General features: G+C 55.3%; 47 protein-coding genes (2 of these 47 only partly in view). 10 read left to right on the top strand and 37 right to left on the bottom strand.

The window, feature by feature from the left end; all coding sequences use genetic code 11:
• The 20 genes from MYS68_RS04440 to MYS68_RS04345 all read right to left on the bottom strand — a co-directional run.
• On the bottom strand, positions 1 to 34 hold the 5' portion of the coding sequence (locus MYS68_RS04440) for a carbohydrate ABC transporter permease (protein ID WP_275983736.1). 791 nt of this gene lie to the left of the window's left edge; only the first 34 of its 825 coding nucleotides appear in the window; its start codon is at positions 32 to 34; its stop codon lies beyond the left edge, outside the window.
• 63 nt (positions 35 to 97) lie between these two features.
• Positions 98 to 985 carry a carbohydrate ABC transporter permease gene (locus tag MYS68_RS04435; protein ID WP_248924665.1) on the bottom strand — a complete coding sequence of 296 codons (888 nt, stop codon included), beginning with the start codon at positions 983 to 985 and terminating at the stop codon, positions 98 to 100.
• A 79-nt stretch (positions 986 to 1064) separates the two neighbouring features.
• The gene (locus MYS68_RS04430; protein WP_248924664.1) at positions 1065 to 2168 is read right to left on the bottom strand and encodes a HAMP domain-containing sensor histidine kinase; all 1104 of its coding nucleotides are present in this window, start codon (positions 2166 to 2168) and stop codon (positions 1065 to 1067) included.
• Positions 2161 to 2856, bottom strand: coding sequence for a response regulator transcription factor (locus MYS68_RS04425; RefSeq protein WP_248924663.1), 696 nt, complete (start codon positions 2854 to 2856; stop codon positions 2161 to 2163). Before MYS68_RS04425 ends, MYS68_RS04430 begins: the two co-directional genes overlap by 8 nt.
• A gap of 184 nt (positions 2857 to 3040) precedes the next feature.
• Positions 3041 to 3532: a VanZ family protein gene (locus MYS68_RS04420; protein WP_248924662.1), complete on the bottom strand. Its 492-nt coding sequence runs from the start codon at positions 3530 to 3532 to the stop codon at positions 3041 to 3043.
• Positions 3529 to 4416, bottom strand: a complete 888-nt coding sequence (locus tag MYS68_RS04415; RefSeq protein WP_248924661.1) for a M15 family metallopeptidase — start codon at positions 4414 to 4416, stop codon at positions 3529 to 3531. Before MYS68_RS04415 ends, MYS68_RS04420 begins: the two co-directional genes overlap by 4 nt.
• A gap of 208 nt (positions 4417 to 4624) precedes the next feature.
• A complete protein-coding gene (locus MYS68_RS04410; protein WP_248924660.1) occupies positions 4625 to 5104 on the bottom strand; it encodes an MgtC/SapB family protein in 480 nt (159 codons plus the stop codon).
• A gap of 25 nt (positions 5105 to 5129) precedes the next feature.
• Positions 5130 to 6062: a metallophosphoesterase family protein gene (locus MYS68_RS04405; protein WP_248924659.1), complete on the bottom strand. Its 933-nt coding sequence runs from the start codon at positions 6060 to 6062 to the stop codon at positions 5130 to 5132.
• A 13-nt stretch (positions 6063 to 6075) separates the two neighbouring features.
• Complete coding sequence (locus MYS68_RS04400) at positions 6076 to 7437, bottom strand: sulfatase family protein (RefSeq protein ID WP_248924658.1); 1362 nt, start codon at positions 7435 to 7437, stop codon at positions 6076 to 6078.
• Positions 7438 to 7526: 89 nt separating this feature from the next.
• Complete coding sequence (locus tag MYS68_RS04395) at positions 7527 to 8324, bottom strand: inositol monophosphatase family protein (RefSeq protein ID WP_248924657.1); 798 nt, start codon at positions 8322 to 8324, stop codon at positions 7527 to 7529.
• The gene (locus MYS68_RS04390; protein WP_248924656.1) at positions 8269 to 9132 is read right to left on the bottom strand and encodes a Cof-type HAD-IIB family hydrolase; all 864 of its coding nucleotides are present in this window, start codon (positions 9130 to 9132) and stop codon (positions 8269 to 8271) included. The genes MYS68_RS04395 and MYS68_RS04390 overlap by 56 nt, the downstream gene beginning before the upstream one ends.
• Positions 9133 to 9179: 47 nt before the next feature.
• On the bottom strand, positions 9180 to 9953 hold the full coding sequence (locus tag MYS68_RS04385; protein ID WP_248924655.1) for an MgtC/SapB family protein: 774 nt from the start codon (positions 9951 to 9953) through the stop codon (positions 9180 to 9182).
• 18 nt (positions 9954 to 9971) lie between these two features.
• Complete coding sequence (locus MYS68_RS04380; RefSeq protein ID WP_248924654.1) at positions 9972 to 11066, bottom strand: ABC transporter ATP-binding protein; 1095 nt, start codon at positions 11064 to 11066, stop codon at positions 9972 to 9974.
• Positions 11067 to 11073: 7 nt separating this feature from the next.
• Positions 11074 to 12921, bottom strand: coding sequence for an ABC transporter permease (locus MYS68_RS04375; protein ID WP_248924653.1), 1848 nt, complete (start codon positions 12919 to 12921; stop codon positions 11074 to 11076).
• Positions 12906 to 13805, bottom strand: coding sequence for a sugar phosphate isomerase/epimerase family protein (locus tag MYS68_RS04370; protein WP_248924652.1), 900 nt, complete (start codon positions 13803 to 13805; stop codon positions 12906 to 12908). Before MYS68_RS04370 ends, MYS68_RS04375 begins: the two co-directional genes overlap by 16 nt.
• Positions 13806 to 13846: 41 nt before the next feature.
• The gene (locus MYS68_RS04365) at positions 13847 to 15076 is read right to left on the bottom strand and encodes an ABC transporter substrate-binding protein (protein ID WP_248924651.1); all 1230 of its coding nucleotides are present in this window, start codon (positions 15074 to 15076) and stop codon (positions 13847 to 13849) included.
• Between the two features lie 60 nt (positions 15077 to 15136).
• Positions 15137 to 16348 (bottom strand): ABC transporter substrate-binding protein, encoded by a 1212-nt coding sequence (locus tag MYS68_RS04360; protein WP_248924650.1) that lies wholly within the window; start codon positions 16346 to 16348, stop codon positions 15137 to 15139.
• Between the two features lie 50 nt (positions 16349 to 16398).
• Positions 16399 to 17286, bottom strand: coding sequence for a phosphatase domain-containing putative toxin (locus MYS68_RS04355; RefSeq protein ID WP_248924649.1), 888 nt, complete (start codon positions 17284 to 17286; stop codon positions 16399 to 16401).
• Positions 17287 to 17343: 57 nt separating this feature from the next.
• On the bottom strand, positions 17344 to 18354 hold the full coding sequence (locus MYS68_RS04350; protein WP_248924648.1) for a LacI family DNA-binding transcriptional regulator: 1011 nt from the start codon (positions 18352 to 18354) through the stop codon (positions 17344 to 17346).
• A gap of 239 nt (positions 18355 to 18593) precedes the next feature.
• Positions 18594 to 19991: a phytase gene (locus tag MYS68_RS04345; protein ID WP_248924647.1), complete on the bottom strand. Its 1398-nt coding sequence runs from the start codon at positions 19989 to 19991 to the stop codon at positions 18594 to 18596.
• A gap of 438 nt (positions 19992 to 20429) precedes the next feature.
• Here MYS68_RS04345 and MYS68_RS04340 point away from each other — a divergent pair, with 438 nt between their 5' ends.
• Together MYS68_RS04340 and MYS68_RS04335 are read left to right on the top strand one after the other, a co-directional pair.
• Positions 20430 to 22268: a metallophosphoesterase family protein gene (locus MYS68_RS04340; RefSeq protein WP_248924646.1), complete on the top strand. Its 1839-nt coding sequence runs from the start codon at positions 20430 to 20432 to the stop codon at positions 22266 to 22268.
• Positions 22269 to 22333: 65 nt separating this feature from the next.
• Positions 22334 to 22588, top strand: coding sequence for a YkgJ family cysteine cluster protein (locus MYS68_RS04335; protein ID WP_248924645.1), 255 nt, complete (start codon positions 22334 to 22336; stop codon positions 22586 to 22588).
• Between the two features lie 494 nt (positions 22589 to 23082).
• On the opposite strand, the gene MYS68_RS38465 is transcribed toward MYS68_RS04335, so the two are convergent.
• Entirely contained in the window at positions 23083 to 25290 is a 2208-nt protein-coding gene (locus MYS68_RS38465) for an ABC transporter ATP-binding protein (protein WP_275983425.1), read from the bottom strand.
• Positions 25247 to 27064, bottom strand: a complete 1818-nt coding sequence (locus MYS68_RS04320; RefSeq protein WP_338043547.1) for an ABC transporter ATP-binding protein — start codon at positions 27062 to 27064, stop codon at positions 25247 to 25249. Before MYS68_RS04320 ends, MYS68_RS38465 begins: the two co-directional genes overlap by 44 nt.
• Before the next feature lie 763 nt (positions 27065 to 27827).
• On the opposite strand from MYS68_RS04320, the gene MYS68_RS04315 reads away from it, so the two are divergent.
• Positions 27828 to 29414, top strand: a complete 1587-nt coding sequence (locus MYS68_RS04315; RefSeq protein WP_248924644.1) for a methyl-accepting chemotaxis protein — start codon at positions 27828 to 27830, stop codon at positions 29412 to 29414.
• A gap of 56 nt (positions 29415 to 29470) precedes the next feature.
• On the opposite strand, the gene melA is transcribed toward MYS68_RS04315, so the two are convergent.
• Positions 29471 to 30940 (bottom strand): alpha-glucosidase/alpha-galactosidase, encoded by a 1470-nt coding sequence (gene melA, locus MYS68_RS04310; protein ID WP_248924643.1) that lies wholly within the window; start codon positions 30938 to 30940, stop codon positions 29471 to 29473.
• A 228-nt stretch (positions 30941 to 31168) separates the two neighbouring features.
• Between melA and MYS68_RS04305 the strand changes: the two genes are divergently transcribed.
• Positions 31169 to 32056: a helix-turn-helix domain-containing protein gene (locus tag MYS68_RS04305; protein WP_248924642.1), complete on the top strand. Its 888-nt coding sequence runs from the start codon at positions 31169 to 31171 to the stop codon at positions 32054 to 32056.
• 16 nt (positions 32057 to 32072) lie between these two features.
• Here MYS68_RS04305 and MYS68_RS04300 read toward each other — a convergent pair whose 3' ends face one another.
• The 6 genes from MYS68_RS04300 to MYS68_RS04275 form a co-directional block, all read right to left on the bottom strand.
• Positions 32073 to 32855 carry a CPBP family intramembrane glutamic endopeptidase gene (locus MYS68_RS04300; RefSeq protein ID WP_248924641.1) on the bottom strand — a complete coding sequence of 261 codons (783 nt, stop codon included), beginning with the start codon at positions 32853 to 32855 and terminating at the stop codon, positions 32073 to 32075.
• An 11-nt stretch (positions 32856 to 32866) separates the two neighbouring features.
• Positions 32867 to 33502 (bottom strand): TetR/AcrR family transcriptional regulator, encoded by a 636-nt coding sequence (locus MYS68_RS04295; protein WP_248924640.1) that lies wholly within the window; start codon positions 33500 to 33502, stop codon positions 32867 to 32869.
• A 301-nt stretch (positions 33503 to 33803) separates the two neighbouring features.
• Positions 33804 to 35429, bottom strand: a complete 1626-nt coding sequence (locus MYS68_RS04290; protein ID WP_248924639.1) for a glycoside hydrolase family 43 protein — start codon at positions 35427 to 35429, stop codon at positions 33804 to 33806.
• Positions 35430 to 35528: 99 nt separating this feature from the next.
• Complete coding sequence (locus tag MYS68_RS04285; RefSeq protein ID WP_248924638.1) at positions 35529 to 37919, bottom strand: helix-turn-helix domain-containing protein; 2391 nt, start codon at positions 37917 to 37919, stop codon at positions 35529 to 35531.
• 85 nt (positions 37920 to 38004) lie between these two features.
• Positions 38005 to 39540, bottom strand: coding sequence for an extracellular solute-binding protein (locus tag MYS68_RS04280; RefSeq protein WP_248924637.1), 1536 nt, complete (start codon positions 39538 to 39540; stop codon positions 38005 to 38007).
• A gap of 391 nt (positions 39541 to 39931) precedes the next feature.
• Positions 39932 to 40855: a helix-turn-helix domain-containing protein gene (locus tag MYS68_RS04275; protein WP_248924636.1), complete on the bottom strand. Its 924-nt coding sequence runs from the start codon at positions 40853 to 40855 to the stop codon at positions 39932 to 39934.
• 191 nt (positions 40856 to 41046) lie between these two features.
• Here MYS68_RS04275 and MYS68_RS04270 point away from each other — a divergent pair, with 191 nt between their 5' ends.
• The 3 genes from MYS68_RS04270 (at position 41047) to MYS68_RS04260 (ending at position 43877) form a co-directional block, all read left to right on the top strand.
• A complete protein-coding gene (locus MYS68_RS04270; protein ID WP_248924635.1) occupies positions 41047 to 41784 on the top strand; it encodes a ThuA domain-containing protein in 738 nt (245 codons plus the stop codon).
• Positions 41785 to 41809: 25 nt separating this feature from the next.
• A complete protein-coding gene (locus MYS68_RS04265; protein WP_248924634.1) occupies positions 41810 to 42871 on the top strand; it encodes a Gfo/Idh/MocA family protein in 1062 nt (353 codons plus the stop codon).
• Positions 42872 to 43037: 166 nt separating this feature from the next.
• Positions 43038 to 43877 (top strand): polysaccharide deacetylase family protein, encoded by an 840-nt coding sequence (locus MYS68_RS04260; protein ID WP_248924633.1) that lies wholly within the window; start codon positions 43038 to 43040, stop codon positions 43875 to 43877.
• A 16-nt stretch (positions 43878 to 43893) separates the two neighbouring features.
• On the opposite strand, the gene MYS68_RS04255 is transcribed toward MYS68_RS04260, so the two are convergent.
• Together MYS68_RS04255 and MYS68_RS04250 are read right to left on the bottom strand one after the other, a co-directional pair.
• On the bottom strand, positions 43894 to 45282 hold the full coding sequence (locus MYS68_RS04255; protein ID WP_248924632.1) for a multicopper oxidase domain-containing protein: 1389 nt from the start codon (positions 45280 to 45282) through the stop codon (positions 43894 to 43896).
• Between the two features lie 116 nt (positions 45283 to 45398).
• A complete protein-coding gene (locus tag MYS68_RS04250; protein ID WP_248924631.1) occupies positions 45399 to 47546 on the bottom strand; it encodes an alkaline phosphatase PhoX in 2148 nt (715 codons plus the stop codon).
• A gap of 229 nt (positions 47547 to 47775) precedes the next feature.
• On the opposite strand from MYS68_RS04250, the gene MYS68_RS04245 reads away from it, so the two are divergent.
• A complete protein-coding gene (locus tag MYS68_RS04245) occupies positions 47776 to 48330 on the top strand; it encodes a CBO0543 family protein (RefSeq protein WP_248924630.1) in 555 nt (184 codons plus the stop codon).
• 114 nt (positions 48331 to 48444) lie between these two features.
• Here MYS68_RS04245 and MYS68_RS04240 read toward each other — a convergent pair whose 3' ends face one another.
• From MYS68_RS04240 to MYS68_RS04230, 3 genes are read right to left on the bottom strand one after another with little or no spacing between them, the layout of a single operon-like run.
• On the bottom strand, positions 48445 to 49245 hold the full coding sequence (locus MYS68_RS04240; protein WP_248924629.1) for a polysaccharide deacetylase family protein: 801 nt from the start codon (positions 49243 to 49245) through the stop codon (positions 48445 to 48447).
• A 14-nt stretch (positions 49246 to 49259) separates the two neighbouring features.
• Positions 49260 to 50156 carry an aldo/keto reductase gene (locus tag MYS68_RS04235; RefSeq protein ID WP_275983424.1) on the bottom strand — a complete coding sequence of 299 codons (897 nt, stop codon included), beginning with the start codon at positions 50154 to 50156 and terminating at the stop codon, positions 49260 to 49262.
• Between the two features lie 7 nt (positions 50157 to 50163).
• Entirely contained in the window at positions 50164 to 50724 is a 561-nt protein-coding gene (locus MYS68_RS04230; RefSeq protein ID WP_248924628.1) for a pyridoxamine 5'-phosphate oxidase family protein, read from the bottom strand.
• A gap of 180 nt (positions 50725 to 50904) precedes the next feature.
• Here MYS68_RS04230 and MYS68_RS04225 point away from each other — a divergent pair, with 180 nt between their 5' ends.
• On the top strand, positions 50905 to 54087 hold the full coding sequence (locus tag MYS68_RS04225) for a bifunctional cytochrome P450/NADPH--P450 reductase (protein ID WP_248924627.1): 3183 nt from the start codon (positions 50905 to 50907) through the stop codon (positions 54085 to 54087).
• A 150-nt stretch (positions 54088 to 54237) separates the two neighbouring features.
• Here MYS68_RS04225 and MYS68_RS04220 read toward each other — a convergent pair whose 3' ends face one another.
• The 3 genes from MYS68_RS04220 to MYS68_RS04210 form a co-directional block, all read right to left on the bottom strand.
• The gene (locus tag MYS68_RS04220) at positions 54238 to 54690 is read right to left on the bottom strand and encodes a disulfide oxidoreductase (RefSeq protein ID WP_248924626.1); all 453 of its coding nucleotides are present in this window, start codon (positions 54688 to 54690) and stop codon (positions 54238 to 54240) included.
• The gene (locus MYS68_RS04215) at positions 54687 to 55418 is read right to left on the bottom strand and encodes a DsbA family protein (protein WP_248924625.1); all 732 of its coding nucleotides are present in this window, start codon (positions 55416 to 55418) and stop codon (positions 54687 to 54689) included. Before MYS68_RS04215 ends, MYS68_RS04220 begins: the two co-directional genes overlap by 4 nt.
• 101 nt (positions 55419 to 55519) lie before the next feature.
• Complete coding sequence (locus tag MYS68_RS04210; protein WP_248924624.1) at positions 55520 to 57226, bottom strand: methyl-accepting chemotaxis protein; 1707 nt, start codon at positions 57224 to 57226, stop codon at positions 55520 to 55522.
• 255 nt (positions 57227 to 57481) lie between these two features.
• On the opposite strand from MYS68_RS04210, the gene MYS68_RS04205 reads away from it, so the two are divergent.
• Positions 57482 to 57671, top strand: the 5' end (the start) of a protein-coding gene (locus MYS68_RS04205; protein WP_248924623.1) for a class I SAM-dependent methyltransferase. The gene runs 497 nt beyond the window's last position; 190 of the gene's 687 nt are visible here — the first part of the coding sequence; its start codon is at positions 57482 to 57484; its stop codon lies beyond the right edge, outside the window.

The raw sequence follows: 57671 nt of genomic DNA, 5'->3' as shown, positions 1-57671 counted from the left end.
TCGGGAACAGCGGCACCGCCGCAATGACGGTCATGACGATCGTTAGCGCACATTTTTGCAAAAAGTATGTCCTCTGCACTGGATATCTACCCTCCCGCTATTCCATGAACTGCCGGAAACGGCGTTCAAGCGCAAACAAAGCCAGCACAACAAGCAAGATGCACATCACCATCATCGTCGCGGCCGCCGTCAACTTCTGAATATCCAGCGACATAAACGTATTGTTCATATAGTGCTGGAGCATATATATGCTGTCGTGCGGATAATCGCCTGCGATCAAGTACGTTTCGCGAAACACTTTGAACGAATTGACGATGGACATAACGACGACAAAGAACATCGTCGACGTTAAATAAACGAGCGTAATGCTGCGGAACTGCCACAACCGGCTTGCGCCCTCCACTTTCGCGGTTTCGTAATAATCTTTCGGAATTTGCTGCAATCCGGCCAAAAATAAAATGATGTTGTAGCCGGCGTTTTTCCACAAATAAACGACCATCACCACATTGCGCGCCGCTTCGCTCTTCATCCAGTCTGCACGGCCGGATCCTAAAAAGCTGAGCCAGGCGTTAAGGGAACCGTTCCAGTCGAACAGGATTTGCCAAATGACGATAATCGAAGCTGCGGGCACGACAAGCGGCAGCACATAAGCGGTTCTGAGCGCATTGCGCATGTACACATTTTGGTTCAACAGCATCGCCAAGCCCAGGGATATCGCAACAATGAGCGGAACCGTGACCGCGGTGAAATAAAACGTGTTGAACACCGCATTGCGAAACGAGTCGCTAGCGAGCAGCCCGCGGTAATTGTCCAATCCGACGAACCGATCGTCAACCGCGTTATCCATAAAAGAGAAGCCGACACCCTGGGCGAACGGAATCAGGTAAAACAGCGCAAAGCCCACCAGGCTCGGCGCAAGAAACATCCACGCCGCGGCGGAGTCGTTATTCCTGAAATAAACACGCCAAAAACCCCATTTCTTCATTTTCGTTTCCTCCTGCCCTTCACGTACAAAGAATAGGAAAAACTTTTTAAAAAGAAATGGGGGAATGTTTAAATTTCCCTTAAATTGTCTGCATTCCTCGCGGCAGCCGTACTTCAAAAACGGTACGGATCAAGCTGCTGTCGGCGGTGATCGTTCCGTTATGCTGCATGACGATATTTTTCGAAATAAATAAACCGAGACCCGTGCTGTTCTCCCGATGAGTCCGCGATTTGTCGCCGGTATAAAACATATCGAATATATGCGGCAGCTCGTCCGGATGGATGCGATCCCCGTAGTTGATCACCTGAACTACGGCTTCGTCTTCTTCAAGGAAAGCATGAATATCGACAAACTGACCGTCGCTGCCGTACCGAATCGCATTGGTCAGCAAATTTTCAAACACGCGCGCCAGCAAGTCGCCGTCGCCCGAAATGATCAGATGCTGAGTAACGTGCAATCGGGCTTCCAGTTGATTTTTCTCAAAAACCGGAAATAATTCTTCGCTTAGCTGCGTCAGCAGCTCGGTTAGATCGATCGGCCGTTTTTCGACAGGCAGCATGCCGTAATTCATTCTCGTGATTTCGAACAATTCGTCGATCAGCTTCTCCAGACGTTGGGACTTGGCGAAAGCGATGCCCGCATAATGCCGGGCCTGCTCTTTGGTCAATTGCTCGTCCTTAAGAATGAAGTCCAGATACCCGATAACGGAAGTGAGCGGCGTACGCAAATCATGGGCCAAATTGAGCACGAGCTGATCTTTGCTGCTCTCGGCAAAATCTCCTCTCGCCACCGCTTGTTTCAGCTTCTCCCCGGCCAGATTGATATCCGCCGCAATATCCCCGAACTCGTCCCGGGACGCAACCGAAACCCGCTTGTCGAAATCGCCGTTGGCGAGATGACGAATCCCCGCCGAAATTTCATTAAAATACGCCGCATAAGGCTTCGTAAGCAGGAAGAAAAACAAAACCGCCAGCGGGATAAAAAATAGCAGGAAGAAATTGATATCCCCGACCGTTCTTATGAACAAGCGGACATAAGCCAGCGGATCTTCGAATTTGACCTGGGTGCGGTAGTAATATTGGAGAATTTTGTACAGCGCGTAAGTGATGATGCCGGATATGAGCATGCTTAAGCCGAACAGCGCGATCATTTTGGAGCGGAAGCTTCGCATCATGTTAGCCATTGAACGTATAGCCTACCCCCCAAACCGTTTTGATCAGCTTGTTTTTGTTCGTATCGTCGCGCAGCTTTTTCCGCAATGTCCGGATATGGACCATAACCGTATTGCCGCTTTCAAAGTAGGCCTCGCCCCATACGTGCTGAAAAATATTTTCCGTGCTGAACACCTTCTTCGGGTAACTGGCCAGCAAGTACAAAATATCAAATTCCTTGGGCGTCAGCTCGATCGTTTCGCCGTACAGGGTCACAGTGCGCCGATCGGGGTAAATGACCAATCCTCCTGCTTCCAGCACGGATTTGCCGGCATGCGCCGGTTGATTCATCTGCATATAACGGCGAAGGTGGGCGTTTACGCGCGCGATCAGCTCCATCGGGTTGAACGGCTTGGTCATGTAATCGTCCGCGCCTCTCACCAGCCCTGCGATTTTGTCAAGGTCGGACGTTTTCGCGCTCAAAAAGATGATCGGCATCTGATGGTGCTCCCGAATTTGCCGGATGACTTCATAACCGTCCAGCTTCGGCATCATAATATCCAATATCGCCAGATCCACGGGATGCGCCGAAACCGCGTGAACGGCTTCCTGCCCGTCCGACGCTTTTATGACATCGTATCCTTCTTTTTCCAAATGCAGTTCGATCAGGTCCGCGATTTCCGCCTCATCGTCAGCAATCAGAACCGTAGCCCGCTTCATTGTATCCATCCTCTCTATCGTGCACATTGCAACTATTATAGCAGATTCATTCCGGGCATACCCTTTTGCCGGCAGCTTGTTTTAGCTAGAATACACCTGAATAAGCAAGAAAGGCTGCTGAGCAATCGCTCAACACCCTTTCGTTTAACGGAGCAATCACCATTCTCTTTCAAATGCAAGGACTTCAAATACGAACCGAAAGACGGCCGAATAACTTGTACCCCATATAACCGATGAGCCCTCCGGCAGAATTGAGGATCAGATCGTCGATATCAAATCGTCCTATGGAGAATAAGGCTTGTGACAATTCCAGGATGAGACTTAATCCGAAAGCGCGCAGAAACATTCCAGCCAAACTTATGCGTTTATTTTTGGAAAAAATGCCGACAAATATCCCGAGCGGCATAAATATGGCGATATTCCCCGCCAAATTGATCAAATCGTGCGCCGATAAAACGTGTAGCGACCTGAATATTTCTTTTAAGGGAATCAGGTTTCCGTGATGCAAACTAACGGCGATATCTTCCGCCTGCACCGACCCCATGGCAAGCTGCCGCCATAAAAAACGCAAATTCACGGGGCCGAACTTAAACAAAATAATTTTGAACAAAACATACAAATAAAAGGCGAACAGGGCCAAGTTGACGGCATCTTTCCGCAAGCCCCCCGGCTTCATGACGATGGATCCTTATCTGTTCCGAGTTCCGCCGTAACGATGACGCCGTCCATATTGTTGCCTGAAATCTCATAGCGGGCGTTGGCCGGCACCCGGACGGTTGTATTTGGAGGGACGGGGTAATAAGTGACCGTATACGTTTGACGACCGATATTTTTTGTCACCGTCTTGCGTTCCTTCAAGAAATCCAAATATTGCTCGAGCACCATATCGTTTTCCTGCATGATGGCGCTGTGCGGCAATCCGACATAACGAAAATGCCACGGCTCGTACTGAATGCCCGTGATATCCGTCTTATCCTTCGGGTAACGTAAAACAAATCCGTGTTTCCACGCATTTTTTTTCAGCCATTGGCCTTCCGGCGCCCGATTCATCTCCCCCTGCGTCGATCCGATGTCCAGCGACAAACCTAAATTATGCTCGCTGTACCCGGCCGGCATCGCATAAGCCGCTCCCATTTCCCGATAAAGCCGGGTTTGTTCCTTGCTGTCCCGGTAGCCGCTGTTAATTAAAAAATGACGGACGCCGTCTTTCGAGGCAGCCTGGGTCATCGCAGAAAACCTTTGCACCATACTCCTCGACAGCCGGATCGTGTTATCCGATAAACCGAACCCCTGTACAAGCTCCTTATGCTGAAACAAATTGACGGCTTCGGACTCGACAGCTCCTTCGGGGACAGGATGGTCTTTGTTGACCAACAGAAGGTCCCCTTTGTATATTTGGTCCTTGGCAATGCGAACCGTTAGCTCTTTCCCGTTTGGTATGGCCGATTTTTGTTGGCCGGGGTTCATATCGCTCCTTAAACGGTTTACGATGGACGGATGCTGAGCCGCCGCATAACCGATGAGCGCCAATATCGCCAAGAAAAATAACCGTTTTTTCATCTCATATGGCCTCCCCGCAGTGATTCCACTACAGGTTAGGAGAAAATATTTAAAAGAAAATAGAATAAACTTAAAATTTTTCTTAAATTCGTCATAGCGACCTAGGGTGGAGCAATACCGCGACAACGAAAAAAAGCGATGGTTGGTTCCCATCGCTCATCTTAGTCTACAAGAGTTTAGCATTGTAATTCCGATTTCGCCCCGCCCCTCACCGGTCGGGCCGCTCGAATCTTTTCAGCACAAGCTGCACGAGCAGCACCATCGCGGCCAGGACGACCGCGCAGAAGAAAAAGCCGGCTCCCACGCATAAGCCGGTCGCGGCAACGACCCATACCGATGCCGCCGTCGTCAGCCCGAACACCGCTTTGCCTTTGGTAAAAATAACGCCGGCCCCGAGAAAGCCCATGCCGCTGATCACTTGTGCCGCAAGCCGCGAAGGATCGGCGAGCAGGTTCGGCTCCACGCTCGGATCGCCCGGATGGTTGATCGGGTCGGCATGCAGACCGCCGAACCCGTATATCGATAAAATCATCAGCAAAGCCGCGCCGATGCTGACCAAAATATGCGTGCGAAAGCCGGCGCTGCGCTGCTTCCAGCCTCTTTCGAACCCGACGGCTCCGCCCAGGGCAGCCGCCAGCAGCAGCCTTAATGCAATCTCCATGTACCCGATATGCCAGACGCCGCTCAAAGCGCACTCCCCTTTTCTTTCAGCCTCATATAAGCCGGAAATCCTCCGGTTCATGCTCAGTCGGTGCCATGATCGTCTTCCCGTTTTCGAGGCGCTGCCAAAGCTCGAAGGTGCGCCGCCCTTCGTACAGACGAACTACCCGCGCGCCGCGCTCGTATTCGTCCGGCCCTTTGGCCCCGATACCGCTTGCCCTGGCGTAGCAGAGACGGATGCCGTACAAATCGCCGTAATAATCGTTAAGATGGCAGTGCCCGGCGAAAGTGCCCATCATGCCGCCCGATTCCACCAGCGCCGCAAACAATCCGGAGTTGATTTTCGGACAGTCGGTCTCTTTGAGCTTGTTGCCGTAGCATACGCAGCGGTCCCACACCTCTTTATATTCCGGCAGCGGGATGTGGAAAAAAGCGAGCGAAGGGAGCGGCTTTCCGCCGCCCGCCGCAGCCAGCTTTTCCGCTTCCCTGCGGTACCATTCGATTTGACTGGAGTGAATCCACTCCGTTCCCCCGAAGGGCATCGCCGTTTTGCCGCCGGAATCGAACATGAACAGTGCCGCCGCCGGACGGGTCGAACGGAAGCCGCGCACGGGGAGCACGTAATTGGACCACCCCCGCACCTTTTCGGGCCCGGCCGAATACAGCGAATGCGGCAGACGACGCAGCATCGCGGCAAACAGCAGCGGGTGAATGCCGCATTCATGCTCGTGATTGCCGAGCACAAAAGCCCAGGGCACCCCGGCTTCGCAAATGGGCGATACGGCGCGTTCGAAAGCGGCCAACGGCTCGGCGCATTCCTTTTTGTCGATCACATCGCCGGTGATCGCGACGAGATCCGGATTCTCCGCTTCAAGCACGCTGCGGATGAACCTTTCGGTACGGGTGTCGAGCGGCCCGCCGTCCTTCCAATGCAAATCGGTCAGCTGCACGATGGTGAACGATCCGTCTTCCCGGAAAGAAAGCATTCCCGGCCCCCCTCTAAAACGGATTTGTCCGCGCGGGCAGCGTATCTTCCGTCTCCATCAGCCGCCGCAATAACCGCATTGTCAAATCCGCCCGAATTTCGGCATAGCCGGGATCGTCCCACACGTTGACGGTCTGCTCCGGGTCCTTGTTCAAATCGAACAGTTCCCCCTGCTCCCGATCGCTCCATACGGTCATCCGGTAGTCAAGGCTGCGCAGCGTTTTTTCAAATACTTCCGTCGCATCCATACGGGATAACTCTATATTATTTTCCACCAGAGCGAAAGGGGCTCGCCCGGGATCTGCGCCCTCAAGCAGCGGCAGCAGGCTGCGGGCCTGCATCGAAGAGGGCTGCATGCTTCCGGTCAAATCCAAAATGGTCGGAGCCAGGTCGAACAGCTGCACCACGTCTTCGATCACGGCGCCCCGCTTCGCCATGCCCGGAACCCGCAAAAGCATCGGGATGCGGATGCTTTCGTCCTCGGGCCTTCCCTTCCCCCAGCGGCCGCAATCGCCCAAAAACTCCCCGTGATCGCTGGCGAACAGCACCGCCGTATTTGCCGCGAGGCTCGACTCGTCGAGGCAGCGAAGCAGCTCGCCGATGCAGTCGTCAACATGCGAAACGAGCGTATAATAGGCCGCTTTTTTGCGGCGGACGCGGTCCTCTTCCTCCGGGGCAACGGTGCATTTTTTCGGCAAAGGGAGCGCCTGCGGGTCGCAGCGTCCGGCAAGATCCGAGGGCATGATGAACGGGGAATGCGGGTCGAAAAAGCTGGTCCACAGCATGAAAGGCGAGGAGCCGCGGCTTCGTAAAAATTCAAGCGATGCCTCGCACACCCACCGGCTGTGCGAAGCTGCGGCCGGGAAGGCGCCGACCGAGGTACTGTCGTCGGTGCGGCGAAGCCTCCTGACCGAACCCGGCTCGACGCGGATCGCTTCGGCGTATTGCGGATAACGCCGCTCTACCCACTGTGTATAAGGATCGCGGTATGTCCCGCGTTCGTCGGTCACCAGCAGCGTGCGATAGCCGTAACTCGGGTGCGGGACGGTGTGATCGCGGTACGTATGGTTTTGCACGTGAAGCTTGCCGATATGAGCCGTATGGTAGCCGCGTTGGCTTAATAGGTGCGGAAAAGTTACCTCTTGCTCGGAAAGCCGGACGCCGCCGCCCCGCACCCTGTGCGCATGCGGGAAACGTCCGGTCAGGAGGGACGCCCGGGCCGGCATGCAGGCGGGAGCGTTCGTAAAAGCGTTCGCGAATCTGACGCCCTCGCGGGCGAGCCGGTCCATATGCGGGGTGCGGACGAACGGGTTGCCCATGCAGGACAAGGCATCCCAGCGCAGCTGGTCGACCGTGATCAGCAAAATGTTCATCATGTAGAATGATCGCCTCCGTTTACCCGGGATAGATCCGGTTTCTTTCCGTTGCGCCTCCATGGCGCGAAGGTCCGTTTCCCTTGCAATCGTTATGACAAGCAGCGCAGAAAAGGCTCGTGAATATGCCCGTTGCTTCCCGCCACGTCCGTTGTCTGCAGGGTATACGCGCCGCCTCCCGTATCCGTCACGGTCCCTCCTGCCTCCCGAATGAGGAGAACACCGGCGGCGATATCCCATGCGTTCAGGCCGTTTTCCCAAAAGCCGTGCAGCCTCCCCGCAGCGACGTAGGCCAAGTGCCGCGCCGCCGATCCGAGCGAGCGGATTGTGCGGCACTTTTCGAGCAGATTGCCGAGCCCGCGGTAAACCTCCCGGCGCGCCTCCATCTTCGACGGGAAGCCGGTCGCTATGACGCTGCGGGCCAGCTCCGCCGTGGCGGACACCCGGATCGGCCGGCCGTTCAGGAACGCGCCCTTGCCTTTTTCCGCCCAAAACAGTTCGTCCGCGCAAGGGTCGTAAACGACGCCGAGCTCAAGCTCCCCGAAGCAGGCAAGCGCAATGGATACCGTGAACCCAGGAATGCCCTGCACGAAGTTGCTCGTGCCGTCGATCGGATCGACGATCCACAGGTAAGGCACCTCCTTCGCTTCCTCTAAAAATTCGGCCATTGACCTCCCGCTAACAAACGATTCCTCTTCGCCAAGAAACCGGTGTTCCGGATATTTCTCCAAAATGCCGCCGCGGATCAAACGCTCGGACTCTTTATCGACCTCCGTCACCACGTCGAAAGCGGAACTTTTCTCCTCGGTCGCGAATCCGCTGTCCAGCTTCAGCCTAATCATGGCTCCCGCCGTTTTCGCTATCGCTTGCGCTGTCTCCAAATGGCTCATCCACGCTCACCCCCCTCTTCCTGAAAAAATCTTTGATAATCGCGGCAATCGCGTGCTGCTCGTGATGAACCGTGACGTCGTCCGCCGCTTTTTTCAGATCGGGATGCGCGTTTTCCACCGCAAAGCCGCAGTCGGCCTGCTCGACGAGCGACACGTCGTTCAAATTGTCGCCGACGGCCATCGTATACACATTCTCGAGCCGGAGAATCCGGATCAGCTCCAGCAGCGCAGTGCCTTTGGACACGTCGGGAGGCAACACTTCCAAATAGTTCCACTCGGAATACACCATTCCGCACTCCATGCCGCTGTCCTTCACCATCTGCTCGTACGCTGTCAGCTTCTGCAGATCGGAACAGATGAACAGCAGCTTCGTGATGCGGTCCAACACGGTTCGTTCGGAGAGCGGCTTGCAGACGACGCCGTCCTTGCGTTCGTGGCGCTCGACCACCTCGTTGCGCGACGGTGTATACACCTTCCCATCCCGGTACACGAACAACCCGGTGTCGGCGGTAAGACCGTCCAGCATCCGTTCCCACAGATTCTGCGTCAGAGGCAGGTGCTTCTCGTACAGCACCTCCCCCGTAGCCGGGCTGTAAATGCGCGCGCCGTTGTACAAAATGACCGGCACGTCGAGATTCAGCTGCTCGACAAACGGAGCGACCGACTCCTCCATCCGTCCCGTCGCTAAAGTAAAGATGCCGCCGAGCTCGCGAAATGCGTTGATCGCCGCCAGGTTCTGCCGGCTGATCTGCTGCTCCTTGTCGAGCAGAGTGCCGTCCAAATCCGATATCAATAAAGTTCCATTCATGAGCACATCCACCTATCTATCCGTCTATGGAATTGTCGTCCGTCCGGTTACAGGGAAAGCGAGTTTCCTTCGCCGCCGGCCGGCTGTTTCTTTCTCACCCCGAAATGCGCCGCTTCCACCGCCGTCACGAATTCCATCGCGAAAATAGCCTCGAACGCCTGCGCCAGCTTTTCCGGGGTATTCGATTTTAACGTAAAGCTGAGGTGCATCAGCGGCGACGGCGAGTCCCCGGCCGGTTGGTCTTCATGCCGCATTTTCACATTCGCTATTTGAATGTCGCATTCTCCGAATGCCGACGCGATCCGGCCGAGCGCCCCGGGAAAATCGTGCACCTCCACGTTGACCTCCTGGGGCCTTCGGTGCCAAAGCAGATGTTTTTCCCATTTGTTGAGCAGATACAGGCTGACCAGAACAAGAAAGGTGCCGATCAGGGCGCCGGTGAAAAAACCTGCGCCGACGCAAAGTCCGATCGCGGCCACGACCCAAATCGAGGCGGCGGTCGTCAGCCCCTTGATCACGCTGCCGTTGCGCAAAATCGCCCCCGCCCCGAGAAAGCCGATGCCGCTGATCACCTGGGCGGCGAGCCGGGCCGGGTCGACGCGCACGTTCGTCTCGTTCACAAACTCGGAAAACCCGTATATCGAGAGCAGCATGATCGTCGCCGAACCCAGACAAACGAGAATATGGGTGCGGAAACCGGCCGCATGATTGCTCCATTCCCTTTCCATCCCGATCGCTCCGCCCAGCACGGCCGCGAGCACCATCCGCAGGAACAGCTCCAGGTGGGTAATGTGCCAAATATCGCCGCTTACCGCCGTCATAGGTTTCTCCCTCCGCGCTTACCTTGCGATCAGCTTTCCGGTATCTTTGGCGTACACGTTGACCTTCTCCGGCGGAAACTTGATGTATACCATCTTGCCGATCGGCAGCTCGATATCCCCCATCACCTTGGCCATGATGCTGAAATCGCCGTTGATCGTCAGCTGAAACAGCGTCTCCGAGCCGGCCGGCAGCACGGAATAGACGCTGCACAGCACGCCGCCCTCGATCGGTTCGGGCGATACCTGAATATCCTCGGGATAAACCGCCAGCGTCACTTTTCCCGAGTAATCCGCCGCCGACGGCAGCGTCAGGCGGCCGAGCGCCGATTCGGTCACGAGCTGCCCGTTTTGGAACAGGCAATCCGCGTCGATGAAGTTGATTTTCGGGTTGCCGATAAAATCGGCGACGCGAATGTCGGCCGGCCTGCGGTAAATGCCCTTCGGCGTGTCCAACTGCACGAGATTGCCTTCGAAGAAAATCGCGATTTTGGTCGACAGCGTCAGCGCCTCGACCTGATCGTGCGTGACGTAGATGATCGTCGTCTTCAAATCGCGGTGCAGCCGCTTCAGCTCCGCTCTCATCTCGAGCCGCAGCTTGGCGTCGAGGTTCGAGAGCGGCTCGTCGAGCAGCAAAATTTTCGGCTCGGTGACGATCGCCCGGGCGATCGCCACCCGCTGCTGCTGGCCGCCGGAAAGCTCCGACGGATAGCGGTCGCGGTATTTGCCGATTTGCATTTTTTCCAGCGCGTTCTCCACCCGCTCGCGGATTTCCAGCTTCGGCACCTTGCCGATATTCAGGCCGAACGCGACGTTTTCGAATACCGTCATATGCGGCCACAGCGCATAGCTTTGGAACACCAGATTCAGTCCGCGCTTCGACGGCGGCGCGTAATAATAGTTGTCGCCGTTGACGACTTCCTTTCCGCCGATCGTGATGATGCCCCGCTCCGGATTTTCCAGGCCGGTGATGACTCTGAGCGTTGTCGTTTTGCCGCAGCCGGACGGTCCGAGCAGCGTCATGAAGTCGCCTTCCTCGATCACCAGATCAAGATCCTTTAAAATATGGTTGTTGTCGAAATATTTGTTGATGCTTTTCAGCTCGATTCTGCTCATGTTAGCCTTAACCTCCTATGCCCTTGGAAAGATCCGCTTTCAAAAACTTCGTCGCCAGGAAATGGGTGATCAGGATGATCGCGATGATGATCAAGATGATCGCGTCGGCAAATTGCTGGTACCCCTTTTCCGCATAACGGAACGTGAGCGTCGTCAGCGTGCCCGTATTCGGTGTGACAAGCAGCACGATCAGATCGAGCTCCTTCATGGCACTGACGAACAGCAGCAGAAACGCGCTGACGACGCCTTTGCGGCTGAGCGGCACCATGATCCGGATAAACCGGCGAAACCACGAGGCGCCCTGCAGTTTGGCCGCTTCCTCCAGCTCGCCGCTGATCTGGAACATCGTGCTCAGACCCGAGCGGGTCGCAAACGGCAGCTCCTTGACGATCGTGATCAGAATCACGAGCGTCAGCGTCCCATACAGCGCGGGAAGCAAAAACCGGGGCTGGGCGAACATCGACAAGTAAATCGCGGCGAACGAGATGCCCGGGATCAAATAAGGCAGGAACGATAGCTGCTCGACCACTTTGGACGACAGCGTTTTTCTCGCCTTCGTGATGATGTAGCCGAAGACGAGGCCGATGACGGCGGCGACGCTGGCGGCAATAAAGGCGATTTTCAGCGAGTTTTTCAGGGCGAGGCCGATCCCGTCGTTTTTCAGGACGCCGACTTCCCCGGAAGCGATGTTCGACATCGAATCGCCGACCCAGAAATGCGTCGTGAAGTTGGCCCAGCTGTAATCCCCGTCCTTGAGCATAAACGACTGCAGCAGCAGGAGCAGGAGCGGGAACAGCGCCGCCGAGAACATGAACAGCAGAACGGCGATAACCGCCGGATATTTCCAACGCCCGAGCGGCGTCATGTTTTTGCGCGAATCTTTGCCGCCGATCGTCGCGTAGCTTTTGCGCTTGCCGATGGCGCGCTGGTTGATATAAATCGTGATCGACGAGATTGCGATCAGGATGATGCTGAGCACGTAGGCGTCGGAGATCATCCGGTTTTTCATGCTGCCGTACAGCATCGTCGCAATCGTATAGTACTTGACGGGAAGGCCGAGGAAAGCCGCCACGCCGAACGTGCCCATGCTCTTGGAGAAGGTCAGGATGAGCGCCGACAAAATCGCTGGCGTCACGAGCGGGAACGTCACCTTGCGCAATATCGTCAACCGGCTCGCCCCCATAATGTCGGCCGCTTCCTCCAGGCTGCTGTTGATCGAGCTTAAAGCAACGGCAATCAGCAGGTAAAAAAACGTGTAATAATGCGCCGTGAGGTTGAGCGTGATCGGCAAAAATCCGTACGACAGCCAGTCCGGCGGGTTGAAGCCGAACACGTACTGCAGCAGGCCCTGGCTGCCGCCGATCCGGTCGTTTTTGAACACGACAAGCCAGGCGAACGCCTTGATCCAGGAAGGCAGCATATAAGGGATGATCGCCAGAAAGCCGATCGTTTTTTTCAGCGGAATGTCCGTCCTCGTCACAAGCCACGCCAGCGTTCCTCCGACGATCATCGATAGAACGGAAACCCAGATCGCGATGTTGAAGGAATTAAGCAAGGGCTTGTAAAAAATCGATTCGCTCAAGTCGCTCGCCACGACGTGGGCCCAGTGGTACAGCGTCAGCTCTCCGGGCCGGGCGCTGCGCACCGCGCGCACGTCCTCCGGATGCCAGGTGAACGTATGGGAGACGATTTCCCACATCGGTATGACGATCGTGTAGCAAAGGAACAAAAAAGCCAAAATGCTGATCAAATGAACCGGGTTCGTCAGTATGCTTTTCGTCATATTGACGAGGCGCACGGCGTTGAAACGGGAAGCCGGCTTCGAATATTCCAGATGATTCACGGGCGGTTGCACCTCTCTTCAGCCTCCTTGACGCGCTGCACCGAAGCCAGCACATGCTCGCTCGCGCTGCGCCGCGTTTCGAATTTATCGAGTGTCAGTTCCAGATTGTAAATGCCTTGATAACCGGCCTTGTGCAGCGCATCGACGTACAGCTCCAGAGGCAGGCTGCGCTCCTCCGTGAGCGGATTGTGCGTGCCGGACTCGCCGATACCGTGAATGTGCGTATGGAATACCTTTTCCAGAAATCCCGCCTCGGGCAACTCGTCAAAATGCCGGTCCGGCGCGTGCTTCAGCCCTTTTTCGCTCAGCAGGTTCGAGTAATAATGCCCCATGTCAAAGCAGATGCCCACCGCCGGATGATCGATTTCTTCCACCATCCGGACGACGCCGCGGATCGAATCGCCGGGGTCGACCTTGCCCGCCTTCTTACGGTTGTTTTCCACGGCGAATCGTAGAGGCAGCTCCTCCGCGTCCACCATGGCGGTCCATTCCCGCAGCAGCTTGACCGTTTTCCGGTGCAGCTCCTCTTCGGAGCCGGTTTTGGCGTCGAACGCGTGCAGCGTCATCGTCAGCCGGTCCTGGTATTTGTGAAAATGTTTCAAAATGTGCGCCATCGAAGGGTACGTTTCGATAAACCGCGTCCCCGGATGCTCTCCCGCCACGTGACCATGGATCGTCAGCCGAAGCCCCATCGACCAGATCAGGTCGATCATCTCCTGATAGGACTGAGGGTCGGCCCCTCGGGGGAGAATTCTCACCTCGATGGAGCCGATCCCGCTTACTTTAAGCGCTTGCAAAAACTGCCCGGCATTCTCGTAATTCGCAATAAGATCGTTCGTGCCGCTGCGGCTCGGTTTGCCTAAAAATACCGGAGCCTGAATGGAAAATCCCAGCATTGCCGCTTCCACTCCCATCTTTCGTATATGTGATTATGCTCTTACTGGTTTTTCAGCCAAAACTCTCTGAACTTGGTGTAGTTGTTGTAAAAAAACTCCGAGTCATAGTCCCACACCTTGATTTTATCGAGCGGCGGCTGATCGGAGCGTCCGTTGTCCGTTCTCGCCGACCACGAGCCGGTGACGTTAAACGGCTTGAAGCCTTCGCCTTTGCCGTCCGCTTCGCCGGCCATCCAGCGGATCATCAGCTTGGCCGCATTCGGGTTCGGCGCGTTGTTCGCCACGTACAGGTAGCTTGGTCCGACGACGGAAAGTCTCGGCTTGATATCGTAGGTTGTGGCGATTTTCAGACCCTTCTCGGCGATATCCCGCTGCTTGCTGGAAGCGCTGACTGCAATCGGCGGCTTGGTCTGGCCTTTTGCGCCGACGGCGTCGACCGCTTCGTCGCTCGATTTGACGAGAATCGGATCGTTTTTCAGCAGCCGCTTGAAAAACTCGTAGCCGGCGTTTTCCGTGCCGTTCAGCTCGATGTCCTTGCCGAACTTCTCCTTGTACGCCGCTTTCATTTCATCGGCATGCTGGATGACCGCGAGAAAATCGTCCATCGTATCCGCCGATTGGACCGGGTCCTCAAGAATGACCTTCCCTTTCCATTCCGGCGTCGTCAAATCCCACCAGTTTTTCACCGGCGGTTCCTTGTAAACTTCCGTATTATAATAGAAGGCGCGGAGCGAGACGTACGGGACAAGCCCCGGGCTTTTGCTCTTGTAGGGCTCGATCATTTTGTCGGTAAGATCCTTCGGCATATATTTGTGGGCGTAGCCTTTGCTGAGCAGCTCGGTCGATACCGTGCCCGCCGCGTCCTTCAGGAACAAAACGTCCGCATTGTAGACGTTCGCCCCCTGCTCGCGCATCGTTTTTTCGACGATATCGTTGGTCGTCAGATTGTAAGCCTCCACCTTGATGCCGGGATATTTCGCTTCGAAGGATGCTTTCACATCTTTAATCCGGCTCGATTGGGAGTAGACGACGACTTTTCCTTCCTGCTTCGCTTTTTCGTACAATTCCTCTACCGTTTCCGTTTTGTTCAGACCGACCTTCTCCGCCCACTCGGCGTTTTTGCCGCCCGCATTCGATCCGCCGGCTCCGCTTTTGTTCTCCCCGCCTGTTCCCGTGCCGGCGGCTCCTCCGCACGCGCTGAGCGCCATCATTGCGCAGACGACCAGAACGGACGCCAACGCCTTGCTTTTTCCTTTAAAAGCTTTTTTCATCGCTTAACAGCCTCCCTTTTTTTCATTCGACGGAACGAAGATCTGCTGCAAAAACGAACATCATTGCTGCTTAAGCCAAAAATCTCTTACCTTCACCGCATTTTCATAGTTGAATGCAGGGTCGTATTTCCAAACGTTCAGCTTGCCGAGCGGAAGCTGCTCTCCCGGCCTTACGTCGCTGCGCGTCGGCCACGCTCCCGGAATATTAAACGGGTTCAGCCCCGCCGCCTTGCCGTCAGCCTCCCCGGCCATCCAGCGGATCAGCAGCTTCGCCGCATTCGGATGCGCCGACTGATCGCCGACAAACAGCAGCGCCTGCTCGACGTGCGACACTTTCGGCTTGATGTCGTACGATACGCCGAGCTTCAGGCCTTGGCTTTGCCCTTCGCGCAGCTTGGTCGTGACGGTCAGACCGACGGGAGGTTTGCTTTGGCCCGGCTTGCCGATCGCCTTGACGACGTCTCCGCCGGAATTCGACAGCACGGGATCGTTTTTCGCCAGCCTGCGTATAAATTCGTACCCGGCGTTCGGCGAATCGCCAAGCTCGATATCCTTGCCGAATTTTTCTTTGTAGGCTTGTTTCATATCGTCCGCATTTTGCACGAAAGCAAGCAGCAGATCCATCGTATCGGCCGACTTCAGCGGGTCGCTGATCATTACCCGTCCCTTCCATTCCGGCGTTGTGAGATCCCACCAGTTTGAAATCGGGGGAGCCGGATAAGCGTCGGTATTGTAGAAAATGCCGCGCGCCTCCAGGTAAGGCACGAGACCCTCAACCTGGGTTTTGTAAGGCTCCGTCATTTTGTCGGTAATGTCGGAAGGCTTATACGAGTGGACGATGCCTTTTTTCAGCAGCTCCATCGTAAACGATCCGCCCACATCTTTGGCAAAAACGACATCGGCGTTGTACACCCCGGCGCCGTGCTCGCGCACCAGCTTCTCCAGCATGTCGACCGAGCTGATGTTGTACGCCTCGACCTTCACACCCGGATATTTGGCTTCGAACGAATCCTTCACGTCGCTGATCCGGCTCGATTGGGAGTAGATGACGACCTTCCCTTCCTCCTTGGCCTTCGCATACAGCTCTTCGGGTTTTTCCGTCTTGTTCAGCCCGGCTTTTTCCGCCCAGGCGGAAGCTTTCGCCGGCTGTCCGGCGTTTGTTCCCGCTTTGCCGCCGCTGTCTCCCCCGCCGGCCGGCGTATTGCCGCACGCCGCGAGCAGAAGAAGCGCAAGCAGAGAAATGGCTGTGGAGCATGCATGTTTTCGTTTCACGTTGACCCCTCCTTTTTCAAACTGCAAAGTAAGCGTTTTCTTACACGGCTTTACTGCCGCCTTTGCTGCCGGGAACCAAACCACTGCGACCACGGGACTTCGTAACCGTTTCCGCAATTTTGCACGCAATATTCGTGGAATGTCCGGATAAATTCCAGCCTGTCTATAGCCGCCGCGTATTTATAAGGCTCCTTGGGGTCCATCCGGAACATGTCGCGCCCGCCGATCAACCGCTGTCTGCGCAAAAAATCTTCGAAGTTTACATCGGGAACGTTGCGAAGCATATCGTACATCAGCATGAAGGTAGTCGTGCGGCCGACGCCCCCGCGGCAGTGAAAATGCAGCCACACGTCGTCGGTAAGCGTTTTCACAAAGCGAATAAAGCGATCGGTTTCGGCAGCTGAAGGATGGTGGTGATCCGTGACGAAGAACCGTACATACATAAGACCCTCCCGCCTGACCGCTTCCTCTTCCGAGAGCACCGTCTTCATTCCGGCAATCGGCTCATGCACGCCGGCCGACTTTCCTTCGACATGGTCGAAAACGAACGGATCTTCCTGCCTCAGCTTTTCCAAAGCTTCCTTCTCCCTGCGCAGCACCTCGTCGTTGCCGTAACCTTTGTTGACGGCGTTGTGCGGAGCGAACCAGTTCACGGCCGCTCCGTTTACGAAGCCGTGGCTTTCCTGCCGCAGATCGACGATGATGATCGCCGGGTGCGCGATAGCCTGCGCCATCGTTTTGAGCCCCGATTGGGAAAATTGTCCGCTGCCGCTGATCTTAAGCTGCCTGAAGCCCGACAAATCCGGAAGCTCCCCGCTTTCGGCCTTCACTTCCATCGAAGTCGTGCGAAATTTCGCCGGCAGGCTGCCGTCATTAAACGCTTCCACGATACGTTTGATTGAAGGTAATCCGGCAGCATCTTTCTCCAGTGAATTCAAAGGTGATGCACCGCCTTTCGTTGTTCTGCCGATGGACCGGGCGAGCGGCGCTTCGCTTCAGCCCGGCCGGTATTCAGCGCATGTGTTTCTGACGATCAGCTCCGTATCGAGAAAAATCGGTTCCGCCGGGACCGGATTGCCCTGCATCATCGCGAGCAGCAGCTCGGCCGCCTTTCTGCCCATCAGGTTGCGGGGCTGGGCGATCGTCGTAAGTTTGATCCAATGCAGGTCGGATACTTCGACGTTGTCGAAGCCGATGACGCTGACCTGCTCCGGCACCTTGACGCCGTGCTTCGCGAGCCACTCCAGCGCCCCGATGCCGAGCATGTCGTTCGCGGCGAATACCGCCGAGACGGACGGAAACTGCTCGCGCAGCCGGGCCATCGCCTTATAGCCGTCTTCGATCGTTCTTCCGCCGAAGACCGCTCCGTTCGGATCCGGCCGGATGCCTCCGGCCTGCAGTGTATCGACGTAGCCGCGGTACCTTTCCTGCCCGGTGAATGAATATTCCGGCATCCCGATAAACCCGATATGCCGATGCTTCAGCGACAGCAAATATTCAACAGCGGTGCAGGCGCCCTTATAATGATCGACGTCGACGACCGGGATATCCAGTCCTTCCGGCGGACGCCGCCGCGTCAGCACGACGGGGATCTCCAGCCGCTTCAGCAGGTCGACGATCTCGTCGTTCATCACATCGGGCGTAGCGATGATGCCATCCATTTTGCGTTCGATAACGCTGCCCAGAAACCGAATTTCCTTCTCGAGCCGGTGCGTCGTGTTCCCGTACACGACCTGGTACCCGCTGTCGGAAAGCACTTCCTCCACCCCGTCGGCGATATTAGCGAAAAAAGGATCTTTGATGTCGGGGATCATAAGTCCGACCGTATACGATTTCTTGTTAATCAGACTGCGGGCCAGCGCGTTCGGAGTGTATTGGAACTTCTCCATCGCCTCAAGCACTTCTCTCTTCGTTTCCGGCTTGATATCGGGATGATTGTTAAGCGCCCGCGATACCGTCGAGACGGAAACGCCGAGCTGTTTGGCAATGTCTTTTATCGTGACCAACGGATTAGCCTCCTCATCGAGAACGTTTCCGGTAACGTTCCCGAAAAACTGTAAACGAAGATTTCGTCGTTTGTGATTTATTATACTTCAGAAAAATGTCGAAAGATAGCCAATCACAGAGCTTCCGCCGATCACCGATAACCCGTTACCTTATTTCGCAGAGGTCCGGTAACGTTTCCGGTAACGTTACCAAAATCTTATAGCAATCACCGCTCGGATGTCAATACCAAAGTTTATGCCTATCTGTTCCGCTTGATCAGCTTGCGCGGGTCCACCGAAGGATCCTGCGCCAGTCCGGGATCGATCGCTTTGGCGATGGATTCCCACCGCACGATTTTGAAGTTCTGGTTTAACGTCTTGCCTCCGGTAATGTTTTCGTCGTCCTGCGCGACAAAGATGCCGCCCGGATATTTGTCTCCGAGCCCAAACGAAAGCACGTCGATTCCGTCCGTTTCGGTCGTGCCGTCCGTCAAGTCGCCGTCCGCAATCCGGAAGCTGCCCACATAGCTGTTGCCGCCTTCCCGCTTGTAGATGACATAGCGGTTGCTGCCCTGGCTGGAGGCGATCAGATAACCTTTGCCGTCCTTGCCGTAGTATAGCGCAAGTCCTTCGATATCTGCGGTCAGCCGGCTGCCGTCCGGAACGTCCACCCTGCCAATCGGCAGCACTCCGCTTTCCGGCTCGGCATCGAATTTCCACAGCGCGACGTTCTCCTCCGAAAAATACATGTAGCCGTATTCGTCGTCGGCGACAAGCCCTTCGGCAATCGTGCCGAGCTGGAACTCGCGGACCAGCCTGCCGTTTATTTTGCCGCTGCCGTTATCGAAAATTTCATACTGCTCGAATTCGCCTTCTTTGCCGAGGATAAGCGCGTAAAATTTGCCGGTTTTGAGGCTGTGATAAAGCGAAAAGCCGTACACCTCGGTCATTTTCGAGCGAATTTTCTCGCCATTAACGGAAGTAAGCTCGCCGGTCTCCGGATCGATCGCAAAAAATTCGACCGTATTGCCCGAGCGGTTCGTCGCCGCAGCGATATCGACCTTTTTGCCGCCGAGCGGAAAATCGTAGCGCACGTCGATGTTGTTGACCTTGCCGACCTTGTACGAGTACAGCTCCTTGCCGTCCAGATTGTAAACCAGCACGCCGCCGCCCTTGTTCGTTGCGATCAAGGTGCTTTTGGACGGGGCCTTCGGGTTCACCCAGATCGCCGGATCGTCGGCCGCATCGCTTCCGCTCTCCACGGCGTCGGTTTCGGTTTCGGCCGTGACCTGCACAAGTTTCTCCTCCGCTTGCCGCGCCAAATCAAGCACATCGCTTCCGGACGTATCGCCGAGCAGCAGCTTCACGAAGTCGGCGGGCACTTGCGTTACGCCGTTCTCGAGCTTCGCAGCGGCGCTGAGCTTGCCGGTTCTGGAACCGAGCGTATACTCGCCCCTGCCGACGGTAACCGATCCGGTCGATCCGTTCGGCAGCTTGAACGCCGCGGATTTATTCGGACCGTCCCAAACGACGGCGGCTCCCGCTTTTTGCAGGCTTTCGCGCAGCGGTACGTAATCTTCGGCCGCTAAGGCCGCCGTCTGGAAAAGCATCGAAGACGATAAAGCGGTTACAACGACAAATCGCTTAAACTGCTTCATACACGCACTCTCCTGACTTATTCAATTTTTTCCTGGCAAAAGAATTTACGACGACAAATCATAAAAGCAGCACTCAAAGCGGTCCGGAAAACATACCGGAAAATGCAAACGCCTTCCGAATCGGCATCACCTCCTTTTCGCACCAGGTGGGTAAGCGCTTAACAGAGACAAATTATAACACTCTCTTTGTGGGTTGGGAAGATATGTTTTGCATTTTAGCCTTCCTCATTGTCCGATTTCCTTTCCCGCTCCCCTCCTTCAGGGGTTTTTTGAATAATTTTGGGTAACCGCTTACTTTATTGTTGACGAGTTTCGCTATAACTGGTAATCTGCTTAGAAACGCCCCTCAACAGTGAGGAAAATGTTCATTCGCCTATTTCCGGTACTTTGGGGAGCCTTCAGTTTTCCACAAAAAAACAACATGGGGAGGCTGGAAAAATGCGCTTGGTTGTGCTTGGAGATTTTCACCTCGATCCGGACGCTTACGAACTGACCCGCTCCGCAATGGAAGATATCGAGCGGCTGAAGCCGGACTTGGTCGTGCCGCTCGGAGATTTCGGAAGCAAGGAGCGGATCGGCGGCATCGAGGGACTGCACGAGGTGAAACCGTTTCTCGATATGATTTCCGCGCCGAAGCGGCCGATTTTGGGAAACCACGATCTGCAGCGGGAGTCGGGAGGCGGCCCTCAAGCCGATGGAACGATGGAAGCGGAACTGATCAAGCTGTACTCGTTGGAAAAACCGTACGGCGTCATCGAGTTCGATACGTTCCGGCTGTTTTTTGCGTCCACAGAACCCCAGCCCGCCGATTCCTGCTATTGTTTGCAGGAATGCTACGTTACGGATGAGCAGTTCCAAACGCTCGTCAGCGAACTCGAACAACGTCCGGGCGTGCCGGTCGTTTTCTTCACCCATGCGCCTCCGATCGGCTGCGGGCTGCGCACCGTGCCCCGCGTGCACGTCCGGTCCACCAATGCTTATCTCGATCAAAATCACGACCCTTACCGTTGGAAGCGGCTTTTCGAATCTTACCCCGAGATCGTAATGTGGTTTTCCGCCCACTATCACCTCGGGCACCGTTACCCGGATTCACATACGTACCGCGGCGGAACGCATTTTTTCATCACCGGCGTTCATGGGAACTGCACCCGGGACGAGTCGAGACTTTCCCGTTTGATCGATATTGCGGACGGTGAAGTCCGGGTGCGGACGATCGACCATGTCAAGCGGACCGTTACGGACGAAGGCGCTTTTACGCACGCCGGGCCGCTGCAGACCATGATCGGCTCGGACGGCCGGAACGCCGGCCCGGCCCTGTCGATCCCGCTGCCCGGTCCGGGAGCCCGTCTCGTGCGAAGCTCGGCCTGCTCCGTCGGCGAAAGCGCCTCGATGCCATACGGCGTTCATGCCGTCGGACCCGGCAAATACGCTGTGACAACGCAGGACGGCTTCACGTGGGAGGTCGAGCCGGAAGGGGAAGCGGTCATAGGCACCCTGCACTACGGCGAGCCGCTGCACGCCGTGGCCTTAGAGGGCGATTCGCTTTGGATGAGCTGGAACGGCGGCATCGGACGCTCACAGCTCACCAGCCCGTGGCGGTTCGTGCGCAGCTTTACCGCCGAATGGCCGCAGCGGAAGTGGCCTGCGGACGAACCGGTCCTGTCCCTGGCCCCTCATCCGGACGGCGGCGTATGGGCCGCTTCGGCCGGGAGCATCGTCCGGTTCGATCCCGAGCGCGAGACGTTCGCCGGTTTCCGCCTTACCTTGTCGGCCAAGCCGGTAAGACTTGTACCGGAAGGGCGCAGGCTGCGGATTTTGGACGAGGACGGGCGGCTGTGGTGTTGGGACGGCCATGGCGGCGGCGCTCAGCTCGAACGGGAGAATATTCTCGCCTTCGATGCGTTGGACGGAGAGACGGCCATGATTACGGCAACCGGCCAAGGGCATCTGCTCGAATTGCACGGCCCGCATGGCGTTTACCGTACTGCCTTGCCGCCGATTGCCGCCGCCGATAAACCCGACATGTCGGCGTTTCAGCTCGTTTGCCTGGGCGGCGGAACTGCGGCCGCGATCATTCGCGGGTATGTGTATTACGCCGATGCCGCGGCCGCCTCCCTTGTGCGGCTGCCGCATCTCGCGGGCAGTGCGGCCGCCATTTGCCGGTCCGCGTCCCCGGACGGCGGGAAGCCTGCTTCGTACGGGTTCGCCGTACATATAGCGGACGACGCCGTCCTGGGCCGCCCGCAGCTGGAGGTATGGATGCGCGACCCGCAATGAAGCCCGGGCAGGTGACGTTTATGCTATAATGGAGCAAATCGCTCATAAAAAGGGAGGATTGCGCCATGGAATGCCGGATCGGTTGTGCGGCGTGCTGCATCGTCGTTTCGATCTCATCGCCGATTCCCGGCATGCCGGAAGGTAAACCCGCCGGCGTCCGCTGCGTGCAGCTGACCGAAGACAACCGCTGCAGGCTGTTCGGAAGCCCGGAACGTCCGGCCGTCTGCGGCAGCCTCCGGGCTTCGGTGGACATGTGCGGGCGTTCGAATGAGGAGGCCTACGCCATTTTGGCCGAGCTGGAGAAAGCGACGAAACCTTGACTTTTTACTGTTCAAATAGACCGGGACCCCTGGCTGCAGGCGGTCCCGGTCTTTATGCATGATCAACAGGTATGATATGCTTGCATGTTGAAACTTTCTCCCTCTCGCGTAACTAAAGTGAATTGAATGCGATAAAATTTCTAACGGTTGCCACAGCGGTTATTGCATGGATATTGCGGGTTTTAAAATTCTAAAGGTTCTGGTTGACGTTATTTGGGCAATATGATGACCTCTTAGCGGGAAATCCTTTAAATAAGCTCATGGGTAACCGTTAGAAATTCAAAATGAGCATTTTAAGCTAAATAAGCGCTGTCACAACCGTTACAATTTAAGAACATTGTTCTGGCCGTGTCTCCGTGATCAACCAAGGAATGAAATTCTTCATTTTACCTGCAACGAAGGAAGCATATCTGGCGAAAAATAGCCCGTTTCCTCCTCGCAATCTCCGGCCCGTCGGCATTAAGTTTCTCCAATTGAACTTACTCGCATCGCATTTACACGTACGCTCCCTGCTGCAGCCGGTACAGCCGGTAATACGGCCCGCGCCGCCGCATGAGCTGCTCGTGCGTGCCGCTCTCGGCGATTTCCCCGCGGTGCAGCACGATGATTTGGTCCGCCTGGCGGATCGTCGACAGCCGGTGGGCGATAATAAACGTCGTCCGCCCTCGCTTCAGTACGTCCAGCGCCTGCTGGATGACCGATTCCGTTTCCGTGTCGATGCTCGCCGTCGCTTCGTCGAGAACGAGGATCGCCGGGTCAAAGGCGAGCGCACGCGCAAACGAGATGAGCTGCCGCTGTCCGGCGGACAGCGTGGCGCCTTTCTCCTCGACCGGCTCGTCGTACCCGTACGGAAGCGAACCGAGTAGCCGCCCCGCACCGACCGCTTCCAGCGCCGCCTCCACCCGCTCCCGCGCGACGGAACGGTCGTCCAGGCTGACGTTGCCCGCCACCGTGCCGGTGAACAGAAACGGGTCCTGCAGCACGATGCCCATATGCGAGCGCACGTGCTGCCGCGTCATTTTGCGGGTGTTCTGCCCGTCGATCCAAATCGTCCCCTGCTGCGGGTCGTAGAAGCGGAACAACAAATTCATCAGCGAGCTTTTGCCGGATCCCGTATGCCCGACGAACGCGACCGTCTCCCCCGGCTTCGCTTCGAAAGAAATCCGTTTCAGCACAGGCTCGCCTTCCTTGTACGCAAACGATACGTCCTCGAACCGGACGTGCCCTCTCCCTTGCCTGTGGGACCGGCGGCCGGAACCCGCCGTAGCCGCCGGCGCCCTGTCCGAATCGCCTTCCGCGGCGCTTTCCGCCGTTACTGGACCGGCGCCGGCGGCTGCGCTGCCCGCATGCGGCGCACCCGCTTTACGGTCCAGCTCAACGGACCGCCGTGCCGGGCCATGCCCTTCCGCCACAGGGTCCGCCCCTTGCTCCTGCCCATCCTCTACCCGTTCGGCGAGCAGGTCGAACACCCGCTCCGCCGAAACCATCGACTGGCTGAGGCCGGATAACTGGTTCACCACGTTCGTCACCGGCTGGAACAGCCGGTTCAAGTAATCGACGAACGCGTACAGCACACCCAGGGAAAGTGCGCCGGATTCCGCAGATCCTGCGATGCCCGCCGCCCGGCTGAAATACCAGATCAGCAGCGCATACGCGCCAACCCGCAGGAAACCGACAAGATTGTGCGAGGTAAGCGAATTGAGTCCGAGCATCCGGTATTGGTAGGAAAAATGTTCCCGGTTCAGCGCCTCGAATTCGCGTTCCACCTGTTCCTGACGGCGGAACGCGCGAATGATGCGCATCCCTTGAATCGTCTCGTTCAGCATCCCGTTCATGTCGCTGAGCCGGCTGCGAATGACGTGGTTGTAACGGTTCGCCAGCTTCCGGTAGCCGGCGACCCATACGAACAGGATCGGGATGATCAGCAGGCAGACAAGCGCCAGCCTCACGTCAAGCAAAAACATCGCGGCCAAAATCGCTGTCATGTAAATCGCGCTGGACGCAAAGTTGGCGAGCACGTTCACAAACAGCTCGCGGATCGCCTCCGTATCGTTCGTTATGCGGGCGACGATTTTGCCGGCAGGCTGATTGTCGAAAAAGCGGACCGGCAGCCGCTGAATATGCCCGTACACATCGAGCCGCAGCTGCTGGATGATCCGGCCGGCGGCCGTTTGCAGCAGCCGCTTTTCCCCGTAGTGAAATCCGGAGGCCAGCAGGAGCAGACCGGCGAAAGCGGCCATCAGCCGAAGCAAGCCGGGAAGCTCCGGTTTGTAAAAAGCCACCACCTCGCTGCCGGTCAGTCGGACGGCCTTGTAATCGGCATGTTCGCCGCCTCGCGTAATGCGCACCGTTTCGTCGCCCGCCTCGCGCACGCCGTCAAAACGTATCGCACCGGCGATAAAATAATAACTGCGGCCGATCAGCAGCACGCGGGCTTCCTCTCCGTGGGCTTCGCCGTCCTGAAGCCGGTCGATACGTTTGTACGTATGGCCGCGAAACTGCACCGCGGCATCGTCCGATGCGGCGGGCGGCACCTCCAGCCAAATGCGTTCGATGCCTAAAATGTGATCGTCGATGAGCTTTTTGGCGATCATCGGACCGGTCAGCTCGCAAAAAACCGCAAGCGAGAGCAGCAGCAGCGCGAGTGCGATCGTTCGCTTATAAAAGGCTGCGTAAGCGAGCAGCTTCTTTCCCGTTCCCATTCGGACTCTCTCCTTCCTCTTCGGCACGGCTATCCGCTGTAGTTTCCTCCAGCTGCTGCAAAACAAACTGCTCGGCATACCATCCTCCGCGTTCGAGCAGCTGCCCGTGCGTTCCGGACTCGGCAACCCGCCCTTCGTCCAGCACGAGAATGAGGTCGGCGTGCTGGACGGCCGAAAGCCGGTGCGTCGCGATGATTGTCGTTCGCCCCGCCCGAATGCGGCGCAGCGCCGCGATGATCTCCGCCTCCGTGCGGGCGTCGACGGCGGAGAGCGCGTCGTCGAGCAGCAGCAGCTCCGGCTCCGCCAGCAGCGCGCGGGCGAGCGAGACACGCTGCTTCTGCCCGCCGGACAGCGCGACGCCCTTCTCGCCGACGAGCGTATCCAGCCCCTGCGGCAGCATGGGCAAATCGTTCGTCAGCGCCGCCGCGTCGAGCGCTGACGCAAGCTCCGCCTCGCCGGCATGCGGGCGGCCGAACTTTACGTTCTCGCGAACCGTGCGCGAGAACAAAAAATGATCCTGCGGCACGTACCCGATCCAGCCGTGCAGCCGCGCCAGCGAAATGCTCTCGATCGGCACGCCCGAGAGCGTGATGCGCCCTGCTCCGGCCGGGTACTCGCGCAGCAGCTGACGGAGCAGCGTCGTCTTGCCGCTGCCGGTGCGTCCGACGACGCCGAGCGTTCCGCCTTCGCGCAGCGTGAACGAAACGTCCTGCAGCTGCAGCCCGGAGGCCGACGGATAAGCGAAGCTGACCCGCTCGAAGCGGATGTCGCCGGCGCCGGCCGGCTTGAGCGGCTCGGCCGCTTCCGTCACATCCGGCTTATAGGCGAGCGTCTCGTTCACGCGGTCGAGCGAAGCGCTGCCCCGCTGCATGATGTTGATGAACTGGCCTACCGCAAACATCGGCCAGATGAGCATGCCTAAATAAATGTTGAACGAAACGAGCTCCCCAAGCGTCAGCCGGCTGTGAAACACCAGATAAGCGCCGTAGCCGATCCCGATCATGTAGCTTAAGCCGACAAGCGCCTTCACGGTCGGATCGAACAGCGAATCGATCCGGGCGACGTCCTCGTTTTTGCGGTGCACGTCCTCCGTCAGCTCGCGAAAGCGCTCGAAGTCGTTGCTCTCCTGCACGAAAGCGCGCAGCACGCGAATGCCGGACACCGTCTCCAGCACCCGGTCGTTCACCCGGCCGAAAGCGTCCTGCGCCGCGGAAAATCTCTCGTGCACGGCTTTGCCGTAATAACGCATCGTGACGGCGATCAGCGGCAGCGGCAGCAGCGAAGCCGCCGTCAGCTCCCAACTGATGAACGCCGCCATCATCGTCAATATCGTCAGCATCCACATCGTGGAGTCGCACAGCGTCATCATCCCCATCCCCGCGGTCATCGACACCGCCTTCAAATCGTTGGTGGCCCGTGCCATCAAATCCCCCGTGCGGTTGCGCTCGAAAAAAAACGGCGTCATCCGCAGCAGGTGTCCCATCAGCCGCGACCGCAGCTGCCGTTCGACATGAAAGGCGCCGCCGAACAAATAATAACGCCACACGTACGTCATGCCGTAAATCAGCACATTTAAAACCATAAGCTGCAGCAGCAGATCGCGGACCCTGTCCGCGGATAAAGTCCCCTCGCGCAGCTTGTCGATGGCGGAGCCGAGCATTTTCGGAGGCAGCACCTCCAGTACCCCGACCGCGCCGAGGATGACGATGGCCGCCGCATATTGCTTCCAGTAGCTTTTAAAAAACCAATCCAGCTTGCGAAAAATCGCCCACACGGCTACACTCCCCTTCCTATCGTTAAAAAAAGCAAGAACAAACTCCCCAAAAGTGAAGTGAACCTTTGCAGCCTATTCCTAGTATTTTTGGGGGAGCCCCGGTTATTTACAAAAATTAGACATGCATAATTTCCTAAGCAACAAAAAAAGACACAGCGTCCGGGAAGACGCCATGCCCTTGAACATCGAAGGCACATATTAAGAAGCGCGCGTCACGGCCTGCATCGGCGCGCGCCTTTCGTCCTGATCACTCAAACTTTTCAGAAAAAAGGTGCCGCCGCATCATTCGGTTGGTTGAAACGGTTCGGATTGAAAACATCCATATGATTTCGGTCAAAATCGCGATGATTTCGATGAAGATGACGATGCATGCGTAAGCCCTCCTTTTTTTCCAAAAAATGTGATTGGGAATTTAACTTGTACTCTACCATCCGTAGCCTCGTCTTGTCAAAGGATTTTTTTCTTTAAATTTTTAATTAATTTTTAGCGAAATTTTGTAAGATAAATGACCAAATTCGACATTTGAATGATAAAATCGTTGTAATTAATCGAATAATGTCGAATTATGACCAGGTGATCCGGATGACTACTGCCGCGAGGTGCAAAGCTTAGTTCCGCATCGTTTCTGCAATTTAATGCCGGGTAAGTACAACCTCACGAGATTTACCGCAGAAAGGGGGTGACACAGCATCCTGTCCCTAACCATGCCCGCATCCGCAATCCTAATCCTCAAAACAAACTTACATAACCGGAGGTTCATTCAATGAAATGGATTAAAAATGTAAAGGTCGGCGCGAAAATAAATATGCTCATTGCCATCTGCCTCATCTCCATGCTGGCCATAGGATTGATCGGCTATAGAGGGATGCAGCAGATGAACCGCGGCTCAATGGAAATGTATCAAGAGCAGCTTCAGCCGATTGAATGGATTCTTTCCATGCAGGCGAACTCGACCCGAATCGAAACCGATCTGTTCGAACTTATGACCACCTCGGATCAAGAACGAAATAAAAGCCTGGTTAAGGAAATGCAGGACATATCCGCACAAAATGAGATTCTTCTGGCCAATTATACGAAAACCGAACTGACTGCAACGGAAAAAGACCTTGTCAGCAAATATAACGGCACGATGGAACAATATAGAAATGCCCGCAAGGAAGTGCAGGAGCTTGCCCTTCAAAACAAAAACGCCGAAGCATATGCCGTTTTCGAGCAAAATGTGGCGTCATTGAGAGATCAGAAGAACAAATATTTGTCCGATTTGATCAACTACCTGAAAAACGAGTCCAAGCAAACCGATCAGATGAATCATGAAGCGTTTATATCGGTACGAAATACTGCCATCATCATCATTGTCGTCGCAGTGGCCCTCTGTATCTGTTTCGGCAGCTTGATCGTCCAGTCGATCTCACGTCCGTTAAGACGGGTGGCCGATGTACTCGGCAAAGTCGCGGAAGGCGACCTGCGCGAGACGGCGGATATCGACTCCCGCGACGAAATCGGCCAGCTGGCGGGCGCATTAAATCACACGATGCAAAGCTTGAAAAAGACGATCGGCGGCATACTGGCCTCGGCGGAAAACGTCTCCGCAGCCGCCCAGCAAATATCCGCCAGCTCGCAGGAGATCGCCAGCAGCAGCAGCGTCCAAGCCGGCGAAGCGCAAACGATCAATGAGCTGTTCAGAGAGCTTTCCACGGCGATCAATTCCGTTGCGGAAAGCGCGGAGCAAGCATCCGAGCTGTCCGGCAAGACGATGTCCATGGCCCAGGAAGGCGGAAAGGTCGTTCGCCATTCGATCGAAGGCATGAATTCGATCAACAAACAGATGGCGCTGCTCGAACAGGATTCGGGCAAAATCGGGGAAATTATCGGCGTCATTGACGACATCGCCGATCAAACGAACCTGCTTGCGTTAAACGCAGCCATCGAAGCGGCCCGTGCCGGCGAGCAAGGACGCGGCTTTGCGGTTGTCGCCGACGAAGTGCGCAAGCTGGCCGAGCGCAGCAGCGAAGCGACCAAGCAGATCACATCCATCATTAAGGGGATGCAGGAAAATACGAAGCACAGCGTGAAGGCGGTAAGCGAAGGCATGGCCAGCTCGCAAAGGACGGGCGAGGCGTTCGAAACGATTTTGACCGTCGTGAACGAAACCGCCCACAAGGTGACGGAAATCGCCGCTGCCTGCGAGGAACAGGCTGCGCAAACGTCCAATGTGATGAGTTCGATCGAAACGATTTCCGCCGGCACCGAGGAAGCGGCAGCGAGCAGCGAGGAAACGGCATCGACATCCCAATCTTTGGCCCAATTGGCGCTGGACCTGAACAGAGCCGTAGCTGCGTTCAAATTGTAGAAGCCAAACGAAATAAGGAGCGCAGGCGGAAGAAAATCCGTCGGCGCTCCATTTTGTTAAGAATCTTTATACCCCACCGACAATCTCTCGTTTCTGTCGATTGCGACCTGCTCGCCGCGAAGCGCCGGCGGCTGCCAGTCTCCCGCCGGCCTTACCGGCTTATAGAAGCCCGGCGGCTGCGGAATGTCCTTCCACGTCACGCCTTCTCCGTTAAACTGCGGCATCCACGGGGCCAGCGCTTCGAACATTTCGTCGCACATCTCCCAAACCTCCTGCGTCGTACACACGGCCGCCGTCAGCGGATCGTGCAGAACAGCCAGCTTGACGAGCTCCCGGTTGCCCGTCAGCGCGGCCTCGACAGCCATTTCCTGCACGCTGATGCTCGCACGGCACGTGGCGGCGCATTGCAGCGGCAAATTGCCGACCCAGGCGGCATTGATGCCGTTTCGGTCTACGTAGCAAGGAATTTCGATCGTGCAGCCGTCCGGCAAATTCGTGATGAACCCTTTGTTTTCGATGTTGAAATGTCCTCTGTACGTCTTGCCCGTTTCCAGCGCTTCGATGATATAGGAGCCGTGTTCGTCGGAACGTTCGCCGAGCCGGATATATTCGGCTTCGCCGCTCATCCATTTCGGATACATTTCAAGATATTCATCTCGCTTGGAGATGCAGTGGTTCAAATATCCCGCCGTGCGGCCGCCGATCCATTCCCCCGTATATATCCACTTGTCCGTCTCTTCCTTGCGCTTGCGGTACCAGGGCAAATATTCGCTCAGATGGCCGTTCGATTCGGTCGAATAATAGCCGAACCGCTTCAATACGTCGATGCGGCAAGGCTCGCGCAGCGACAGCTCGGGGTGCTTCTCGAACGCCTCAAGCAGAAACGGCGTCATATCGCGGCCCTTGTGCGTCACCTGGATATACCAGGTTTGATGGTTGATGCCGGCGCAAATAAAATCGACTTCTTCCCTCGGCAGCCCGAGCGCCGTTGCGATTTGTTTATGGCCGCCCTGCACGCCGTGGCATAAGCCGACCACATGAATGCCGCCGGCGCGGCGCAGCGCCCAGGTGTTCATCGCCATCGGATTGGAATAATTGAGCAGCAGCGCGTTCGGCGCCGTCTCGCGCATATCTTTGGCGATGCCGAGCAGCACCGGAATTGTCCGCAGCGCGAAAAACACGCCGCCCGGTCCGAGCGTATCGCCGACGCATTGGTCGACGCCGTATTTCGGCGGAATTTCCACGTCGTGGCGGAACGCCTCAAGCCCTCCGACCCGCGCCATGCAGATGACGTAGTCCGAGCCGGCAATCGCTTCACGTTGATTCGTCGTTTCCACGATCGTCGCGGCGAGGCCGTTTTTCCGTATCATATTGCGGCACAAATCGGCGACCATGCGCAAATTTTCCTCATTGATGTCCATGAAACGAAACTCGGTATCCCTGAACTGCTCCACCGCCAAAATGTCCATCATCAAACGGCGGGTAAAGCCGATGCTGCCCGCGCCGATCATTGCGATTTTCAGCATGATCGCATACCTCCGATATTCTTCATTATTGCTGCCTCGCAAAACCGAAAAGCGTTTCCGAAGAGCTTACGAATTAAAGGTATATCAAATCATTGCCGCTTACAATGGTAATTAACTGCGAATTCACGGTAAAATATTGCTGCCTGCTCTCCGCTTGTTATCCGCAAAATATTGCTTTATAATACGACTCGCAAGCAGTTGAACTTTTCACGTGAGGAAGGTGTCGAGATGTCCGTTAAACCGCCGGAGCCGTTCCGTCATGCCTACGGATTCCGCTTCCGGGAAACGCCGAGCTTCGGTGTGGCGCAAATCGACGGTATCGGCTGGGAACAAACGGTCAGCGCCGACTACAACTGGGACGGGATGAATCGCGGCAACCCGGATTCCGTCCTGTTTCAATATACGCTATCGGGGCGCGGGATGATGCTTCTCGGCGATCAGACGCACACGCTGGACGCGGGCAAAGCGTTTCTTGTGCGGATTCCGAGCGTCCACCGTTACTTTTTTCCGGAGGACGGCGGGCATTGGGAGTTTCTCTGGATCATGCTGAAGGGGGATCGGCTTGCGCCGGTTTTCGAGGAGCTTGCCTCCAAAACGGGGCAGGTAGCGGAGTTCGCGCCGGAAAGCCCTCCGATACGCGCCTTGAAGGCGATTTTTGAAAAAGCGAAGCTGCGTCAAATTACGGACGGTTATTTAAACTCGATGTACGCGTACCAATTCATCAGCGAGCTGTACCGCAGCAGCGCCTATGAAGAAACCGCCTCGACGCTTCCCGAGGCAATCCGCAAATCGGTCCGGTACATCGAGCTGAATTACGAACGGATCGGCAGCCTGGACGAGATGGCCGACGTCGCGGGCTTATCCAAATTCCATTTTCTCCGTCAATTTCGCCGGTTCACGGGGCTGACGCCGCTTGAGTATCTGAACAAGCTGCGCATCGAAAAGGCGGCCGGGCTGCTGCGCACGACCGAACTAACGCTCGATGAGATCGCCGCCAGCGTCGGATTCGCCGGAGGCAATTATTTTTCCAAGGTGTTCCGCCATTGGGTCGGCCTCTCGCCGGGCAAATTCCGCAGCGAGCAGGAGCTGGCCCCGGAGCATCTGTTTCTCAGGTAATTATTGCGTCATGCCGTCAGCCTGCCAACGGAATGACAGCATGCAGCACGATGTCGGCGGTCATATGGGAGACGACGGCGTATTCCAGTCCCTTTTTCCAATATAAGTAGCCGAAAACGATTCCGCCCAGCGAGTTAGCCAGAACGATATAAACGACAATGATTGCGGTTAAAGTACCTGTTAAGGCCTGCGCCGCACCCAGATGCCCGATGCCGAACAAGACGGCTGCCGTGAAGATGGAAACCGTGTAAATCCATCCCGGCAGCGGATGCCTTTTTCTGGAGAACAATTTGCCGAGCGCCCAAACGGCCAACGTCATAAATCCGAACCGTATCATAACTTCCTCGACAACCCCGCCTTGAAAGACGGTTGTCAGACCGATCCACGGCGGTACTTCCGCATTCTTAACCGCTTGATTCATCTCGGGCATAAAGGGCATGAAGATCACCTGGACCGCAGCTATACACACGGAGATGAGAATTCCGCCGACAACGGAAATCAGCACATATTTCCTATCCCAAGCGGGTCTTGCCTTTCTTTCAAAAACCGAACGAATCCAGTCCCACTTAAGGCCCGCCTTGTCGGACAAAGAAGCTCCTATCCAGCTCAGTACAAAAGTCATTAGTACGACATTGACGCCGGAAGCGACCGCGTATTGAGCGAACGAAATAACCGGTCCGCCCGGCGGACTCATTTTGTCCAAATTGCCCGAGGTCGCCCGTAAATAAGGCAAGCTGATCGTATAGGAGCACACGGCGATAACTGCAAAGTAAACTGCGAATTTAAGATTTCTTATCATGAAATCACCTCCTACTGCTTCTTAATACCGCTTATGAAATATCGGATATGATCCTCGATGCGTTTTTCCAATTCCGCCGTATCGCGTACGTCATGCTTCAGCAGCAAATATTCGGTCATGACGGAAAACAGCGGATATTGATATTCAAAAGCAAGCTGTCTGGGGTCATGCCCCCGAATGGCGCCCTTTTGAATAAGGATCTTAAACGCGGCTTCCAAAAAATCGATCGTCCCTTTATAAATATCGTCCAAAATGATCATTCTTGCCCGCTGATCCCTGAACTGCTCGATATTCAGAATCCGCCATATTTTCGCTGCCAGCGGGTCTTGAACGGATTGCTTGAAGGTTTCAAAACCCCAAATAAGAAACTGTTCCGGCGTCATCTGCTGCAATATTTCATCCAGTTTTTCGACCGGGGGAAGCCCTTTTTGCCGCAGCTCGGTTCGGAAAACGGAATAAATCGCCTCCAAGAGGTCGTCCTTCGTTTTGAAATGGTTGTACAGCGCGCTTTCCTTGATGCCGACCTGCTTCGTTATGTGCCGGACCGATACCGCAGAGTAACCGTGTCTGGAAAACAAATCGATCGCCGTTTCGAAAATTTTGCGTTTGGTGCTGGCTGTATCTTTGACAGGAAATAAATGATCCATTCCGACCGCCTCCTTGCTTGGATTATACATGCATCATCTCGGTTAAGCCTTCAATCGCTGCTAAGATGATGGCAAGGCTGATGTCATTTATGGCACTAATCTCCCTCTATCAATGACATATTTTGGATTATAGTGAACGGATGTTCATAAGTCAATAATTAACGTTCGTTCATATTTAAACTCAAACGGCAAATTTCCCAAAAAAATAAGGAGCACTCAAAGTGCCCCTTATTTCCGGAAACTTGATGTTTCGAGATACCGCATCCGCTAGCTGCCTTACAACCGGATAGAGAACGGCGCCTCAAATCGGCATGTACTCGAAATAATCGAAATCGGCGAAATTATCGCTCGTTGCTCCATGCGCTGTGGCATACATTCCGATGTATGTACCGGTGAAACCTCCGCCCACATCGACGCTCAGTATGGTGCCGTCGGCGTTTTCGTACAAAGCGAACCACTGCTCGGCTTGTACGGCATAATAGAAGCTGTAGCTTTGGCCGATCGCCTCCACCTTCATGTAAAGCCGCCGTTCCCGCAGCTCCGCCGCTTTCCCCGCTGCCGCACCGGCACCTGCTTCGGCGGGTACAGCCTGCTCCGCCAGCACCGTGTCCGTCCCCTCGCGGCGCTGGATTAAACGGATGACGAGCGCGGAACCGCCACCCGGTCCGCGGCTGATTTCCATGCGGTACTGGAAGTCGGTGTTCTCCAGCAGCACGAGTCCGGCCGCCTCGCGCTCCGACTGCGGCGAAAATTCCATCGCTACACGAGCGGCAAAATCGATATGCTGCTGGCGTCGCCCGACAAAACTCGGATTCGCCTCTTCCATCACGGTCTCCGGCTTCAGCTTCAGCCGCAAATAGCCGGGCCGCTTGGCGAGCGACCAAAACTCGCCCCGCGGCGTGCGGATAAAGTTCCACTCATGCCTAAGTGTCGGCGAGTCAAAATGATCGCACGCAGGCTGCGTCGGCCAGCGATGCTCAGGCAGCGAAGGGCGCGGCATCTCCGTCTCGATGATGCCTTTGCCGGGATTTACGACCGGCCAGCCGTTCTCCCAAATGAAAGGCGCGAGAAACGTTTCCCGTCCCAGGTTGCGGTAATGTCCTCCGTATGGGCGCGAGCCGAGGCAGACAAGCCACCAGTCGCCGTTTTGCGTCTGAACGAAGTCGGCATGCCCCACATTGGCGATCGGATGCTGCTGCCCCAAATGGCGGTGCGTGAGGATCGGGTTCATCTTGCACGCTTCGTAAGGGCCGGTCAGCCGCTCGCTGCGGGCGATCGTCACGGAATGCGTAAATCCCGTTCCGCCCTCGGCAATGATCAAATAATAATAGCCGTCGATTTTATACAGGTGAGACGCTTCCTGGGCATGAGCCAGCTTGAGCGCCCCGTCCCACAGGCTGATCTTCGGCCCGACCAGTTGATGCGTCCGCAAATCGAGCTCCTGCAGCCATATTTCCATATGCTTCGGATACTGCTGCCCACCCGGAGGCTGCCGGTTGCCGGTGTAATAACACCTGCCGTCGTCGTCAAAAAACAAGGAAGGATCGATCCCCGGCGCATCCTGCAGCCAATGCGGATCGGACCACGGACCGGCCGGATCGTGCGCCGTGACGTAAAAATTTTTCCGCGCCCCCGTCGCGCTTTCCACAAACGTCGTCACCATGTAAAATGTGCCTTCATGATAGCGGATCGTCGGAGCGTAGATGCCTTTGGAGCAAGGCGTCCCATCCAGATCGAGCTGTGACGGCCTGTCCAGCACATGGCCAAGCTGCCGCCAATTCACCAAATCCTTGCTGTGGAAAATCGGTACACCGGGGAAATATTCAAAAGTCGATGTCACCATATAATAGTCTTCGCCGACCCGGCAAATTGACGGATCGGCATAACATCCGGGCAAAATCGGATTCTTAAACGTACGTGCCTCCATAACATCAGCATCCTTTCCCTAAGCTTTTGCTGATTCTCATTATAGTACATAAAACTGCCATTTTGTTTCGCATTGATGACCATTTCAATCCGAACTTTGCTATTTTTGTTCTTTCACATCCGTTCCTCCGTCCTTGCTCAAGTCACCGCCCGTCCGGGCGGACAAACGGTACATCTTGGGCGAGCATTTGACGTGGCGCTTAAACGCGCGGTTCAGGTTTCGCTCCGAGTAGCCGACTATCCCGGCTATTTCCGCTATGCCCAAGTCCGTCTCCGCCAGCAGTCTTTTCGCTTTCTCCAGCTTGAACTGCATCACATATTCGATAAACGCGACGCCGGTTTCCTTTTTAAACATGCGGCTCAAATACGAAGGGCTGAGCCGCACGAGCTCCGCGCATTCCACAAGAGTCGGCATCCCCTGGCCGTCCTCGATATGCCGGCATACCCGGCGGATCGCAATCCGGATCTGGTTGGCGCGAAACTCCTCAGTAACGCGCCGGTGTAACGGAAACAGCGACTCGATGAACCAGTCCTGTACCTCCTGCGAGGTTTGCCTAGCCTTAAGCTGCTCGAACAAATTGCCGCCGAGCTGATCGATCGCACCATAACCTTCATGCTCCAGCGACCGGATAATCGACGAAAGCAAAACATGGTAACACTGCATCACCGTATCGTAAGAACCGGAGCTGCGGATCGTCCGGGAAAATTGCAGCAGCGCCTTTTCCGCCTCCGGCAGCTCGCCGCGCGACAGCGCCTCGAGCAAATCCGATTCCAGCTTTCTCGGATAATTAAAAGCAGTGGCCTTTTCCCTGGAAGCCGTTTCTTCCTCGTAAAAAAGCACCGCATCGACATCGTGCAGCAGGCGGGATTGAATCGCTTGCCGCGCCTCCACGTACGATTCGTGCAGCAGCTCAAGCCCGGAGCGCTCCCCGCCGATACCGACGGATACCGTGAAGGACATATATTTTTTCAAGGCGGTGCAAATTTCCCCGGCAAAAAGCCGGACCGTCCGCCTCCGCTCCTCAATATCCGACGCCGCTTCCGCAAAATGAAGGATAACCGCGCTTTCCTTCCCCTCACGGTCAACGACATACCCGGCTATCCCGGGATAATGTTCCAGAAGCTCGGCGATGATGTTGTTAACCGCAAAAACGATGACCGCCCCTTCCCCCGGCAAAAACCGCTTTTCCTTAAACAGGTTGTCCACCTTCACGATCATCGCGATGAACAGGCCCTCTGCCGGTATCCGGTACAGACGAAGGTATGGCTCGGCCGCTCCGGGATCGGGAGGGCCGTCCGCCTGAAGCAGCTTCAGAAGAAATCGGTCGCGCAGATCGGGCTGAATTTGCTTTACGTACCGATTCAGCGATTCCGCCTGTTCGCTTAGGTACGCGAGGCACGAATGGATGAATTCGATTTCGTTTTCCTTCGCACCGGCGGACGAGCCTTTTCCCGCAGGATGAAGCCGTTTCCCGTACCGGATCAACCGATCGATCGGACTGTATACCATTTTCGACGACAAATAAGTCAGCAGCACACCGACGCTTAGGCAAAACAGCACGGACGCCGCAACGAACGCCCGGACCCAGTCAAGCTGGCTGACGAGCCCGGCTTCGGGCATCATGATGACGTAAGAGCGGCCGAGTGCGGTTTTATGGAACATGATCAGCATCCGGTTCGCGTCGTCCTTCAGCATCGCGTATTCGTTTGCGTCGTCATGGCCGAGCACCCGTTTCAGCGCGGAAACCTGCCCCGCGGCTTGACCGATCGCCGCCACTTCCGACGAATGCAGCATAATCCGGCGATCCGCGTCCATAACGACCAGCGATTGCCGATGGGGTGCCAGGCCCGCATCGAACAGCTGCTTGCGAAGCGCGTCGATTTTCACATGGACAAGCAGAGCGCCCTGCGGCGCTCCGATCTTCATCACCGGAAGCTGCCGCACATAGGTGAGGCAGCCTTCGGCTCCGATGCCGGGCGAATAAATCCAGCCGGCTTGATTTTTCATGGACAGCACGTTCCGGATAATCTCTCTTTGCGGAGAGTTTTCCAGCGATGTTTGGCCGTAGGCGCCGGACAAGACGACATTCGAAGCGCTTTCATAAAACACGATATCTTCAATCAGATTGTTGGCGCTTTTTTGAAACAGAAACGAATCCATCATTTCCGTTTGCTGCACGTACCGATCGGCAAAATCCGCTTTCCCGAGCGCCGAGCGGACGGCGGAGCTGGTGGAGATTTGCAGCGACTCCAGCTCGATGCGGGTCAATACGTTTTCCAGACGGTCCTTGAACGTGGTGAGAGAGGCCCGGCTGTCTTCCTGAAATTGATGGACCAGCTTGTTCATCGCGAATTGATAATAGGCGGCTCCCGACAAAACGATCGGGACGGCGACGGAGATACATCCGAGCCAAATCATGCGCCGCAAGTAGCTTGTTTTGGACAACACCGAGCCGATTTTCGCGCGAGCCGCATCCCGCAGGCGTTTCATAAGCCGTAACCCCGCATCCTTTTATGTCATCTCTCGAACATGATGTCCCGTTCCGTCCGCCCTTGACCCAAAACCTTGCTTCCCATCACTTGAACGATTTGTAATGCTCGGCGAATTCCTTATACGCTTGCTTCGTTTCCGGTAAATTGTTAATTTTGTCCACATAGCTGCGGTATTCGTCCATGCTGATTTGGCCGACGATCGCCTTGGTTACGTTCGCTCTCCATTCGTTTTCGTACTTGGACCACACATTGATCCACGAGTCCGAAACCAGATAGCGGAACGGATCGACCTGGCCGATCTCGTCGTATTTCTCCACTTCCTTGATTTTGGCGTCGTTGTACGCTTTATTGCCGGAGGCGCTGATCACCTTGCCCCACTTCTCGTAGGCGAGCACGCCGACGCCTTTGCTCGTCGTGTTCACTTCCTTCACGCCCTGCTCGGTCAGCACCTTCTGCCCGTCGACGGTCTTATAATGTACATCCGGAATTCCGTAGTAGGAAAAATCGCTGATTTCCCGCGACGCGGTCAGCTCGAAATAATCGAGCAGCTGCTTCACTTTCGCCTCCGGCACTTTTTTCGAGATGAGGAACCCGCCTCCGCCACCGATCGCCAGGTCAATCGCGTATCCTTTCGGCCCTTTCAACGTAAGGTTGACGATTTTCGGGTCCTTCTGTCCCGCCTTTTCGATCTCGTTCTCCCATTCCTTGTCCCACCATATGCTGCGGGCATAAGATGCGGCGCGGCCGGTTTTGTACAGCTCCTCGGCCTGCGTTCTTTTCATGACCGCGAACTCCTTGGCGAGCAGTCCCTGCTCGTATAGTTTGCGGAACCAGGCAACCGTCTCGGTGTACTGCGGGGTCAGGTTCGTGTAAATGAGGCCTCCCTCCGCGTTGTACGTCGGCTCCAGCGACCCGAAAGCGGCCGCGAACGCCGCGTCTCCGTCGTTTACGATGACGCCGTTTCCAATTAAGCCCAACGTGTCCTTTTTGCCGTTGCCGTCCGGGTCGCCTTCCACTATTTTCTTCAAGGCGGCTTCATATTCATCAAGCGTCGTCGGGACCGGAATGTTCAACTTGTCGAGCCAATCCTTGCGAATCTTGATGCCGATATCGATCCGCGAGCGCGAACCGGGCAGCGAATATATTTTGCCGCCGACGGTCCGGTACTTGAACGCGTCTTTTACCGTGTTGTTTTTCAGGTTCGGATATTGGCTGAAATCGCCGAGAAACGGCGTCAAATCCCAAAACGCCCCGTTTTTGATCGCGCTGATCAGCGTCGGGCGTTTAAAATCCGGGACGGCCAGCACCTCAGGCAAATCGCCGGAGGCGAGCACCAGGTCGAGCTTCGTGTTCAGGTCGCCGGCGGGCACCCATTCGATCTCCAGCCTGCTGTTCGTCCGCTTCTGCCACTCCGCCCAGTAGGCGTTATTCATGTCGGGCACGTCATTGTACAAGCCGGCGAACATTTGAATGCGCAGCGGCTTTTTTTCGTCCGCTGACGTCCCGTTTTGCCCCGTTTTGACCCCGGTGCCGGTTCCGGCCGTAGAGCAGCCGGCCGCGAGCGCAAGTCCGAGCGTTAACAGGGCGATGCCGCCCGTTCGTCTTTTCGGTCGCTTCATCGATCATTCCTCCTTTTTGCCGGCCGTTCCTGATAAGCGAAAATCAGCCGCTGCGTGTCTCGGATCTTGCTTCCGATCGCTCCTCAGCCCCGTAAAGTGACGATAACCTTCGCAGCTTATACCGATTACTTTACGGGGACCCCACGGATTCCATAACTCCGCCACTTGGCGGTAGAAATCCGAGAACAAAGGCGACCGGTGGCGCTTCTCCAGCAAGAATCCGTCCACTCCGCTATTTTCGCTACATCCCTGCAATCCTTGCAAGAGGAACGGCTGTTACCTGTAATGTAAACAACGCGGAGGAAGCAGGAAACAGACATTTTTTTAGCTGCCGCCGCAGAAAAAATGTCCTTCCGCGAAAGCGCATTCAACCCCGGCAAAACGCCGACCTTTAGTCGTGATGACAAAAAAAGTCCTGTTTCATCCGGCGGCGGAATTCGCTAGGCGAGCAGCGGTTATGGCGTTTGAACAGCTTGTAAAACTGCCCCATGCTCGGAATTCCGACCTCCAGGCCGATTTCGCTTACGTTCAGGTCGCGGGTGAGCAGCAGCCTTTCCGCTTTTTTGATGCGCTTGTAATTGACATATTCGACAAAGGAAATGCCCATAACCTGATGAAAGTGGCGAATGAAATAATGATAGCTTATATTCAGCAGCCGGCATATGTCCTCGACCGTTATTTTCTCGTGCAGCCGGTTTTCGATATAATCGATGGCCGGGCGCAAACGGACCAAATCGCGGTCCCGGGACTCCCGCAAAAGTCCGCGGGTATCGCTGCGAAGGAGAAGCAGCAGCAGCCGCTTGATCGCGGCTCCGACGGCCAGCTCGTACCCCAGCTCCTTGCGCTGGGTTTCGCGGTGGATGTCCATGATCAGCGAAAACGCCTCGCTGCGGACAGCGGGCTGTTCGCGAAATATATAGTTCAGCCGGCTGAGCGGCTCGGTCAGCTCGGAGAAGCAGTTCATGTAAGGCATGGAGCCGGGGTCGAAATGCTGCAGCAGATCGACCTGAAAGACGACGAATTTCAGCGTCGACGGATGCGCCTTATGTACGCGGTGCAGCTGCGACGAACCGAACAGCACCAGATCGCCGGCTTCCAACGTGCCGTATTCGCGTTTGGTCTGAAATCCGAGTTTTCCTTCCGTGACCGCGAGAAATTCAACCTCCCGGTGGTAATGCCACGGCCACCTGGCGGGAATGCCGAAGGAAGCGCCTTCGGACTGGATCTCCCACACTTTGAGATAAAGCAGCGGATTCTCATAATTGACGATCTCCTCCCGGATCAAATCCGGCTGTGGCTCTGCGATCGCGGTCATCCCGCCTTCCCCCTTTTCGATCCTAAAAAGGCAGTTTTCACTATGAAGTGTAATCCGATTTCCGTAAGGAATCAACGAAAATTATCCATTCCCGAATCAGAAAGGCAGTATCGAGCACATATTCGGCAATTTTGCGAGTATCTTTTGGCAGGACGATTTTCTATACTCGGATTGTGAGAGGAGGAATAGCAATGAGTCAACCTATTCGCGTTACGGTATGGAACGAGTTTCGCCATGAGCAAACGAGTGAAAAGGTGCGCTCCGTTTATCCGGACGGGATTCATCGCGCCATCGGAGAAGGGATTGAGGGTGATTTTGCCATCGGTTACGCCACGCTGGACGAACCCGAGCACGGGCTCACCGAGGAGAAGCTGGCAAGCACCGACGTACTGATCTGGTGGGGGCATAAAGCGCACAAAGAAGTGAGCGACGAAATCGTCGATCGCGTGCACAAGCGGGTTTTGGACGGGATGGGGTTGATCGTGCTGCATTCCGGGCATTTTTCGAAAATTTTCAAAATGCTGATGGGCACGACCTGCAACCTCAAATGGCGGGAAGCCGATGAAAAGGAACGTCTGTGGGTCGTATCCCCGGGGCATCCGATTGCCGAGGGCATCGGCGAATATATCGAGCTGGACAGGGAAGAAATGTACGGGGAGCACTTCGATATTCCGCAGCCGGATGAGCTTGTTTTCGTCAGCTGGTTCGAAGGCGGCGAAGTGTTCCGCAGCGGCTGCACGTTCCATCGCGGACAGGGCAAAATCTTTTATTTCCGCCCGGGGCACGAAACGTATCCTACCTACTTCAATCCGCAGGTGCGCAGAGTGATCCGCAACGCCGTGGAATGGGCTGCGCCTACGGGCCGGCCGAAGCCGGTGTACGGCAATTACAAGCCGCTGGAGACCATCAAGGCAAAGCAGCATTCCTAGACGTATCGCACGAGGAGGATAAGCGATGAACCACGAAACAACCGCGCCGGACGGCAAACCATTCCGCATCGTGCTGGTCGGATGCGGCAATATGGCGTCGCGGTGGGTCAAATACGCTCTGAGCCGGGAAGATGCGGAGATTGTCGCCTGCGTCGACATCCGTCCGGAGGCGGCGGAAGCCATGATCCAAAGGCATAATCTCGCCTGCCGCGGTTTTACGGATGCGGAGGAAGCCATCCGCGCAACCGGGGCCAATCTCGTTTTTGACGTGACGATTCCCGAAGTTCACAAGCAGGTTGTGACCGCAGCGGTACGGCACGGGTGCAGCGTCATCGGCGAGAAACCGATGGCGGTGACGATGGAGGATGCGGTGGAGGTGGCAAAGCTTGTACGGGCTTCCGGCAAAAGCTACGCGGTCATGCAAAACCGCCGGTTTGACAAAAACTTGCGAGCTCTGCGCGGGATGCTGGAGGATGGCGTCATCGGCGAGCCCGGGTATGTGACTGCGAACTTCTTCCTCGGTCCGCACTTCGGAGGATTCCGGGAGGCGATGGACAGTCCGCTTCTGATCGATATGGCGATCCACACATTCGACCAAGCCCGCTTTCTGCTACAGGCCGATCCCGTATCCGTCTACTGCCACGAATTCAACCCGAAGGGCTCCTGGTACCGCGGAAACGCAGCGGCCGCATGCATCTTCGAGTTCTCGAACGGCGCCGTGTTCACCTACAACGGCTCATGGTGCGCCGAAGGAGCCCACACCTCCTGGCAGGCTGACTGGAGGGTCGTCGGCTCCAAGGGTACGGGAATCTGGGACGGCCATGGCGCCCCGTACTGCAGCGTCGCTGCGGCGGAGCAGCAGGAAGGAAGCTTTATGCGCGCCCATACGCAGGTCTCGCCTTCCAGGGAATGGAACGGCCGGGAAGGGCATGACGGCTGCTTCGACGATATATTCGCCGCTCTAATGGAAGGGCGCCCGGCGGAAACGGACAGCTCGGACAATCTGAAAAGCGTGGCGATGGTGTTCGGCGCCGTCCAAAGCGCACGGACCGGACAGAAAGTGCGGATCGACACGCTCATAGGTTAGCCTGAATGGAGGCGGCGACGTATCGCGAAAAAAGGATCGAGGCATCCCCTCGGTCCTTTTATTTTTTTACCTGCCAATTTTATTTTTCGACAGCTTGTCTTACGTCACGACAAAAGACGGCAAATCTATTATAATGTGACTACGAGATCAGAAAGAAGTGGTAAACATGCATAAGCTCGCAGTCATCATCATGCTGGCGGGTCTGCTTGCCGGCTGCGCGGAAAACAATCCGTCCGCGGCACCGATGCCGGTTGAACCCGTACCGCTAACCGGCACGGCCGTCGTTCCGGTACCGAACCATCAGGACGCAGCCGTCAGTCACGTATCGGCCGACCGGGGCGACACCGCAGAAGCGATGCCTCTGGCAAGCACCGCAGAGGTCGCCGTTTTTAACGCGAAAGAACACGTCATCTATTCGGGCAAACGGACGGAGAAAAAAGTAGCCCTCACCTTTGACGACGGGCCCGACGCCAAATATACATACCAAATTTTGGACATTTTAAAGAAAAACGACGTTGTCGCCACCTTCTTCGTCACCGGGGAACACGCAGCCGCCCATAAGGAAGCGATGAAGCGTATTGTCGATGGAGGGCATGAGATCGGCAACCATTCGTGGGATCACGTCGATTTGACCAAATTGGACCAGCAGCAGCTGGAGGACGAAATCGATAAGACCGACGAGGTCATCAAAAGCTACACCGGCCACGCCCCTGCTTTCGTACGCCCGCCTTACGGAGCGCTGTCCCAGCAGGTCGCCGATTACGCGGAAAAATCCCACAAGATCGTCAATTGGTCCGTAGATACGAGAGACTGGGAAGGAGTTTCCTCCGAGAAGATCGTCGAGACGGTGAAAAAAGAGATAAAGCCGGGAGCAATCATTCTGCAGCACTGCGCCGGCGGCAAACACGGCAACCTGAGCAACACGGTCAAGGCACTCCCGCAACTGATTCAAACCTTGAAGGAAAAAGGATACCGCCTCGTTACCGTGTCCGAACTTTTGCAGTAATCGAGGCGGTGGACAATTACTCCGAGACTTTCACCAAAGTGATGAGTCCGCCCATCTCGCCGTGCGACATTTCGCCGCCGTTCATCGTATGGTCGAGAATGTGGCAGTGAAGCATCCATGTTCCCGGATTATCTGCGGTAAATGCAATATCGTAGCTTTCCCCCGGGCCGATGAGCACGGTGTTCATCGTCTGCGGCTGCGGCACCGGATGGCCGTCCTTTTCGACGACCTGGAAATCCATGCCGTGCAGGTGCATCGTATGCACATCCGTCGTATCGATGTTAATGAGCCTGATCCTGACCTTGTCGCCTTTCTTCACTTCGATGGAAGGCGTATCGGGATAGCTCCGGCCGTTGATGGTGAAATAATCCTTTTCCTCGTCCGCGGCGTTGATTTGAAAGCCGCTTATCATCATCGTGTAGTCATGGTCATATTGCGGACCGGCATCCGGCTGCTTGGGATCGACGATCAGCGCTCCGTACATGCCGTTGCCGATCTGTTTCATATCGTCGTAATGCGAATGATACATATACGTGCCCGGATGTCCGGCTACAAAGTCGTAAACGAACGATTGTCCGGGAGCAACGGATTTTTGCGTGAGGCCCGGCACCCCGTCCATCGCATTCGGCAATTGCATGCCGTGCCAATGAATCGTCGTTGGCTCCGGCAGCTTATTGACCAGAGTAATGCGCAAATGGTCGCCTTCGGTCACGCGAATGACCGGCCCCGGCACTTGCCCGTTATACGTCCAGGCCGTCGTTAGCACGCCGCTAAGCGGCGACCAGGCGTGCAGCTCGGCGGTCAGCGTAAATTCTTTCGCCCCATCGGCGGCAATATGCGGCGCCATGCCTTTGCCGTTCAGCGCATCGCGAACGGCCGCTTCTTCCTCTTGGAACTGCTTCGCGGCATCCGGGGTTGTGATTTCCACTTTATGGGCAGCGGTATTGAATTTCACCGTGGCCGGAAAGATGCTTTCGATCGTCCGAGCGGAAACCATCAGCGTCCCGTTCATCATCAAAGGCTCCAAATCGGTAGTCACTACCCGGTTTTCAAACACGACGGAAATATGCGAAGTGCGCAAATCCTGATGATGCATGCCATGATCCTCGGACATGCCCGGGAATGTCTGCGTATTGATCAATACGGCTTGATGCTCTGCGTCCCAATTGACCTGGGCGCCAAGCGCTTCGGCGACGCTCCTCGCCGGAACGTAAAGCTCCGATAAATCGCTGCTGATGGAAGCTTCGCCTTCCGCCAACGCCCCGTTTACCGTGACCTGCAGCGCCCCTTCCTCAGCCTCCGTGCCAGCCGTTTCGATATGTCCTCCGTGTGCATAAACCAAACCGCTATACGCGGAAATAACGGCTATGCACCCGATGACGACCAACCATTTTTTTAAACGCATGTCCTGATGTCTCCCAATGGTTAATAATGCCTATTATCGGCTAATAATGAGAGAAAGACCAAAAGAGCTGGTCATCGGGCTCCAATGGTCTTTCTCCCTTTATCCGAGCAGAACTTTTACTTGTTCAAGAAGTTCATCAAAGTTTCGGTCGGGAATACGGCCTTCTCGTTTTCAATCTTCACCGCATTTGCGAGTTTGACATCCTGGCCATTGACTTTGGCGATAGCTTCGCCGATTTTGACGGTCATCGTATTCGTTCCCTTGGTGATCGTTACGCTGCGGTCCGCTTCGTTCCAGGTTACCTTCGCGCCTTTCTTTTCCGCCTCGTCGCGAAGCTGGCTGAGCGTATTGTCCGTATCCTTCAAAGCGACCATCTGCTCCATAGTCGGAACGCCGCTGATGTATCCTACGGAACCGGAACGTTTATTGTCCCAGTACTTGTTGATTAACGGCTCTACCTGAGCTTTGAGAGCGTCCGGCAATATCATTTCGTCGCCCGGGTGCTGGATGTTGCTCATGATATAACGGAACCCGTTCAAATTGTCCACATCCTGAAGCCCCGTCGCTTCAGCCCCGGCCGGAGTCGTCAAAATGCGCGACAATTTCTTGGTATCGATTTGATAAGCCCACACATAGTTGTTCGCATGCATGCCGCTGTCTTCGCCGATAAAGAGCGTGCGAAGATCTTCCGAATAAGAGAGGTTGTCCGGGTTGCCGATCAGATTATCGTCTGCGGTATTTCCTTTCCAGTCCGGCTGGGCCAAATCCTTACCCGCTACGAGCCCTGTCATGGCCGTTGCGGCATATTCGCTGTTAATCGTGTTGCCTTCCGCATCCTTCTGTCCGCCCTGCAATGCAAGCTCGTAAACGACGCCGGCTCTGATTTTTTTCAAATGAATGTCGTCAACCGGATCGGCGCCTTTGGCATCCGCTTCCGTCGATTTTTCCAAATAAGACATGGCGACGTAGATTTTCTTGTCTTTCGCGTTCGCAGCAACGCCTTCCATCTTGTTAAACTCGGATGTGGCGCCCTGGATTGCAGCGTAACGGCGCGATTCGAGGAACGCAGCCGCTTTTTCCATACCCGGCTTCACCTTCAGCCATTCCATTTTGCCGCTCGGATACGTTTTGATTTTCGTGAAGCCGTCCGTATCTTTATCTGCGGTTTCAAACATATCGCTGAATTTCAAGCCTTGCTTGACGTAATCGGCGATTTCGGCGTCGGTCGCGTGCCCCAGGTTAATCCATTGAAGGGAGCCGGCTCCGCCGTTTGCATCGTCCGCCGTCTGGGTAAATTTTGCTGCATAGAGCGTACCCGCGGACAAATCCTGCGCTTTATCGGCCACATACATGAACAGCATCGTGTAACCGCCGTCGTCGCCGAAGAAGACGGTTTTTTGATCGGGCGCCACTTTGCCGAGCTCATGCGAGAAACGGCCCATGCTGTAATGCTTGGCAACCGTCGTCGTGCCGTCCGCATTGACCGTGACTTCAGGTAAGTAACCGTATGCGTAAGGGTTTCCTACGGCATTGTCGTCCTGATAGTAAGCCTTCGCAAACGGGCCTACGTAAGTTTGCGTCGGGTCGGCTTCGTATGCGCGGGCGTCGGCTTCATATTCCTCGGAACCCAGATGAGTATTCCAAGGAGTCAGGGAGCCGTTACAAGGAATCCACAAGCCGTCAACGGCGGAAAAATCGATTTTTTTCAGATCGGCGGCCTTCAGCTCGCCGGTCTTTTTATTCTGGTCGATCGTGGTCAGACTCATCGACGCAGGAACGACGCCATAAGCGGATTTGCCCGCGTTGTTGTTGGTAACATATTCGAAATGGGTGACAAGAGAAAGCGGGTTGCCGCCCAAACTCGTCGGTTTTTGTCCGGGAATCGCCATCAGGCTGTTGGAGTCAGGGTCATCGGATACGAACGGAACCGGATTGCCCGGAACGCTGGTGTCCATGATCGGCTTGCCGTTCACATCTACCGCAACGCCTGCAACCGTGCCGTTAATGGAATCGGTCGATTTGAAAAGCGTTTTGTATGTCAAAGGAAACGAACGGACCGACCCGTCGCTGTACGCAACCTGAAGCGAAGCGGTCGTGTAAAGCCTTGCCATCTCATCCGGAGTAGCCGGAGCCGGCATGCCGATAAATTCCACGGATCTCACGGTCACATTGTCGGCGGCGGCGGCAGTGCCGGGCATTACTGAGGGAGCGAGCAGCGCGAGGCCCATCACGGGTACAAGAAGTTTTTTCATACGATGTTTCATAGTCACGTTCCTCTCTATTATCCTAGTAAATTCGCTTTCATTTTTAAGAATAGACCCGTTTTGTAAAAACCGTGTAAAAGAAGATGCAAGTTATTGTCAAAACAGTATTTAGATTTTGTAAATTCCGATGCAAAACCCGTTTTTTCGTTATATCCGATTCCATCATTATGAAACAGCCTACAATTGGGAATATTAAACAAACAATCGCTGATTACCGGGAGACCGCCGCATGAGCAAATCTTATCCGTCTTTTGACGATGTCATGAAAGCAAGGGAGCAGCTTACCGAATTGTCTTACCAGCATTGGCTGCATGATGATTTTTTGTCCTGGAAGTGGTGGCTTCAGCTTGCATTGTCCGTTATCCCCTGGTTTATTTGGTGGAAAATTTCGGATAAGAAGAGAATTCACGAGATCTTGTTGTATGGTCTGTTAACCGGTATCATGGCCATCACTCTGGATAATATAGGTACCGATCTAATATGGTGGAGTTACCCGGATAAGCTGTTCCAAATGATTCCGCCCATGTTTCCTGCCGATTACACGTTAGTGCCCTGTTCATTAATGGTGGTATATCAGCTTACAGCAACTTGGAGAACGTTTTTATTCGCCAATGTGATCTTAGCCGCGTTCAACACGCTTGTCGGTGAAACGCTGTTCATCAAACTCGGCTTCTACCGGCTGCACAGCTGGCATCTAAGCTATTCTTTCCTTTTTTACATCGCGGCCGCCATGCTCGCAAGATGGATTATCGAAAACACGAGACCGAAAGCTCTAGCGAAATAGCCCAGAGCCGTAAAATCTTCCGCGCATCGATTCCCGGAACAAAAAAGACACCTCTTCCTCATCGCCAGCGCGATTTGAAAGAGATGTCCAACCATTATGCCCGAGGCGGCCGGTTTATCCAAGCTGAACCTGCTCGCCCGCTTTCACGACAAACAGCTCGTTGTCCGCCACCAACCACACCGGGGTTGCGGAGGGGTTGTACACGAAGTCGCGGGAGGCGGAGAAGTGCAGCTGCCGGAACGCTTTCACATAATCGACGAACCCGATGTTCGTCACGTACCAAAGATCCTCGCGTCCCCCGATGAATTCGCAAAACCGTTCGATCAAGTCCCAATTGTTGTCGTTATCGAACTCGTAGCTGTGTCCCCACACATACATCAAATACAAGTACTGGCGCTTATGGAGCTCTACGAACTCCTCCGCAAGCTTCATCAGATCGCGATTATGATGACACGTCGGCTTCCATTCGTGCAAATCGTCAGGCAATCCGAAGCCTCCGGTGCTCTGCACGACACGGGCGTATTCGATGCCGAGATAGGGCAGCATTTCCTTGATCTCCCTGTTGTAGGAGCCGTTCGGGTACGAAAGTCCTCTGACCGTGTTTTGGACGATGCTCTCCAGATTTTTTCGGTCTTCAAAAATTTCATCCACGATTTGTTCCTTCGGGCATCGCGCGATCGTCGGATGAGTTACCGTATGCGCCGATACTTCATGACCCTTGTAAAGCCCGGCGATTTCTTCGGCGGGAATGCGGTCGCCCTCCCCAAGCATCCCCGAGTTGATGTGAAACGTCCCTTTGATCCCGTTCCTGTTAAAAATATCGACTAACCTGCGGTCGGCCGCCCTGCCGTCGTCGTAGCTCATCGTGACCGCTTTATGCCTGCCTTCGGGGAAAGTCATGATCACTTTTTTCACAAAATGGCCTCCATTCATACGATATCAAGCGGAATTTTTCTTCGCGGCGCCGGAAAAGCTCCGTCCAGCATGGCGAGGTCATCCTCCGTCAATTGAAGCTTGATGGCCTCGGCATTTTCCAGCACATGCCGCTGCTCTGCCGCTTTCGGAATCGCGATAACATCCCGGCTGCGGATACACCATGCAAGCAGCACTTGAAATGTCGTGGCGTTATGCCTTTCCGCAACCTGCTGCACCGCCGCGTGTTCGACCAAACCTCTGCGCAAGGAGCCTGCCTGGGCCAGCGGACAATACGCCATGATCGGCATGCGATGCTGCCGCTGCCAAGGCAGCAGGTCGTATTCGATGCCGCGGGAGCCAAGGTGGTACAGCACCTGGTTAGTCGCGCAGCCCGTGCCCTTGGCTTGCCCGAAAAGCTCCTTCATATCGTCCGTATCGAAATTCGAAACGCCCCAGCGCGCTATTTTTCCTTGCTGAACGAGACGTTCCAGGCCTTCCACCGTTTCACCGAGCGGAACGCTGCCCCTCCAGTGCAGCAGGTACAGGTCGAGCCGGTCCGTCTTCAGACGCCGCAAGCTGTTTTCGCAGCTTTTTTCAATGCGCCCCCGCCCCGAGTTATGCGGGTATACTTTGGAGACGAGGAACACGCGGTCCCTGACACCCCGGATCGCTTCCCCGACCAAGGACTCGGCCCGCCCGTCGCCGTACATTTCCGCCGTGTCGATAAGCGTCATGCCGAGTTCGATGCCGAGCCGCAGCGAGGCGATTTCCTGCTGCCTTCGAGAAGGGTCGTCCCCTACAAACCAGGTGCCTTGACCGAGTCCAGGCACCATGGTTCCGTCCGGAAGCCGGACAAGCTTGTCTGTACCGGCGCTGCGTATGTTTGAAATGCGTTCGTTATCCGGATACATCGCGTGCTCACTCCCGTGCTCCAAGCAGTTCTCCAAGCGGAGTTACGATGCCGTCCATGCTGACGGCATTTTTTTGCTTGCGGTACGCGACCAGTTCCTCTTCGCCTTTGACCTCCGCCCATTTCCGCAGCGTATCCCGCTCGCCGGTATAGGAGAAAAACGGCACGCTGTAGCCGCATGACGTTTTGACCGCATGAATCTTTGCGTAAATGATTTGCCGTGCGCCGGGAAGCAGCTCAAAATGCGGAATAAGCTCATCCCATTCCGGCGTCCCGGGCAAAACGACGCGGCCCGTTCCATAAAGCCGCAATATCATCGGAGCGCCTTCGAAAGCGACGAACATCAGCGTGATCCGGCCGTTGTCCTTCAAATGTGCGCTCGTCTCGTTGCCGCTGCCGGTCAGATCCAGGTAGGCCACCTCCGTCGGCGAAAAGACGCGCAGCACGTCGTGCCCCTTCGGGGAAAGATTGACGTGGCCTTCCGCCGGCGCGGAGCCGACAAAAAACAGGTTTTGCCGCCGGATAAACCGCTCATGCTCGGGGAGCATGGCTTCGAATTGTTTTCCCATTTCGATCACCTCGCGAATGGATGGAAAGCTTTACATGTATTATGAACCTTTACGCTCCGTTCGTAAAATATATTTTGGGAATATCGTTCATAGGCGTTGTCTATAAGCCGGCCCTGTATTTTTATTAATCGGAAAGTTAATCCTATTGGGGAAAATTTAGAAACGCAGAGGAGTTTTTTTATGGAACGACCAATGCCGATCCCCCAGCCCAAAACATACGGTGTTCTCGGGAATATCCCATTAATCGATAAAGATTCGCCCACTTTATCTTTCTGCAAGCTTGCCGACGAGTTCGGTCCGATATATCGGTTCGAGGCATTTGGAAGATCCGTTTTTATCGTCTCCGGCCCCGATCTTGTGGCCGATGTGTGCGACGAGTCGCGTTTTGACAAAGCCATCGGACATTTGCTGAAAGTGCGCGATTTTGCCGGAGACGGGCTATTCACCAGTTTAACCGAAGAACCGAATTGGAAAAAAGCGCACAACATCCTGATGCCCTCCTTCAGCCTGCAGGCCATGAAAGGATATCATGACATGATGGTGGACATCGCTGCGCAGCTTGTACAAAAATGGTCGCGTTTGAATCCGGACGAAAGTATCGACGTGCCGGACGATATGACAAGACTGACACTGGACACGATCGGCTTATGCGGATTCAACTACCGCTTCAACAGCTATTACAGAGAAACGCCGAATCCGTTTATCGTGAGTATGGTTCGTGCGCTGGACGAAGCGATGCATTACGGCAACAGGCTGCCGATTCAAAATGCGCTGATGATTAAAACAAAACGGCAGTACGAGCGGGACATTCAATCGATGTTCTCGTTGGTCGATAAAATTATAGCTGAGCGTAAAGCCGGAGGGGATCAGGGAGAAACCGATTTGCTTGCCAGGATGCTGACGGCCAAAGATCCGGAAACCGGGGAGCGGCTGGATGACGAAAATATTCGTTATCAAATTATTACCTTCTTGATAGCCGGCCATGAAACGACGAGCGGACTGCTGTCGTTTACGATTTATTATTTATTGAAACACCCCGAGGTTTTAAAAAAGGCTTACGCAGAAGTGGATGAAGTGCTGACAGGCCCTCTTCCGACGTATGAACAGGTGCTGAACCTTAAATATATACGAATGATTTTAAACGAATCGGTACGTCTATGGCCGACCGCTCCCCAATTCAGTCTTTTCGCCAAGGAAGACACCTTGATCGGAGGCAAATATCCGATTCGCAAAGGGGAAGCCGTTTCCATTATTTTGCCAAAGCTTCATCGGGATAAAGGAGCCTGGGGGGATGATGCCGAGCAGTTCCGGCCGGAGCGGTTTGAGGACCCCGGCAAAATTCCCAACCATGCGTATAAGCCTTTCGGAAACGGACAACGGGCTTGCATCGGCATGCAGTTCGCCCTTCACGAAGCGACTTTGGTTCTCGGAATGATCCTGCAGCGATTTCAGCTGATCGATCATATGAACTATCAGCTGAAGGTCAAACAAACGTTGACTCTGAAGCCGGATGACTTTAAGATACGCATTCAATTGCGGGACAAGAAAATACCCGATCCGTACGCAGCCAAACCGGATGAAAACATGGCCAATACCCCCGCTCTCGAAAATCGGGCACGAAAAGCTTCCGTCATCGGAGTGAATAACAGACCGCTGCTCGTTCTGTACGGCTCCAATATGGGAACTGCAGAACGTATTGCCAAAGAGCTGGCCGACCTCGCCCGCTTGCACGGCATCCGCAGCGAAGCGGCGCCGCTTAACGATCGGCTCGGCCATTTGCCGAAGGAAGGTGCTTTATTGATCATCACTTCTTCCTATAACGGCAAACCGCCCGGCAATGCGCGCCAGTTCGTGCAATGGCTGGAGCAGGTCGAACCGGGCGAGCTGCAAGGGGTTACTTATGCCGTGTTCGGCTGCGGGGATCGTAACTGGGCCGCTACTTATCAAGAGGTGCCGAGATTCATCGACGAGAAGCTCGCCGAAAAAGGAGCGACCCGTTTCTCTCTGCGCGGGGAGGCCGATGCGAGCGGAGACTTCGAAAAGCAGCTTGAAGCATGGAAAAAGCAAATGTGGACCGATGCGATGAAGACGTTCGATTTAAAACTGAACGAAAATGCGGAAAAGGAACGGAGCACGCTGAACATTCAGTTTGTCAGCGGCCTTGCGGAGACTCCTCTCGCCGAGTCGTACGAGGCGTTTCATGCGACCGTCGCGGACAATCGCGAGCTTCAGCAGCCCGGCAGCGAGCGAAGCACGCGGCATATCGAGATCGAACTGCCCGAGGGCGTGGCGTATCGGGAGGGCGATCATCTTGGTGTTTTTCCAAGTAACAGCAAGGAAACTGTAGGCCGCATTATACGGCGGTTCGGTTTGAATGGAAACGATCAGGTAATATTGACGGCAAGCGGAGTAAGCAGCTCCCATCTGCCTTTGGATCGGCCCGTATCTCTGTTTGACCTGCTTAGCCACAGCGTTGAGGTGCAGGAGGCGGCGACCCGGGCGCAAATACGCGAAGCCGCCGCTTTTACGGTTTGTCCCCCGCATAAGCGCGAACTGGAAGCTTTACTCCATGAAGGCACATATGAGGAGCAAATACTGAAAAAACGCGTCTCGATGCTTGATCTTATTGAAAAATACGAAGCATGCGAAATTCCGTTTGAGAAATTTCTGGAGCTGCTGCCTCCGCTTAAGCCGAGATATTATTCGATATCCAGTTCCCCGCGGATGAACGCAAAACGAGCCGGCATTACGGTGGGGGTAGTCCGCGGCCAAGCTTGGAGCGGACGAGGCGAATACCGTGGATTTGCTTCGAATTACTTGGCTGAACGTATGTCCGGCGAAGACATCGTCATGTTCGTCCGCACGCCGGAATCCGGGTTTCAGCTTCCTGAAGATCCGCAAACCGCTGTCATCATGGTAGGCGCAGGAACGGGGGTAGCGCCTTACCGCGGTTTTTTGCAGGCACGTGCTGCATTGAAGCGGGAAGGAGCCTCGCTCGGCGAAGCCCATCTTTACTTCGGCTGCAGGAACGAAGCGGATTATATTTACCGCGAAGAGCTGGAGCAATATGAAAGAGACGGGCTGGTTACGCTTCATATCGCTTTTTCGCGCAAGGAAGGCGTGCCCAAAACTTATGTGCAGCATTTGATGGCGGGAAATGCCGCGGAAATAATCCGCATTTTGGACGGCGGAGGACGGCTTTACGTATGCGGAGACGGCAGTAAAATGGCTCCCGATGTAGAAAGCGGGATAAAGAAAGCTTATCAATCCGTGCATAAGGTTGATGACCGGCAAGCCGAAAAATGGCTGTCGGCTCTTCAGTCAAACGGAATTTATGCCAAAGATGTCTGGACCGGTATATAAGTTTAAACCGCTCCACTATACAGCGGCGGCAGTCCGGGACTTTGATTTTCGTCCGGGACTGCCGCTGCTTCGTGTTAAACCTTTAGCAGGTCGTTATAAAATACAATATCGGTATTATACCGTGACATCGGCGCTTTTCACAGCAACCGGCTACTCCTCCTCCGCTTCCCGCGCCCCATCCCTGCCGATCAGCAAAATGACGGTAATCAGCACGAATGCGATGAGAGCGAGCAGCGGGATCGTAACGACGCCCCACCAGTCCAAATAATCCACATTGCAGGGCACCCCGGCGGTGCAGGGCAGAAGCTTCGCGAAGCCGGGAATTTTTTGCTCCGCATAGTGGTACAGCGAAATGCAGCCTCCGATGATGCTTAAGGGCAGCACGTACCCGATCTGTTTACGGTCGTTCAAATAACTCGCCCTGCCGAGCAAAACGACCAGCGGGTACATGCAGATCCGCTGCAGCCAGCACAGCTTGCATGGAATATAGCCGAGCACCTCGCTCATAAACAGGCTGCCGCCGGTTGCGATGAGCGAGACGACCCATGCCAAATATAAGGCATATTGCCTGATCAGCCGCAACAAGCTTCCCTCGCCGGTCATTGCCCTGCACCTTTGGCGGCTTGGTCGATCGCGGCTTTCAGCGCGTTGTAATCAAACACGTTTTCGAACTTTTTCCCGTTGATAAAAAGCGTCGGCGTGCCGGTAACGCCGGTTTTCCGCGCCAATGCGTTGCTTGCGTCGATTTCGGAGGCGTACGTTTTGGACGCGATATCCTGCTGCAGCTTGCCGAAATCGATCGGCAGATTGAGCTGCTTCACGAGGCCCGTCAAATAGTCCGGGGTCGCCCACGGCAGCTTTTCATCCGGCTGATTTTTATAAATCGCATCGTAAAATTGCCAATAAGCTTCGTTGTTCTGATGAAAAATCGAATGCGCTGCAAGCGCCGCCGTTACGGAATCCGGCCCGATGATCGTAAAATCGGCAAAATAGAGGGAAACGAGTCCCTTATCGACGTAATCTTTTTTCAGCTGCGGGGCGATTTGCTGACTGAATACTTTACACGACGGACACTTGTAGTCGCCGTATTCGACGATTTTCACCGGCGCGTCGGGTTTGCCCATGACCGGATATTTGTCGTAAGCGAATTCGAGCGGGGCCTGCTTCGGTAAAAACGCGATGGCGGCCACGATCAGCAGCACCACGACGATCCCCGTCGTCCACATGATGGTGCGCATCCGTTTTTGCTCTTTCTGCCTCAGTTCCTTTCTTGCCTGTTTGTAGCCGGATTTACCCGGCGGTTTCGATGAAGTTTGCTGCTTCTCCGCCACGATGATGGCCTCCTTTGCGCGTCTTATCTTCAGTTTACCCAAACATCGACCTCAAAGTAAACGGCGCGCATGTCCAAACGGTTTGCGGAAAAGCAAAAAAACTATACTTTGAACTTGCCCACCGCTTCCTGCAGCCCCGTAGCCATGCCGCTTAAATGGCGCGAAGCGGACGCCATATCCTCCAAAGTGGCGAGCTGCTCTTCCGATGCAGCCGCGACCTCCTGGGTAATGCCGGATGTCCGGCGTGAAATATCCGACAGCTCGATCACGGAGGCGGCTACCTGCTGCGCCCCGGCCGACATTTGTTCGGCGACGGACGACATATCGGTAATTTGATCGGACACCTCCAGCACGGAAGCCATAATTTCTTCGAAGCGGCCCCCCGTATCGCGCACGGCGTCTATGCCGACGCGCACCTCCGCTTGGCCGGAGGCCATAGCCCGAACCGCTTCCTCGGCTTGAGCGCCGATCGCTTCCACGATGCCGGCGATCCGCTGGGCCGATTCGCCGGTTTGCTCGGCGAGCTTGCGCACCTCGCCGGCTACGACGGCAAAGCCGCGTCCGTGCTCTCCCGCCCGTGCCGCTTCGATGGACGCGTTAAGCGCAAGCAGGTTCGTCTGCGTCGAAATGCCGGAGATCATATCGATGATTTGCACAATTTCCCGTGTTTGTTCTCCTAGCAGGTTAACGGTGTCGGACACCTGATTGATCGCCGAATCGATCGTTTCCATCTGGCTTACTACCTGCCGGATCGACGCGTTTCCGTGTTTTGCCTTTTCCGATGCATCCAGCGACAGCTCCGATACGACGCCGGACCGCTCGGCGACGCGCTGCACCCCGACGGCCATTTCCTCCATCGCGCGAGACGCTTCCTCCGCAGACCGTTCTTGTGCCTGAGCCCCGGCCGCAACCTGCTCGATGGAGCCGGAGATTTGCCGGATCATCTGCACCGATTGGGCGGCACTGGCGTCCATCTGCTCCGAGGAAGCGGCGACCATATTGGCCTGCTCGTTCACCCGGCGAATCAAATGCTTTAATTTGTCGACCATCGAATTGATGCTCTCGGTAAGCCGGCCCACTTCATCGCCCGATCGCGGGCGCAGCTGTCCGGTCAAATCGCCCTGCGCCACCCGCTCCGCAAACAGGACAACCTCGCGGACCGACCGGACCAAATAGGTGCCGAACCCGAAGAAAATCAATCCCCCGAACACCGCAGCCCCGGCGCATATCGCGATCGTAAACGCGATCGTGTCGGCCATTTCCCTCTCCAGATTGTCCGCGGCAGCTTTCCGTTCCTTTTCGTAAGAGCCGATCAGCTTATCGATCGCATCGAACATCGCCTGCTTGTACGTGTCGGTTTCGTTGTCGATCCGCTTGTACTCGTCGCTTAGCTGCTTCGCGGTATAGCTGCTCCTTTTTTGATATACCGCCATTACAGCGTCGAAGTTTTTTAAATATTTATCGCCTTTATCCGACAAGCCCTTAAACCATTCTTTCTCCTCCGGGGTGTCGACGCTGGCCTGCAAATCTTGCAGATGTTGCTTGAACGCCTGCGAGTTTTCACGGAATTCCGCCGCCGCCTTCTCGCTTTCATTGATGATAACATCGGCTTGGTTACTGTACAGCTCCCCGATGTCGCTTTTTAACGCTTCCGCGGTATTCTCGTCGGCCGTTCGCTGATTTTGCAGCGCGATGCTCGCCTTAATGTCCCGCAAATAAACGATGCTGACGGCCTCAGCCGACACGAAAAGCACCATCACTGCCAAAAAACCAATCATTAATTTGATGCGAAGCGGCCAATTTTTCATCAATATCCCTCCATATCGCTCTTATTGAAACGTCATAATTCGATATAATTCGGCATATTTTGCCCTCCCCTACAATTCTACATCTTTTCTTACAACTCCTTCCTGTTTTTTTAAAATATTAACGCTTTCATAATACCTATGCCGACACATGCGTATATAGGTAATACCTATAAAATTTATATATTTTATATATTTAACTTATCGACGTTCAACCGATACACTGAAGGAAATCATCCAAATGAAGGAGCGAATAACATGGACTCTTCCGTAAAAAAGCTGTTTGATGCCGTAGCCCGGGATTATGACCGCCAGCGAAGACAACTGATCCCTTGCTTTGACGACTTTTACGGCACGGCGCTGTCATTGGTGGAAAGCGAATCTCCCGCCCCCCGCATCATCGACCTTGGAGCAGGAACAGGACTGTTTTCCGGCATGGTTTTGCAAA

Source organism: Paenibacillus hamazuiensis, from assembly GCF_023276405.1.
GTDB classification, from domain to species: Bacteria; Bacillota; Bacilli; order Paenibacillales; family NBRC-103111; genus Paenibacillus_AF; species Paenibacillus_AF hamazuiensis.
The sequence above is the reverse complement of the archived record's forward strand: the minus strand, read 5'-3'. Positions and strand labels throughout refer to the sequence as shown.

What these genes read in the sequence shown, in the direction of transcription:
- MYS68_RS04435 (WP_248924665.1), bottom strand. Translation starts at nt 985, where the DNA reads ATGAAGAAATGGGGTTTTTGGCGTGTTTATTTCAGGAATAACGACTCC.
- MYS68_RS04430 (WP_248924664.1), bottom strand. Translation starts at nt 2,168, where the DNA reads ATGGCTAACATGATGCGAAGCTTCCGCTCCAAAATGATCGCGCTGTTC.
- MYS68_RS04425 (WP_248924663.1), bottom strand. Translation starts at nt 2,856, where the DNA reads ATGAAGCGGGCTACGGTTCTGATTGCTGACGATGAGGCGGAAATCGCG.
- MYS68_RS04420 (WP_248924662.1), bottom strand. Translation starts at nt 3,532, where the DNA reads ATGAAGCCGGGGGGCTTGCGGAAAGATGCCGTCAACTTGGCCCTGTTC.
- MYS68_RS04415 (WP_248924661.1), bottom strand. Translation starts at nt 4,416, where the DNA reads ATGAAAAAACGGTTATTTTTCTTGGCGATATTGGCGCTCATCGGTTAT.
- MYS68_RS04405 (WP_248924659.1), bottom strand. Translation starts at nt 6,062, where the DNA reads ATGCTTTCTTTCCGGGAAGACGGATCGTTCACCATCGTGCAGCTGACC.
- MYS68_RS04400 (WP_248924658.1), bottom strand. Translation starts at nt 7,437, where the DNA reads ATGATGAACATTTTGCTGATCACGGTCGACCAGCTGCGCTGGGATGCC.
- MYS68_RS04395 (WP_248924657.1), bottom strand. Translation starts at nt 8,324, where the DNA reads ATGAGCCATTTGGAGACAGCGCAAGCGATAGCGAAAACGGCGGGAGCC.
- MYS68_RS04390 (WP_248924656.1), bottom strand. Translation starts at nt 9,132, where the DNA reads ATGAATGGAACTTTATTGATATCGGATTTGGACGGCACTCTGCTCGAC.
- MYS68_RS04385 (WP_248924655.1), bottom strand. Translation starts at nt 9,953, where the DNA reads ATGACGGCGGTAAGCGGCGATATTTGGCACATTACCCACCTGGAGCTG.
- MYS68_RS04380 (WP_248924654.1), bottom strand. Translation starts at nt 11,066, where the DNA reads ATGAGCAGAATCGAGCTGAAAAGCATCAACAAATATTTCGACAACAAC.
- MYS68_RS04370 (WP_248924652.1), bottom strand. Translation starts at nt 13,805, where the DNA reads ATGCTGGGATTTTCCATTCAGGCTCCGGTATTTTTAGGCAAACCGAGC.
- MYS68_RS04365 (WP_248924651.1), bottom strand. Translation starts at nt 15,076, where the DNA reads ATGAAAAAAGCTTTTAAAGGAAAAAGCAAGGCGTTGGCGTCCGTTCTG.
- MYS68_RS04345 (WP_248924647.1), bottom strand. Translation starts at nt 19,991, where the DNA reads ATGAAGCAGTTTAAGCGATTTGTCGTTGTAACCGCTTTATCGTCTTCG.
- MYS68_RS04340 (WP_248924646.1), top strand. Translation starts at nt 20,430, where the DNA reads ATGCGCTTGGTTGTGCTTGGAGATTTTCACCTCGATCCGGACGCTTAC.
- MYS68_RS04335 (WP_248924645.1), top strand. Translation starts at nt 22,334, where the DNA reads ATGGAATGCCGGATCGGTTGTGCGGCGTGCTGCATCGTCGTTTCGATC.
- MYS68_RS38465 (WP_275983425.1), bottom strand. Translation starts at nt 25,290, where the DNA reads ATGGGAACGGGAAAGAAGCTGCTCGCTTACGCAGCCTTTTATAAGCGA.
- MYS68_RS04315 (WP_248924644.1), top strand. Translation starts at nt 27,828, where the DNA reads ATGAAATGGATTAAAAATGTAAAGGTCGGCGCGAAAATAAATATGCTC.
- melA (WP_248924643.1), bottom strand. Translation starts at nt 30,940, where the DNA reads ATGCTGAAAATCGCAATGATCGGCGCGGGCAGCATCGGCTTTACCCGC.
- MYS68_RS04305 (WP_248924642.1), top strand. Translation starts at nt 31,169, where the DNA reads ATGTCCGTTAAACCGCCGGAGCCGTTCCGTCATGCCTACGGATTCCGC.
- MYS68_RS04300 (WP_248924641.1), bottom strand. Translation starts at nt 32,855, where the DNA reads ATGATAAGAAATCTTAAATTCGCAGTTTACTTTGCAGTTATCGCCGTG.
- MYS68_RS04295 (WP_248924640.1), bottom strand. Translation starts at nt 33,502, where the DNA reads ATGGATCATTTATTTCCTGTCAAAGATACAGCCAGCACCAAACGCAAA.
- MYS68_RS04290 (WP_248924639.1), bottom strand. Translation starts at nt 35,429, where the DNA reads ATGGAGGCACGTACGTTTAAGAATCCGATTTTGCCCGGATGTTATGCC.
- MYS68_RS04285 (WP_248924638.1), bottom strand. Translation starts at nt 37,919, where the DNA reads ATGAAACGCCTGCGGGATGCGGCTCGCGCGAAAATCGGCTCGGTGTTG.
- MYS68_RS04280 (WP_248924637.1), bottom strand. Translation starts at nt 39,540, where the DNA reads ATGAAGCGACCGAAAAGACGAACGGGCGGCATCGCCCTGTTAACGCTC.
- MYS68_RS04275 (WP_248924636.1), bottom strand. Translation starts at nt 40,855, where the DNA reads ATGACCGCGATCGCAGAGCCACAGCCGGATTTGATCCGGGAGGAGATC.
- MYS68_RS04270 (WP_248924635.1), top strand. Translation starts at nt 41,047, where the DNA reads ATGAGTCAACCTATTCGCGTTACGGTATGGAACGAGTTTCGCCATGAG.
- MYS68_RS04265 (WP_248924634.1), top strand. Translation starts at nt 41,810, where the DNA reads ATGAACCACGAAACAACCGCGCCGGACGGCAAACCATTCCGCATCGTG.
- MYS68_RS04260 (WP_248924633.1), top strand. Translation starts at nt 43,038, where the DNA reads ATGCATAAGCTCGCAGTCATCATCATGCTGGCGGGTCTGCTTGCCGGC.
- MYS68_RS04255 (WP_248924632.1), bottom strand. Translation starts at nt 45,282, where the DNA reads ATGCGTTTAAAAAAATGGTTGGTCGTCATCGGGTGCATAGCCGTTATT.
- MYS68_RS04250 (WP_248924631.1), bottom strand. Translation starts at nt 47,546, where the DNA reads ATGAAACATCGTATGAAAAAACTTCTTGTACCCGTGATGGGCCTCGCG.
- MYS68_RS04245 (WP_248924630.1), top strand. Translation starts at nt 47,776, where the DNA reads ATGAGCAAATCTTATCCGTCTTTTGACGATGTCATGAAAGCAAGGGAG.
- MYS68_RS04235 (WP_275983424.1), bottom strand. Translation starts at nt 50,156, where the DNA reads ATGTATCCGGATAACGAACGCATTTCAAACATACGCAGCGCCGGTACA.
- MYS68_RS04230 (WP_248924628.1), bottom strand. Translation starts at nt 50,724, where the DNA reads ATGGGAAAACAATTCGAAGCCATGCTCCCCGAGCATGAGCGGTTTATC.
- MYS68_RS04225 (WP_248924627.1), top strand. Translation starts at nt 50,905, where the DNA reads ATGGAACGACCAATGCCGATCCCCCAGCCCAAAACATACGGTGTTCTC.
- MYS68_RS04220 (WP_248924626.1), bottom strand. Translation starts at nt 54,690, where the DNA reads ATGACCGGCGAGGGAAGCTTGTTGCGGCTGATCAGGCAATATGCCTTA.
- MYS68_RS04210 (WP_248924624.1), bottom strand. Translation starts at nt 57,226, where the DNA reads ATGAAAAATTGGCCGCTTCGCATCAAATTAATGATTGGTTTTTTGGCA.